The organism is Kitasatospora xanthocidica (genome assembly GCF_014656195.1).
Lineage (GTDB): Bacteria > Actinomycetota > Actinomycetes > Streptomycetales > Streptomycetaceae > Kitasatospora > Kitasatospora xanthocidica.
Genome location: NZ_BNBY01000035.1, coordinates 1 through 56746 on the forward strand (window position 1 = coordinate 1; position 56746 = coordinate 56746).

Annotated in this window: 55 protein-coding genes (1 of these 55 cut by a window edge); 38 read left to right on the forward strand and 17 right to left on the reverse strand. The window is 72.4% G+C overall.

Translation table 11 applies throughout. From position 1 onward, the window contains the following. Positions 1-113: 113 nt before the first annotated feature. From mshD to pstB, 8 genes are all read left to right on the forward strand, one after another. Positions 114-1124, forward strand: coding sequence for a mycothiol synthase (mshD, locus tag IE332_RS35445; protein ID WP_189924765.1), 1011 nt, complete (start codon positions 114-116; stop codon positions 1122-1124). 388 nt (positions 1125-1512) lie between these two features. Then, positions 1513-3642, forward strand: coding sequence for an RNA degradosome polyphosphate kinase (locus tag IE332_RS35450; RefSeq protein ID WP_373313935.1), 2130 nt, complete (start codon positions 1513-1515; stop codon positions 3640-3642). 121 nt (positions 3643-3763) lie between these two features. After that, positions 3764-4849, forward strand: a complete 1086-nt coding sequence (locus tag IE332_RS35455) for a CHAD domain-containing protein (protein ID WP_229929170.1) — start codon at positions 3764-3766, stop codon at positions 4847-4849. Positions 4850-4913: 64 nt separating this feature from the next. Then, positions 4914-5372: an NUDIX hydrolase gene (locus tag IE332_RS35460; RefSeq protein ID WP_189924767.1), complete on the forward strand. Its 459-nt coding sequence runs from the start codon at positions 4914-4916 to the stop codon at positions 5370-5372. A 228-nt stretch (positions 5373-5600) separates the two neighbouring features. Continuing rightward, positions 5601-6737, forward strand: a complete 1137-nt coding sequence (gene pstS / locus IE332_RS35465; RefSeq protein WP_189924769.1) for a phosphate ABC transporter substrate-binding protein PstS — start codon at positions 5601-5603, stop codon at positions 6735-6737. Between the two features lie 149 nt (positions 6738-6886). Next, positions 6887-7864 (forward strand): phosphate ABC transporter permease subunit PstC, encoded by a 978-nt coding sequence (gene pstC, locus IE332_RS35470; RefSeq protein ID WP_189924771.1) that lies wholly within the window; start codon positions 6887-6889, stop codon positions 7862-7864. Continuing rightward, positions 7861-8931: a phosphate ABC transporter permease PstA gene (pstA, locus tag IE332_RS35475; RefSeq protein ID WP_189924773.1), complete on the forward strand. Its 1071-nt coding sequence runs from the start codon at positions 7861-7863 to the stop codon at positions 8929-8931. The genes pstC and pstA overlap by 4 nt, the downstream gene beginning before the upstream one ends. A 42-nt stretch (positions 8932-8973) precedes the next feature. After that, entirely contained in the window at positions 8974-9750 is a 777-nt protein-coding gene (pstB, locus tag IE332_RS35480) for a phosphate ABC transporter ATP-binding protein PstB (protein ID WP_189924775.1), read from the forward strand. A gap of 339 nt (positions 9751-10089) precedes the next feature. Here the strand turns inward: pstB and IE332_RS35485 are convergent, their stop codons facing one another. Both IE332_RS35485 and IE332_RS35490 read right to left on the reverse strand, forming a co-directional pair. After that, positions 10090-11085 carry an inorganic phosphate transporter gene (locus IE332_RS35485; protein WP_189924777.1) on the reverse strand — a complete coding sequence of 332 codons (996 nt, stop codon included), beginning with the start codon at positions 11083-11085 and terminating at the stop codon, positions 10090-10092. A gap of 5 nt (positions 11086-11090) precedes the next feature. Continuing rightward, on the reverse strand, positions 11091-11711 hold the full coding sequence (locus IE332_RS35490; RefSeq protein WP_189924779.1) for a DUF47 domain-containing protein: 621 nt from the start codon (positions 11709-11711) through the stop codon (positions 11091-11093). 359 nt (positions 11712-12070) lie between these two features. Here IE332_RS35490 and IE332_RS35495 point away from each other — a divergent pair, with 359 nt between their 5' ends. Beyond that, entirely contained in the window at positions 12071-12448 is a 378-nt protein-coding gene (locus tag IE332_RS35495) for a metal-sensitive transcriptional regulator (protein WP_189924782.1), read from the forward strand. Between the two features lie 38 nt (positions 12449-12486). Here the strand turns inward: IE332_RS35495 and IE332_RS35500 are convergent, their stop codons facing one another. Together IE332_RS35500 and IE332_RS35505 are read right to left on the reverse strand one after the other, a co-directional pair. Further along, positions 12487-12723 (reverse strand): hypothetical protein, encoded by a 237-nt coding sequence (locus tag IE332_RS35500; RefSeq protein ID WP_189924909.1) that lies wholly within the window; start codon positions 12721-12723, stop codon positions 12487-12489. A 196-nt stretch (positions 12724-12919) separates the two neighbouring features. Beyond that, on the reverse strand, positions 12920-13819 hold the full coding sequence (locus IE332_RS35505) for an SCO4651 family lipoprotein (RefSeq protein WP_189924784.1): 900 nt from the start codon (positions 13817-13819) through the stop codon (positions 12920-12922). 162 nt (positions 13820-13981) lie between these two features. On the opposite strand from IE332_RS35505, the gene IE332_RS35510 reads away from it, so the two are divergent. Beyond that, a complete protein-coding gene (locus IE332_RS35510; RefSeq protein ID WP_189924911.1) occupies positions 13982-14170 on the forward strand; it encodes a hypothetical protein in 189 nt (62 codons plus the stop codon). A 55-nt stretch (positions 14171-14225) separates the two neighbouring features. On the opposite strand, the gene IE332_RS35515 is transcribed toward IE332_RS35510, so the two are convergent. Together IE332_RS35515 and IE332_RS35520 are read right to left on the reverse strand one after the other, a co-directional pair. Further along, entirely contained in the window at positions 14226-14948 is a 723-nt protein-coding gene (locus IE332_RS35515) for a phosphatase PAP2 family protein (protein ID WP_189924786.1), read from the reverse strand. Between the two features lie 205 nt (positions 14949-15153). Then, positions 15154-16281, reverse strand: a complete 1128-nt coding sequence (locus IE332_RS35520; protein WP_189924788.1) for a C40 family peptidase — start codon at positions 16279-16281, stop codon at positions 15154-15156. A gap of 248 nt (positions 16282-16529) precedes the next feature. On the opposite strand from IE332_RS35520, the gene IE332_RS35525 reads away from it, so the two are divergent. The 6 genes from IE332_RS35525 to IE332_RS35550 all read left to right on the forward strand — a co-directional run bounded on the left by IE332_RS35525 (position 16530) and on the right by IE332_RS35550 (position 24201). After that, entirely contained in the window at positions 16530-16880 is a 351-nt protein-coding gene (locus IE332_RS35525) for a DUF8827 family protein (protein ID WP_229929171.1), read from the forward strand. A gap of 169 nt (positions 16881-17049) precedes the next feature. Continuing rightward, positions 17050-17868 carry a DUF8175 domain-containg protein gene (locus IE332_RS35530; protein WP_229929172.1) on the forward strand — a complete coding sequence of 273 codons (819 nt, stop codon included), beginning with the start codon at positions 17050-17052 and terminating at the stop codon, positions 17866-17868. After that, positions 17858-19135: a hypothetical protein gene (locus IE332_RS35535; RefSeq protein ID WP_189924791.1), complete on the forward strand. Its 1278-nt coding sequence runs from the start codon at positions 17858-17860 to the stop codon at positions 19133-19135. Before IE332_RS35530 ends, IE332_RS35535 begins: the two co-directional genes overlap by 11 nt. Before the next feature lie 7 nt (positions 19136-19142). Continuing rightward, complete coding sequence (locus IE332_RS35540) at positions 19143-20717, forward strand: SCO6880 family protein (RefSeq protein WP_229929173.1); 1575 nt, start codon at positions 19143-19145, stop codon at positions 20715-20717. A gap of 95 nt (positions 20718-20812) precedes the next feature. Further along, positions 20813-22162 carry an ATP-binding protein gene (locus tag IE332_RS35545; protein ID WP_189924793.1) on the forward strand — a complete coding sequence of 450 codons (1350 nt, stop codon included), beginning with the start codon at positions 20813-20815 and terminating at the stop codon, positions 22160-22162. Positions 22163-22401: 239 nt separating this feature from the next. Continuing rightward, positions 22402-24201: a bifunctional metallophosphatase/5'-nucleotidase gene (locus tag IE332_RS35550; RefSeq protein WP_189924795.1), complete on the forward strand. Its 1800-nt coding sequence runs from the start codon at positions 22402-22404 to the stop codon at positions 24199-24201. A 61-nt stretch (positions 24202-24262) separates the two neighbouring features. Here IE332_RS35550 and IE332_RS35555 read toward each other — a convergent pair whose 3' ends face one another. From IE332_RS35555 to IE332_RS35575, 5 genes are all read right to left on the reverse strand, one after another. Continuing rightward, complete coding sequence (locus IE332_RS35555; RefSeq protein WP_229929174.1) at positions 24263-25750, reverse strand: sensor histidine kinase; 1488 nt, start codon at positions 25748-25750, stop codon at positions 24263-24265. Next, a complete protein-coding gene (locus IE332_RS35560) occupies positions 25747-26517 on the reverse strand; it encodes a response regulator transcription factor (RefSeq protein WP_189924797.1) in 771 nt (256 codons plus the stop codon). The genes IE332_RS35555 and IE332_RS35560 overlap by 4 nt, the downstream gene beginning before the upstream one ends. 135 nt (positions 26518-26652) lie before the next feature. Next, positions 26653-27804: a S1C family serine protease gene (locus tag IE332_RS35565; protein WP_229929175.1), complete on the reverse strand. Its 1152-nt coding sequence runs from the start codon at positions 27802-27804 to the stop codon at positions 26653-26655. Positions 27805-27990: 186 nt separating this feature from the next. After that, positions 27991-29049: a LacI family DNA-binding transcriptional regulator gene (locus IE332_RS35570; protein WP_189924799.1), complete on the reverse strand. Its 1059-nt coding sequence runs from the start codon at positions 29047-29049 to the stop codon at positions 27991-27993. A 125-nt stretch (positions 29050-29174) separates the two neighbouring features. Then, positions 29175-29906: a response regulator transcription factor gene (locus IE332_RS35575; RefSeq protein WP_189924801.1), complete on the reverse strand. Its 732-nt coding sequence runs from the start codon at positions 29904-29906 to the stop codon at positions 29175-29177. Positions 29907-30591: 685 nt separating this feature from the next. Here IE332_RS35575 and IE332_RS35580 point away from each other — a divergent pair. From IE332_RS35580 to IE332_RS35605, 7 genes are all read left to right on the forward strand, one after another. After that, complete coding sequence (locus tag IE332_RS35580) at positions 30592-30885, forward strand: MoaD/ThiS family protein (RefSeq protein ID WP_189924803.1); 294 nt, start codon at positions 30592-30594, stop codon at positions 30883-30885. Between the two features lie 5 nt (positions 30886-30890). Next, a complete protein-coding gene (locus IE332_RS35585) occupies positions 30891-32321 on the forward strand; it encodes a hypothetical protein (protein WP_189924805.1) in 1431 nt (476 codons plus the stop codon). A gap of 205 nt (positions 32322-32526) precedes the next feature. After that, the gene (locus IE332_RS35590) at positions 32527-33261 is read left to right on the forward strand and encodes an LmeA family phospholipid-binding protein (protein ID WP_189924807.1); all 735 of its coding nucleotides are present in this window, start codon (positions 32527-32529) and stop codon (positions 33259-33261) included. A gap of 251 nt (positions 33262-33512) precedes the next feature. Further along, positions 33513-33593: an Ms5788A family Cys-rich leader peptide gene (locus tag IE332_RS42515; protein ID WP_350517234.1), complete on the forward strand. Its 81-nt coding sequence runs from the start codon at positions 33513-33515 to the stop codon at positions 33591-33593. A gap of 234 nt (positions 33594-33827) precedes the next feature. Next, positions 33828-34664 (forward strand): sulfurtransferase, encoded by an 837-nt coding sequence (locus IE332_RS35595; RefSeq protein WP_189924809.1) that lies wholly within the window; start codon positions 33828-33830, stop codon positions 34662-34664. Positions 34665-34704: 40 nt separating this feature from the next. Then, a complete protein-coding gene (locus IE332_RS35600) occupies positions 34705-34995 on the forward strand; it encodes a DUF1416 domain-containing protein (protein WP_030059605.1) in 291 nt (96 codons plus the stop codon). 92 nt (positions 34996-35087) lie between these two features. Further along, positions 35088-35375 (forward strand): DUF3099 domain-containing protein, encoded by a 288-nt coding sequence (locus tag IE332_RS35605; RefSeq protein ID WP_189924811.1) that lies wholly within the window; start codon positions 35088-35090, stop codon positions 35373-35375. Between the two features lie 18 nt (positions 35376-35393). Here IE332_RS35605 and IE332_RS35610 read toward each other — a convergent pair whose 3' ends face one another. Beyond that, complete coding sequence (locus IE332_RS35610) at positions 35394-35756, reverse strand: DsrE family protein (RefSeq protein WP_189924813.1); 363 nt, start codon at positions 35754-35756, stop codon at positions 35394-35396. Positions 35757-36124: 368 nt separating this feature from the next. Here IE332_RS35610 and IE332_RS35615 point away from each other — a divergent pair, with 368 nt between their 5' ends. The 3 genes from IE332_RS35615 (at position 36125) to ygfZ (ending at position 38271) form a co-directional block, all read left to right on the forward strand. Beyond that, entirely contained in the window at positions 36125-36709 is a 585-nt protein-coding gene (locus IE332_RS35615; protein WP_189924815.1) for a heme-binding beta-barrel domain-containing protein, read from the forward strand. A gap of 115 nt (positions 36710-36824) precedes the next feature. Continuing rightward, the gene (locus tag IE332_RS35620) at positions 36825-37289 is read left to right on the forward strand and encodes a Fur family transcriptional regulator (protein ID WP_189924818.1); all 465 of its coding nucleotides are present in this window, start codon (positions 36825-36827) and stop codon (positions 37287-37289) included. Positions 37290-37308: 19 nt separating this feature from the next. Further along, positions 37309-38271 (forward strand): CAF17-like 4Fe-4S cluster assembly/insertion protein YgfZ, encoded by a 963-nt coding sequence (ygfZ, locus tag IE332_RS35625; protein ID WP_189924903.1) that lies wholly within the window; start codon positions 37309-37311, stop codon positions 38269-38271. 176 nt (positions 38272-38447) lie between these two features. On the opposite strand, the gene dtd is transcribed toward ygfZ, so the two are convergent. After that, complete coding sequence (gene dtd / locus IE332_RS35630) at positions 38448-38888, reverse strand: D-aminoacyl-tRNA deacylase (protein ID WP_189924820.1); 441 nt, start codon at positions 38886-38888, stop codon at positions 38448-38450. A 666-nt stretch (positions 38889-39554) separates the two neighbouring features. On the opposite strand from dtd, the gene IE332_RS35635 reads away from it, so the two are divergent. The 3 genes from IE332_RS35635 to IE332_RS35645 all read left to right on the forward strand — a co-directional run bounded on the left by IE332_RS35635 (position 39555) and on the right by IE332_RS35645 (position 41542). After that, on the forward strand, positions 39555-40175 hold the full coding sequence (locus IE332_RS35635) for an RsiG family protein (RefSeq protein ID WP_229929176.1): 621 nt from the start codon (positions 39555-39557) through the stop codon (positions 40173-40175). A 75-nt stretch (positions 40176-40250) separates the two neighbouring features. Further along, positions 40251-41210, forward strand: coding sequence for an asparaginase (locus IE332_RS35640; RefSeq protein WP_189924822.1), 960 nt, complete (start codon positions 40251-40253; stop codon positions 41208-41210). A 122-nt stretch (positions 41211-41332) separates the two neighbouring features. Continuing rightward, positions 41333-41542 (forward strand): dodecin, encoded by a 210-nt coding sequence (locus IE332_RS35645; protein WP_189924824.1) that lies wholly within the window; start codon positions 41333-41335, stop codon positions 41540-41542. Between the two features lie 76 nt (positions 41543-41618). On the opposite strand, the gene IE332_RS35650 is transcribed toward IE332_RS35645, so the two are convergent. Continuing rightward, positions 41619-42287: a biliverdin-producing heme oxygenase gene (locus tag IE332_RS35650; RefSeq protein WP_189924826.1), complete on the reverse strand. Its 669-nt coding sequence runs from the start codon at positions 42285-42287 to the stop codon at positions 41619-41621. 260 nt (positions 42288-42547) lie between these two features. Continuing rightward, on the reverse strand, positions 42548-43039 hold the full coding sequence (locus IE332_RS35655) for an inorganic diphosphatase (protein ID WP_189924907.1): 492 nt from the start codon (positions 43037-43039) through the stop codon (positions 42548-42550). A 76-nt stretch (positions 43040-43115) separates the two neighbouring features. Between IE332_RS35655 and dacB the strand changes: the two genes are divergently transcribed. The 6 genes from dacB (at position 43116) to folE (ending at position 51397) form a co-directional block, all read left to right on the forward strand. Beyond that, complete coding sequence (gene dacB, locus IE332_RS35660; protein WP_189924829.1) at positions 43116-44738, forward strand: D-alanyl-D-alanine carboxypeptidase/D-alanyl-D-alanine endopeptidase; 1623 nt, start codon at positions 43116-43118, stop codon at positions 44736-44738. A 426-nt stretch (positions 44739-45164) separates the two neighbouring features. After that, on the forward strand, positions 45165-46334 hold the full coding sequence (locus IE332_RS35665; RefSeq protein ID WP_189924831.1) for an Rv3626c family coenzyme F420 biosynthesis-associated protein: 1170 nt from the start codon (positions 45165-45167) through the stop codon (positions 46332-46334). A 313-nt stretch (positions 46335-46647) separates the two neighbouring features. After that, positions 46648-47775 carry a tRNA lysidine(34) synthetase TilS gene (tilS, locus tag IE332_RS35670; protein ID WP_189924839.1) on the forward strand — a complete coding sequence of 376 codons (1128 nt, stop codon included), beginning with the start codon at positions 46648-46650 and terminating at the stop codon, positions 47773-47775. 71 nt (positions 47776-47846) lie between these two features. Next, on the forward strand, positions 47847-48401 hold the full coding sequence (gene hpt / locus IE332_RS35675; protein ID WP_030059589.1) for a hypoxanthine phosphoribosyltransferase: 555 nt from the start codon (positions 47847-47849) through the stop codon (positions 48399-48401). A gap of 227 nt (positions 48402-48628) precedes the next feature. Then, positions 48629-50683, forward strand: coding sequence for an ATP-dependent zinc metalloprotease FtsH (gene ftsH / locus IE332_RS35680; protein WP_189924841.1), 2055 nt, complete (start codon positions 48629-48631; stop codon positions 50681-50683). Between the two features lie 108 nt (positions 50684-50791). Beyond that, on the forward strand, positions 50792-51397 hold the full coding sequence (gene folE, locus IE332_RS35685) for a GTP cyclohydrolase I FolE (protein ID WP_189924843.1): 606 nt from the start codon (positions 50792-50794) through the stop codon (positions 51395-51397). Between the two features lie 86 nt (positions 51398-51483). On the opposite strand, the gene IE332_RS35690 is transcribed toward folE, so the two are convergent. After that, entirely contained in the window at positions 51484-52272 is a 789-nt protein-coding gene (locus IE332_RS35690) for a ferritin-like domain-containing protein (RefSeq protein WP_189924845.1), read from the reverse strand. Between the two features lie 118 nt (positions 52273-52390). After that, positions 52391-53545 (reverse strand): alpha/beta hydrolase, encoded by a 1155-nt coding sequence (locus tag IE332_RS35695; RefSeq protein WP_189924847.1) that lies wholly within the window; start codon positions 53543-53545, stop codon positions 52391-52393. Positions 53546-53924: 379 nt separating this feature from the next. Here IE332_RS35695 and IE332_RS35700 point away from each other — a divergent pair, with 379 nt between their 5' ends. The 3 genes from IE332_RS35700 to IE332_RS35710 form a co-directional block, all read left to right on the forward strand. After that, positions 53925-55766 carry a phosphatidylglycerol lysyltransferase domain-containing protein gene (locus IE332_RS35700; protein ID WP_189924849.1) on the forward strand — a complete coding sequence of 614 codons (1842 nt, stop codon included), beginning with the start codon at positions 53925-53927 and terminating at the stop codon, positions 55764-55766. A 68-nt stretch (positions 55767-55834) separates the two neighbouring features. Next, positions 55835-56707: a dihydropteroate synthase gene (gene folP / locus IE332_RS35705; RefSeq protein WP_189924851.1), complete on the forward strand. Its 873-nt coding sequence runs from the start codon at positions 55835-55837 to the stop codon at positions 56705-56707. 28 nt (positions 56708-56735) lie between these two features. Then, positions 56736-56746, forward strand: partial view of a nuclear transport factor 2 family protein gene (locus IE332_RS35710; protein WP_189924853.1) — the 5' portion only. It continues 469 nt past the right edge of the window; only the first 11 of its 480 coding nucleotides appear in the window; its start codon is at positions 56736-56738; the stop codon falls past the right edge of the window.

Below are 56746 nucleotides of genomic sequence, written 5' to 3' on the forward strand. Positions count from 1 at the left end.
TGCAGGGGGGACCCTGTGGGAGAGTAGGACGCCGCCGAACAATCATTGCTGAAAAGCCCCTGGTCCACTCGGATCAGGGGCTTTTCGCATTTCCGGTGACGTATCGTCAGGGCATGGACGATCAGACAGCGGTCATTGCGAACAACGTGCTCCGCCCCGAGGAGCGCGACGGCGCCCTGCGTGTCCTGGCGGAGGCCCAGGCGGTGGACGGCCGGGTCGCCGTGTCCGAGCAGGGCCGGCTCCGGCTGCGGTCCGCCGAGACTCCCCGTCCGGGCGTGACCCACCTCGTCGAGACCGAGACTCCGACCCAGCAAGAGACCGAGCCGGCACCCGAGCCCGCGGCCGTCGTCGGCTACGGCCAGCTCGAGGTCCCGCAGGGCGAGGCCGTCGACCCGAGCGCCAACCCGGCCGCCGAGCTGCTGGTCGACCCGGCCGCCCGCGGCCGCGGCCTGGCCCGCCCGCTGGTGGACGCCGTCCTGGCGGAGGCGCACCGCGCCGGGCACGACGCCGTGGACTTCTGGGTGCACGGCGGGCACCCGGCGGCCCGGCACCTGGCGGAGGCGTACGGTGCGGAGCTGGTCCGCGAGCTGCGGCAGATGCGCCGCACCGGTCGGCAGACCGAGGAGGTGTCCGTCCCCGAGGGCGTCGAGCTCCGTACCTTCCGCCCGGGGGAGGACGACGCCGAGTGGCTGCGGCTGAACGCGCTGGCCTTCGCCCACCACCCGGAGCAGGGCGCCTGGACGGAGCAGGACCTGGCGGAGCGGATCGCCGAGCCGTGGTTCGATCCGGCCGGCTTCTTCCTCGCCACCCGCGGCGGCCGGGTGGTCGGTTTCCACTGGACGAAGGTGCACCCGGCCACCGCGACCGAGCCGGAGCTCGGCGAGGTGTACGTGGTCGGGGTGGACCCGGCGGAGCAGGGCAGTGGCCTCGGGCGCGCGCTGACTGCGGCGGGTCTGCGTCACCTGACCGGCTCGGGCCCGGGCGAGCGCGGACTGGGTACGGTCCTGCTCTACGTCGACGCCGACAACCCGGCCGCCGTGCGGGTGTACGAGCGACTGGGGTTCACCGTTCACGAGGTGGACCTCATGTACCGGGCCCGGTACCAGGGGGACCGGTCGGTCTGACCGCCCCGCACCGCGCTCCGCCGCTCCTTCCGAGGGGGCGGGGTCGGCCCGGAGCTGTCGCGGGCGGGTGCGGGGCCGCCGACGGCCCTTGCCCCGACCGCGTCAGCTTTCCTCCTGGCCATGCGGTGTTTACCGTGGATTCAATTGCTGCCGCGAAGATCACAGGATGAAGTCCGTAGTGTCTCGCTCGTGCAGAGTCGACCGCCACGCACCGGCCGGTCCTGTACGGACCGCGCCCGGAGGTTGGGCGCTGCTCCCGGGATCGTCCCGGGGCGAGGGCGACGGCCCGCAGAGCCATTCGCGCCCGGACGCCGTCCTTCTGCTGGAGGAGCTGGAGCCCATGAGCATCCCCCGCCCCGTCTCTGCCCCGCTGTCGCCGACGGCCCGGATGTCCAGTGCGCTGGGTGTCCCGCCGGAGCTGCCGGCGGCGGACGAGCAGGAGCTCGAAGCGTTGCCGCAGGGCCGCTTCCTGGACCGTGAACGCAGTTGGCTGGCGTTCAACGAGCGGGTCCTGGAGCTTGCCGAGGATCCGGGGATACCGCTGTTGGAGCGGGCCAAGTTCCTGGCGATCTTCGCCAGCAACCTGGACGAGTTCTTCATGGTCCGGGTGGCCGGCCTCAAGCGCCGGATCGCCACGGGCGTCGCCCAGCGCAGCGCGTCCGGTCTGCAGCCCCGCGAGGTGCTGGACCTGATCTGGACCCGCTCGCGGGAGCTGATGGCCCGGCACGCCGCGGCCTTCCAGCAGGAGGTGCTGCCGGACCTCGCCGCCGAGGGCATCGAGGTGGTCCGCTGGCCGGAGCTGGCCGAGAAGGAGCAGGCCCGGCTGCACACGCTGTTCCGGCAGAAGATCTTCCCGGTGCTGACCCCGCTGGCGGTCGACCCGGCGCACCCCTTCCCGTACATATCGGGGCTCTCGCTCAACCTGGCCGTGGTGGTGCGCAACCCGGTCTCCGGTCACAAGCACTTCGCCCGGGTGAAGGTGCCGCAGTCGCTGGCCCGGTTCCTGGAGGCCTCGCCCCAGCGGTACGTCCCGCTGGAGGACGTGATGGGCGCGCACCTGGAGGAGCTCTTCCCGGGGATGGAGGTGCTGGCCCACCACGCCTTCCGCGTCACTCGCAACGAGGACCTGGAGGTGGAGGAGGACGACACCGAGAACATCCTCAAGGCCCTGGAGAAGGAGCTGATGCGGCGGCGCTTCGGCCCGCCGGTCCGGCTGGAGGTCGAGGAGTCGATCGACCCCTACATCCTGGACCTGCTGGTGCGGGAGCTGAACATCACCGAGGCGGAGGTCTTCCCGCTGCCCGGGCCGCTGGACCTGACCGGGCTGTTCGGGATCGCCGAGCTGGACCGTCCGGAGCTGAAGTACCCGAAGTACGTGGCGGGCACGGCCCGCGGGCTGACCGACGTCGAGTCGGCGTCCCAGCCGGACATCTTCGCCGCGATGCGCGAGCGCGACGTCCTGCTGCACCACCCGTACGACACCTTCTCCACCTCGGTGCAGGCCTTCCTGGAGCAGGCCGCCGCCGACCCGGACGTGCTGGCGATCAAGCAGACCCTGTACCGGACCTCCGGCGACTCGCCGATCGTGGACGCGCTGATCGACGCGGCCGAGTCCGGCAAGCAGGTGCTGGTCCTGGTCGAGATCAAGGCGCGCTTCGACGAGCAGGCCAACATCAAGTGGGCCCGCAAGCTGGAGGAGTCCGGCTGTCACGTGGTCTACGGCCTGGTCGGGCTGAAGACGCACTGCAAGCTGTCGCTGGTGGTCCGCCAGGAGGGCGACACCCTGCGCCGCTACTCGCACGTGGGCACCGGCAACTACCACCCGAAGACCGCCCGGCTGTACGAGGACATCGGTCTGCTGACCTCCGACCCGCAGGTCGGCGCCGACCTGTCGGACCTCTTCAACCGGCTCTCCGGCTACTCGCGCCGCGAGTCCTACCGCCGGCTGCTGACCGCCCCGCGCGGCCTGCGGGACGGGCTGGTGTCGCGGATCAACAACGAGGTCGCCCACCACCGGGCGGGCCGTCCGGCCTTCGTGAAGCTCAAGCTCAACTCGATCGTCGACGAGGCCGTGATCGACGCGCTGTACCGGGCCTCGCAGGCCGGGGTCCCGGTGGACGTCTGGGTGCGCGGCATCTGCGCGATCCGCCCGGGCGTGCCGGGGCTGAGCGAGAACATCCGGGTCCGCAGCATCCTGGGCCGCTTCCTGGAGCACTCCCGGATCTTCGTGTTCGGCAACAACGGCGATCCGGAGGTCTGGATCGGCAGCGCCGACATGATGCACCGCAACCTGGACCGCCGGATCGAGGCGCTGCTGCGGATCACCGATCCCGCGCACCGCGCCGAGCTGTCCGGACTGATCGACCTCGGGATGTCGGACGAAACCGAGTCCTGGCACCTGGGAACGGACGGCACCTGGACTCGGCACTCGCAGGACGCCGAGGGCCGGTCGCTGCGGCACGTCCAGGACCTCCTGATCGACTCGCGCCAGCGCCGCCGGGCCGCCACCTCGCGCTGACGCGTCCACTGATGCGAAGCCGTCGGAGCGGCGGGCCTTCGAAACCCTCGAAGGCAGCCACTCCGGCGGTCGGCCGCCAGCTCCGGGGAACCGCCCCGGGGGAACGGGGATTCACCACGCCATGACCGATGCGCCGATGACGGCCCAGGCGGCTTCCACCGCGACCGCCGGGGACATCCTTTCCCGCCACCTGACCGCCCAGGCCGGCGCCTTCCTGCGCGCCCTGCCGCTGGCGGTGGGCGAGGCCGGCGCAAGACCCGGGACGGCCGCGGCCGTCCCGACGGCGGGCACCGCGGACCTGCTGCGGGCCGTCCGGCGGGTCGGCGGGCTGCTGCACACCTTCGGCTCGCTGTTCGAGCAGGCCTGGGCGCAGGAGTCGCGCACCGAGCTGCGCTGGCTGCTCAACCTGCTGGCGCTCGAACCGGGGTACGTCCGCCGGTCGGCCCGGCTGCTGGGCGCGCTGGACTCGCTGAGCGGCAGCGACCCGGAGGGGACGGGCATGCTGGCGGGCCACGCGGGCGCGCCCAAGGCGCGGGCCCTGCTGGACCGGCAGCTGACCCTGGCCAGGACCCGGGCGCACTCCACCGTGCTCCAGGAGCTCCGGTCGGCCCGGCTGCACGCCCTGGCGGACCGGATGACGCTGCTGGTGGGCGAGGCGCCGCTGCTGGAGTCGGCGGGCGGTCGGGCGTCGACGGTGCTGCTGCCGCAGGCGGCGGCCGCGTTCGCCGCGCTGTCCGCGACCGCCCAGCAGCTGCCGCTGCACCGTGCCGCGACGCCGTACGGCGGGGACGGGATGCGCCGGCTGGGCGCGGTCCCGGCGGCCCGGGGCGCGGTGGACGCGGACGCGGCGCTGGCGGCCGACGACGCGCCGTGGGCCCGGCTGCGGATCCTGGTGAAGCGCGGCCGGTACGCGCTGGAGGTGTGCGGCCGCTCGTCCTCCGAGCTGGACGAGCTGGACGCGGTGCTGGCCCGGCAGCAGGAGGCGGCGGACGCGGCGGTCACCGCCGCCACCGCGGCGCGCACGCCGCGGATCACCCCGGCGACCGCGTACGTGCTGGGCGTGGTGCACGCCGACCAGCGGCTGGAGGTGGAGTCGGCGCGGTACCTCGTCGGCCGTCGGTGGCCCGAGCTGCCGCCCGGCCCGGACGGCTGGCTGGAGCTCCCGCCCGAGGGCTGGGGCCACGTCGCGGCACCGGGGACGGTCTGAGGTGGGCGGGCGTCCGGGGGCCGGGCGTCCGTCGGGGGGCACGACCGGGACGGAGCACGGCCAGGTGGTCCTGGCGGCCGGCGCGGTGCTCTGGCTGCCGGGCCGGCCGAAGAAGAGTGGCCGGCTGGGGCGGCCGCGGATCGCGGTGATCCACCGGCCCAAGTACGACGACTGGAGCCTGCCGAAGGGCAAGCTCGATCCCGGCGAGGGCATGGTCGAGGCGGCGCTGCGCGAGGTCTGGGAGGAGACCGGGTTCCGCTGCCTGCTCGGCCCGGAGCTGCCCGCGCAGCACTACCGGGTGCAGGGCCGGCCGAAGGAGGTCCGGTACTGGGCCGCGGTGCCGTCCAGCGGCGCCTTCCGGCCGAACCGGGAGGTGGACCGCTTGGAGTGGCTGCCGGCCGGGAAGGCACGCGCCCGGCTCACGTACGACCACGACCGGTTGCTGATCGACGCGCTGCTGGCGATCCTGGGGGCGAAGCCGGTCAGGACCGCCGCCGAGCCGGTGAAGGACAGGTGGGAGTGATCTCCCCGCGCTCTCGCCGTGACGCAACCGTTACTACCTGGCGTAGTTTCCTGTCATCCTTTCGAGGTTCACTCGCCGTTCACTTGTGACCGGCTGTCGTGTCACTTCTCCGGCTTAACTTCGGGATCACCGGAGGGCCGAACGGGCCCCGGACCACAGCAGAACCCGCACTGCGCCGTATGCCTACGGACCCGCGGAACGGGTGCTGCCTCAGAAAGGGACACCCCTGTGAAGCTCCAGCGGAACGGCCGCTCCAAGGCCCTCGCCATCGGTGCCGTGGCGCTCGTCAGCTCGCTGTCGCTCGCCGCGTGCGGCTCGGACAACAACAACGGCAACACGACCGCGTCCGGCTCCAGCGGTTCCGCCTCGGCCGCTCCCGCGATCAACTGTGGCAAGTCCGGTTCGCTGATCGCCGCCGGTTCGACCGCCCAGGGCACGGCGATCGACGTCTGGAAGACCAACTTCAGCGGCGCCTGCTCCGGCACCACCATCAACTACCAGGGTGTCGGCTCGGGCGCGGGCATCCAGCAGTTCAACCAGGGCAAGGTCCAGTTCGCCGGTTCCGACTCGGCCCTGAAGCCGGCCGAGGTCGACGCCTCCAAGGCGGTCTGCACCGGTGGCCAGGCCATCGACCTGCCGATGGCCGGCGGTCTGATCTCGCTGGTCTTCAACGTCGAGGGTGTCGACAGCCTGGTCCTGGACGCCCCGACCGCGGCCAAGATCTTCGACTCGCAGATCACCAAGTGGAACGACCCGGCCATCGCCGCCCTGAACCCGGGCGCCAAGCTGCCGGACGCGGACATCCAGTCCTTCCACCGCTCGGACGACTCCGGCACCACCGACAACCTGACCAAGTACTTCGCGGCCGCCGCCAACGGCGCCTGGACGTACCCGTCCAGCAAGACCTGGGCGGCCAAGGGCGGCCAGTCCGCCACCGGCAGCGCCGGTGTCGCGGCCCAGGTGAAGCAGGTCAAGAACTCGATCAGCTACGTCGAGCTGGCCTTCGCCCAGACCAACAACCTGAAGAGCGCCGCCATCAACACCGGCGCCTCCAAGCCGGTCGAGGCCACCGCCGCCAACGCCGCCACCACCTTCGCCAAGGCCGCGATCTCCGGCACCGGCAGCGACCTGGCGCTGAAGCTCGACTACGCGACCAAGGACGAGGGCGCCTACCCGCTGGTCCTGGTCACCTACGAGATCGTCTGCGACAAGGGCAACAAGGCGGAGACGCTGGACACCCTGAAGGCGTTCCTGGGCTACACCATCAGCGACGCGGGCCAGAAGGCCGCCGGCGACAAGGGCTACGTCCCGCTCCCGAAGGAGCTGACCGACAAGGTCAACGCCGTCATCCCGACCCTGGCCTGACCCGACAGGACGACCGGTGGGACGGCCCCGTGAGCGAGGGGGCCGGGGCCGTCCCACCGGAACGCACCACACCCAGCACCACGTCCGGGGCACCGCCGCCATGGTGCCGTCCCCCTTCCGGGGCGGCGCCACCAGACCGGAGTAGACCAATGACTTCATCCTCCCCTGCCGCCCCGCAAGGCAGGGAACGCCGAACGCGTGACAGCCGGGTCGGCGACAAGATCTTCATGAACCTCGCCCGGGGATCGGGCATCCTGCTGCTGGTCATCATGGCCGCCATCGCCGGCTTCCTGGCCTGGCGCTCCGGCCTGGCCCTCAGCAACAACCAGGGCAACTTCCTGACCACCTTCGAGTGGGCGCCGGACGCTCCGAAGCCGGTCTTCGGCATCCCGGTGCTGGTCGTCGGCACCATCGTGAGCGCCGTCATCGCGATGGCGATCGCCGTCCCGGTGGCCATCGGGATCGCGCTGTTCATCTCGCACTACGCGCCGCGCCGGATCGCCCAGCCGTTCGCCTACCTGGTCGACCTGCTCGCCGCCGTCCCCAGCATCGTCTACGGTCTGTGGGGCGCGCTCTTCCTGGTCCCGCACATGGACGGTCTGACCAGCTGGCTCAACGAGTACCTGGGCTGGACGTACATCTTCGACCAGACCAAGAGCGGCACCCCGCGCAACCTGTTCACCGTCGGCATCCTGCTGGCGATCATGGTCCTGCCGATCATCACCGCGGTCACCCGCGAGGTGTTCCGCCAGGTGCCGCGGATGCACGAGGAGGCGGCGCTCGCGCTCGGCGCGACCCGCTGGGAGATGATCCGCACCGCGGTGCTGCCCTTCGGCCGCCCCGGCATCATCTCGGCCTCGATGCTCGGCCTCGGCCGCGCGCTCGGCGAGACCATCGCGGTCGCGGTGGTGCTCTCCTCCAGCAACGTCCTGTCGCTGCACATCCTGGACGCGGGCGGCGGCACCTTCGCGCAGAACATCGCGCTGAAGTTCGCCGAGGCCGGCGACAGCGGCCGCAACGCGCTGATGGCCTCCGGCCTCGTCCTGTTCGTCATCACCCTGCTGGTGAACGGTGCCGCGCGACTGATCATCGCCCGCCGCAAGGAGTACTCGGGGGCCAACGCATGACCGTCACCGCCGTCGTCGAGGACTCGCGTCCGGTCGGTCGTTCGCTGACCGCCAACCGTCTTCCCAAGTGGGCCCCGGCCGCCGTCGCCGTCGGCTCGATCGCCCTCGGCTGCGGGATCGGCGCCGCCGCCGGCCTCGCCAGCCACCTGCAGTGGGGCCTGCTCTCGGCCGCGCTGTTCCTCCTGATCAGCTACGGCCTCTCGGCCCGGGTCGAGGGCCGCCGGCAGGCCAAGGACCGGTTCGCCACCTCGGTGGTCTGGGTCGCCTTCATCCTGGCCGTCGTCCCGCTGGTCGCCCTGACGGTCTACACCGTCCAGCAGGGCATGGACGTGGTCAACGGGAACTTCCTGAGCCACTCGATGAAGGGCGTGCTCCAGTCCGGCCCCGGCGGTGGCATCTACCACGCGCTGATCGGCACGCTGGAGCAGGTCGGCCTGGCCACCGCGATCGCCGCCCCGATCGGTCTGCTGACCGCCGTCTACCTGGTCGAGTACGGCCGCGGCAAGCTCGCCAAGGCGGTCACCTTCTTCGTCGACGTCATGACGGGCATCCCGTCGATCGTCGCCGGTCTGTTCATCCTCTCGGTCTGGAACCTCGCCCTGGGCTTCGGCTACTCCGGCTTCTCGGGCAGCCTCGCGCTGGCGATCCTGATGATGCCGGTCGTGGTCCGGTCCACCGAGGAGATGCTGAAGCTCGTCCCGAACGAGCTGCGCGAGGCCTCCTACGCGCTCGGCGTGCCGAAGTGGAAGACCATCCTGCGGATCGTCCTCCCCACCGCCATCGGCGGCATCACCACCGGTGTGATGCTCGCGGTCGCCCGCATCACGGGCGAGACCGCCCCGGTGATGATGCTGGTGTTCGGCGCCGACTACATCAACAACAACCCGTTCGACGGACCGCAGCAGTCGCTTCCGATGTACATCTGGACGCAGTACTCGCAGGTCAACAACGACTTCGGCTACGCCCGTGCCTGGGGCGCGGCGCTGGTGCTGATCGCCTTCGTGATGGGGCTCAACCTCGTCGCGCGGGGCATCGCCCGCTGGCGCTCGCCCAAGAGCGGGCACTGACCGACCGACTGACGTACGAGACAGACGAGAGAAGCAACGATCATGGCCAAGCGCATCGACGTCAGCGGACTGTCGGCCTTCTACGGCACCACCAAGGCCATCGAGGACATCTCGATGAGCATCGAGCCCCGCTCGGTGACCGCCTTCATCGGCCCCTCCGGCTGCGGCAAGTCCACCTTCCTGCGGACCCTGAACCGCATGCACGAGGTGATCCCCAACGCCCGGGTCGAGGGCAAGGTCCTCCTGGACGACGAGAACCTGTACGCCGCCAACGTCGACCCGGTCGCGGTGCGCCGCTCGATCGGGATGGTCTTCCAGCGGCCGAACCCGTTCCCGACCATGTCGATCTACGACAACGTGATCGCCGGCCTCCGGCTCGCGGGCGTCAAGAAGAAGTCCGTCCTGGACGACGTGGTGGAGCGCTCGCTGAAGGGCGCCAACCTCTGGAACGAGGTCCACACCCGGCTGAACAAGCCCGGTGCCGGCCTCTCCGGCGGCCAGCAGCAGCGTCTGTGCATCGCCCGCGCCATCGCGGTCGAGCCGGAGGTGCTGCTGATGGACGAGCCGTGCTCCGCGCTCGACCCGATCTCCACCCTCGCCATCGAGGATCTGATCGGCGAGCTGAAGTCGCAGTTCACCATCGTCATCGTGACCCACAACATGCAGCAGGCGGCCCGCGTCAGCGACCGCACCGCCTTCTTCAACCTGGCCGGGGTGGGTCAGCCGGGCAAGCTGATCGAGCTGGACGACACCCAGCGGATCTTCTCCAACCCGTCGGTCCAGGCGACCGAGGACTACATCTCCGGCCGCTTCGGCTAGACCGGCCCCGGTCCGGCCGGACCGGTCCCCGTCACCCGTCGCACCGCGGCGGGTGACGGCACGCGAGCTGTCCCGTGGTGCTGCATGGCGGTGCCGCCGCGGGACATGAAGAAGGGCCCGCCCCCGAGATGTGGGGGCGGGCCCTGTCAGTTACTCGCCCGGCTCGCCGCCGGGGCGCTCGGACCCGGTGCCGACGGTCGGCGCTCCGGCGCTCGTCCCTCGCTTGTCGCTTCTCCCTTTCGGCACCGGCGCGCCCTTCGGCTCGGGGCGGTGTTCGCCCGCTCGCAGTTGTCCGCCCGCTCGCCGCCGGGGCGGATCAGGCAGGTGCCGGGCCGGGGATCAGCCCCAGAACAGGTGGACGAACCAGTACACCAGCGCTGCGACGATGGCGGCCGCCGGCATCGTGATGAACCAGCCGAGCACGATGTTCTTGGCGACGCCCCAGCGCACCGCGCGGATCCGCTTGGTGGACCCCGCGCCCATGATCGCCGCGGTGATCACGTGGGTGGTGGAGATCGGCGCCTTGAAGACGAACGACGTGATGTACATGACCGCCGAGGCGGTGGCCTCGGCCGCGAAGCCCTGCGGCGGGTCCAGCTCGATGATCTTGCGGCCGAGCGTCCGCATGATCCGCCAGCCGCCCGCGTAGGTGCCCAGCGAGAGCATCGTCGCGCAGGAGATCTTGACCCAGACCGGGATGTCGCCGGTGGTCTGGTGGCCGGAGATGGTGAGCGCCATCACCACGATGCCCATGGTCTTCTGGGCGTCCTGCAGACCGTGCGCCAGGGCCATCGCGGCCGCCGAGGCGGTCTGGGCGACCCGGAAGTTGCGCTTGGCCCGGTGCGGGTTGGCCCGGCGGAAGATCCACAGGATCGCCAGCATCACCAGGAAGCCGCCGATCAGGCCGACCACCGGGGAGAGCACCATCGGGATGACGATCTTGTCGATCACCCCGCTCCAGATCACGTCGATCCCGCCGGCCAGCGCCGCGCCCACCATGCCGCCGAACAGCGCGTGCGAGGAGGAGGACGGCAGGCCGAAGTACCAGGTGACGAGGTTCCAGGCGATCGCTCCGACCAGGGCGGCGAACAGGATCGCCATCCCCTGGTTGCCGGTCGGGGTCTCGATGATCCCCTTCGAGACGGTGTGCGCCACGCCGCTGCCCAGGAAGGCGCCGGCCAGGTTCATCACCGCGGCCATCGCGAGCGCGGCCCTGGGGGTGAGCGCCCGGGTGGAGACCGAGGTGGCGATCGCGTTCGCCGAGTCGTGGAAGCCGTTGGTGTAGGTGAAGAAGAACGCAACGCCGATGACGGCGATGAGTGCAGCCGTGTCCACGGGGGTCAGGACTCCTTGACGGCGATGGTCTCCACCGTGTTGGCGACGTGCTCGAAAGCGTCCGCCGCCTCCTCAAGGACGTCCACGACCTGCTTGAGCTTGAGCACCTCGATGGCGTCGTACTGACCGGAGAACAGGTGGGCGAGCAGCTTGCGGTGGATCTGGTCGGCCTGGTTCTCCAGCCGGTTGACCTCGATCCAGTACTCGGTGAGGTTCGACATGCTCCGCAGGTTCGGCATCGCCTCGGCGGTCAGCTCGGCGGCCCGTGCCAGCACCTCGATCTGCTGCTCGATCCCCTTCGGCAGGGTCTGGATGTCATAGAGGACGACCAGGTCGACCGCCTCCTCCATGAAGTCCATGATGTCGTCCAGCGACGAGGCGAGGCTGTAGATGTCCTCGCGGTCGAAGGGCGTGATGAAGGACGAGTTCAGCTGGTGGAACACGGCATGGGTGGTGTCGTCCCCGGCGTGCTCGGCGGCGCGCATGCGCTCGACGATCTCCGCACGGGCCGAGACGTCTGATCCCAGCAGCTCCAGGAGGAGTTTCGATCCGACGACGAGGTTGTCCGCCGCGGCGGCGAACATCTCGTAGAAGCTCGTCTCCTTCGGGGTCAGGCTAAAACGCACGGAAATCTCCGATGTGCGGGGTAGGGACTGAACGATGCTAGGTGCAACCAAGCGCAATCACGCAAACGGGGGCCCGGGGAGGGAGCCGGAGCCTCCTCTTCCGTTCAGCTGCCGAACCGGTCGGCCCGGCCCGTACCGCCACGCGCGGACCGAGCCCCCAGTCTGACGGAACCTCGCCCGGATTGTCCCCGTCGTGCGTGCGGAGGCCCGGGGCGCCGCTCAGACGGCTCAATCGCCGCCGAGCCCGCCCACGCGGTGCGGCACATGCCGCCTCGGCCGTCGGAACACCACGCGGGGCGACGGTGTTGGACACTGGTGGCCGACGCAGCCACCAGGCACTCCAGACGAAGGCGGGGCCGATGACCACGACTCAAGCGCGCACCGAGGCGGATCACGCGCACGGGGCCGACCCCCAGGCCGCACCGGCGGCCGCCGGGCACCAGGGCGGGCACGGCCCGCACGGGTACAGCGCGCAGAAGGACGCCCACCTGAAGCGGCTGCGCCGGATCGAGGGCCAGATCCGCGGCCTCCAGCGCATGGTCGACGAGGACGTCTACTGCATCGACGTGCTCACCCAGGTCTCGGCCAGCACCAAGGCGCTGCAGTCCTTCGCGCTCTCCCTGCTGGAGGAGCACCTGCGGCACTGCGTCGCCGCGGCCGCCGAGGAGGGCGGCGCCGAGCTGGACGCCAAGGTGGCGGAGGCCACCGCCGCGATCAGCCGCCTGCTGCGCAGCTGAGCCCCCCGGCTCCGGGCGGCCTGGGCCGGGCCGCTCTCTCAGGACCGGTCGACGCCCTGGTCCCCGGCCTCCCGCTCGGCCGGCCCGGGATCGGCCGGTCCCGGACCTGTCGGCCCCGGATCGGCCCGGTCGAGCAGCACCTCGTCGATCCGTTCGGTCGGCAGCCGGTCGCCGGAGCTGGCCGTCGCGGCGATCATCAGCTCGCCGGCCAGATCGATCTCGTCGAGGGCCGCGTCGTCGTGGCCGCCGCTGCGGCCGCCCGTGGACGACACCACCTGCACCACCCCTTCAGTGCCTCGCCAGCCCGGGCGGCAGCCACCCGGCGTCCAGCCTAGGCACTCCGGGGCCCGTCCACATGGCACGGACGGGCCATCTCGGCGCCGCCGAAACGGGTGGCCGTCGCTCCCCGGACGGCCACCCGCCCCGGCGGGGCCCCGTCTCGCCCCGGCGCCGGAGCGCTGCCAAGGCGGCCTACTTGGGGCTCTCGGTGGGCTTCATCTGGTAGATGTCCGAGGCCGCCGGCTCGGCCGCCTCGACCGGCTTGCCGAAGTCCGCCAGCGAGGTCGTCGAGGTCACCTTCACCTGGTCCTTGGCCTCCTTCGAGCCGGCCACCCCGGCGAAGGTGAACACCTCGACCACCTTGTGCAGCCGGCCCTGGTCGTCCAGCCAGGCGTCGTACGGGACCTCCTTGACGGTGAAGGTCTGCCCGCCCATCCGCAGGCCATCCCCGCCCCGGCCGCCCGTCGCGTCCGCCGCCTTGGCCAGGTCCAGGGTGCCGCGGTAGTGGTGCAGCGCGACCCCGTCGACGGTCTCGGTGCCGACCGCCTCCGCCTTCTGCGCCCCGCGCAGCGCACCCGCCGCCGAGGCCGGATCGGTCGCGCCGCTGCTGACCAGGTTGCCGTCCGGCAGCTGACGCACGTCCAGCTTGACCCACTTGCCCTCGGGCACCTTGGCGCCGCTGTTCTGCAGGTAGACGGTGCCCGGCAGGACCACCTCGACGATCTTCCCGGTGGTCGCCGCGCCCGGCGGCACCTGGACCTCCAGGCGGCCGATCCGCTTCACGTAGTCGTAGCCGCCGGTGCCGCTGAAGGAGGCCTTCTTATCGGCCGACTCGGTGACCAGCTCGGTGGCGGTATGCGCCGAGCCCGTGCGGCCGGTGATGTCGGCGGCGTTGCGGACGGCCGTCAGCGGGTCCGCGGCGAGCTGGTCGGGGGCGTTCGACTGCCGGTCGGAGGAGCCGCTGCCGGAGCCGCCCGAGCAGCCGGCTGCCCCCGTCGCCAGCGCGGCGGCGAGCAGGGCGGCCCCGGCCGCCGAGCGCAGGTGCGGAACCGGACGGCGCGCCGGCCGTCCGGTGCGCTGCTGGTCGGTCATCTTCATCCTCGCGCCAACCCCCTCGGGCCCGACTGCCCCGCCGGCCACCACCGGGTGGGCAGAGCTCTTTCCGGGCAAACGAGTTGGACGGCGAAGGGTTACGGGTGTCCGCCGTCCGGAGGCCGTCGCGCTTCGGGCGTCCGGCGCGTTACGGTGAACCACGTGCACAGTGAGCTGCCGGCCGCGCCCGGCACCCGGATGCCAGAGCACCGTCTCGCGATCAGCGAGCGCGGTTCCTTCGCCTTCGCGACCTGCAGCTGCGGCTGGTACGCCCCGGCCCGCCGCTCCCGCGACCTGGCCCGCCGTGAGGGGAACGACCACCTCGTCGCGAGCGGTGTCGAACCGGACTGACCGTGCCTGCGCTTGTGCCTGTGCCTGTACGCGGTACCACCGCGCGGGGGCCGGGTCAGGCCGCGAGGTCGGACTCCGGAGGCTGCTCCTCGGCCCGCACCGCCGCGCGCCCGCGCCGGCGGCCCCGCGGGCCGGCCGTGCCACGGACCGCGCCGCCCTGCTCCCGCGCCCGGATCAGCGGGGCGACCGGCGTCCGGCTCAGCGCGTGGCAGAACGGGACCAGCACCGCCATCGCGATCGGCGCCAGCAGCAGCACCACGGCGACGGCCAGCGCGAAGCCGCCGATCACGTCGGTCGGGTAGTGGACGCCCATGAACATCCGGCAGAAGCCCTGCAGCAGGGCCAGCCCGCCGGCGATCCAGCCGAGCTTCCGGTTCACCAGGAAGAGCGCCACCGCGACGCCCATCGTCATGGTCGAGTGGTCGCTGACGAAGGAGTGCGTGCCGGCCTTGCCGTCCACCAGCACCAGCAGTCCGGGATGGTCCACGAAGGGGCGCGGGCGGTTCACGATCGCGGCGATCGGCAGGTTGGCCAGCTCGGCGACCGCGACCGACAGCGGCACCCAGAGCAGCCCGGCGACCGCGACCGGCGCGTCCGGGCGGCGTCTGGCCTGCAGCCAGGCCACCAGGCCGAGCATGCCCAGGCCGATCAGGATGCCGTACTCGCCGATCCACGAGACCAGGTGGTCCAGCCACTGCGGGGAGCGCTTGGCCAGGCCGTTGACGGCGTAGAGCAGGCCGAGGTCGGGGTTGGTCGTGTCGGCAAGCGGCGTCGACACGCCGCACCTCCTTCTGGTCCGCTGCACCTGATCGTCGTGGCCGGAGCCCGCCCGGTGCGGGAAACTGACGAGGGGCCACCGGAGGAAACGTCATTTCCGGGATACAGCGTTCCACGGAAACGCGCGGTTATCGAAACTTGACTCAGCGTCCACAGGGCGCACACAGGTCCCATGGGCCCCGGCCGTACCCCGGTCGTACCCCCGCTTATCGGGCCGCCGTCGCGGGAGTCGGCCCGGCCGGTGCGGGCGGTGCCGCCACGGCCGGTGCCGCCGCCGGCGGGGTCGTCGGGGTCGTCGAACCGGGCCGGCTCGGGGCGTTGACCGCGCCGTCGTTGTTCCGGCTCGGCAGCGCCTGGGCACCGTCCGAGGTGACCCGGGTCGCGCCGATGTACTCCTTGGTGTCGATCTTGTCGTAGCGGATCACCGCGCCGGTGTGCGGCGCGTTGATCATGTACCCGCCGCCGACGTAGATCCCGACGTGGTGGATGCTCCGCGGATCGCTCAGGTCCGTCGCCCAGAACACCAGGTCACCGGGCCGGAGCTGATCGCGCGAGGGGTGCGGGCCGGCGTACCACTGGTCGTTCGCCACCCGGGGCAGGGTGATCCCCACACTGGCGTACGCGGCCTGGGTCAGGCCCGAACAGTCGAACCGCCCGTTCTGCGAGGGCAGGCCCTCACCGCCCCACAGGTACGGGGTGCCGAGCTTGGTCTGCGCGAAGTAGATCGCCGCCGCCGACTGCGCGGACACCTCCAGCGGCGCCGTCGGCGCGGTGAAGCTCCGGGCCATCGCCTGGATGCTCCGCACGTAGCCCTGGGTCTCCTTGTACGGCGGGATGCCCCGGTTGCTCGTCACCGCGTACGGGCCGGCGTTGTAGGCGGCCAGCATGTTGGCCTGCGGGTCGCCCGGGACCTTCGAGACGTCCTTGGCGAGCGCGCAGTCGTAGACCGCCGCCGAGGCGATCGCGTCGTACGGGTCCCAGACGTCCTTCCGGCCGTCACCGTTCGCGTCCGTCCCGTACGTCGCCCAGGTACCCGGCATGAACTGCGCCATTCCCTGCGCACCCACCCCGGACCGGGCCTTGGGGTCGAATCCGCTTTCCTGGTACAGCTGCGCCGCGAGCATCGGCGGAGAGATCTCGGGGCACAGCGTGCCCCACTTCTGGACCGCCTCCTGGTAGGCCGCGGGGACCGTTCCGGGCGAGAGGGAGGAACGATTCGCCGACTGCTGCGGCGTCCCGCTCGCCGCATAAGTCCCCATCGTCACCAGCCCGATGAACCCGAACGCAACAACTCCCGCAGCGACGGCGGCCGTACCGGCCTTCCGGAGTACCATCAGCACCATCCCGACGATTCGTCAGTCGAAGTGTCCCGGAAGGCGTTGCTCACCGCAATCATCAGAGATACAAGGAGTGAGCGCTATCCTTCGTACGGTGGACATCCTCGCGTACGTGTCCGATGCCTCACGACCAATCCGCGAGAAGTAGCCAAGTCGACATCAGATCTGGCCAAGAATAGGCACCGACCCTTCGCGCGGGCGGGGTCCGGGCCCTTGAATTTGCCTGATCGGGCGGTGAGATGGAAATGAACCTGAGCAGCGTGCACACCTATGCGGTCGGCCACCTGGCCGAGGACCCTCCGAAGAAGCCGAATATCGACACCATCATCGGCGGGATCGCCCCGGACTGGGGCCCGTTCGCGAGCCTCGGGTCGGAGGCCCGGGTGATGGTCGAGGTCGTCATGGCCGTCGCCATCCTCGTCTGCCTCGGCATCGCCGTCTGGGGCGCCGCCAAACAGCGGATCGGTGCGACCGCGATGCGGGACAGCTTCGGAGCCGAACAGGGCAAGGGACTGATCGTCGCCGGGCTGACCGGCGTGTTCATCATCGGATCACTCGGCACTCTGTTCACCATTGTCTACGGCATGGCGATCTGACGATCGGACAGCAGCAGTCCGGTTCGTCCGAGGCCGGGTCCCCCGTCCGGACCCCCTCCAGCGGCCGGCCCGCCAGCAGTTCACCCCCGTACCCACCCTCCGTCCGCGCCCGCCCCCGGGTGGAGGGCCCCCGGAGCCGCCCCCGGCTCCCCGCACCAGGAGGGCCGCCGTGCCGTTGTCCGACGACCAGCCGCACACCCGTACGCGGCTACCGGTCGGCGAACAGCCCTCCCCGCAGCCGAGCCTCCGTCAGTCACGCCCGCTGCGGACCCTGCTGACCGTCCTCGTGGTGGTCACCCTGCTCGTCGTCGCCATCGCCATCGCCAACCGCGGCAAGCCCGCCACGGGCACCGGCACCGGCGGGTCCGCCGACCGCGCCGCCCCCAGCGCGGCCTCCGGCGCCGGCCCAGGGCCCAGCGGCGACCAGCCCGTCGGCACCGCCGTCAACGGCATCGCCGCCGGCTTCCCCCACACCGACCAGGGCGCCCAGTCCGCCGCCGCCAACTACGCGGTGGCGATCGGCTCCGCGGACATGTTCCGCACCGACAGCCGCCACACCATCGTCGCCACCATCGCCGACCCCGGCGCGGCGGCCACCCTGCAGAGCCGGCTGGACCAGGGCTTCGGCGGCGACACCGTCACCCGCTACGGTCTCGACGCCCAGGGCCGCGCGCCGAAGGGCCTCACCTTCGTCAGCCGCACCGTGCCGGTCGGCACCAAGTCGACGGGCTACACCGAAACCGACGCCAAGGTCGAGGTGTGGTGCACCGGCCTCACCGGCCTCGCCGGTGAACGCTCCGTCCAGCCGGTGACCACGAACTGGTTCACCCTCACACTCTCGCTGCACTGGACGGGCGGCGACTGGAAGCTCGCAGACTTCACGCGGAAGTCCGGCCCAGCGCCGATGCCGGGTGACCAGCAGGCGGCCACAGCGGATGAGATGGTCGGAGCAGCAGAGCAGTTCGGAGGGTTCCGCTATGCGCGTTGACGGTGCGGTCGGGAGACGGCTTCCTCGATTCGGCCGGGTCGTCACGGCCTTCGCCCTCGTCCAGGCCACCGTCATCGGCATGGCGGCCCGGGCCTTCGCTGATCCGAGCCCGAGCCCTTCGGCCAGCAACAACTGCGACGTCCTGCCGTTGCCCGGCAGCGACGTCTACTGCGCGTCCAAGCCCGGGGGGTCGGTTCCCGGTGGCAGCACCGTCGGCAACGTGACCGATCCGCTCGGGTCGTTGGCGAAGAGTTGTGCGCAGGCGGCGGCGTGGGTGGTGCGGAACCTGTCGGGGGCGATCGACGGGACGACGCAGGTGGACTTCACCAATGCGTCGTTCCTGCAGCAGTACGCCGTGGTGTTCGCGGTGTCGACGGTGATCACGCTGGTGCTGTGGCTGCTGGCGGTGACGAAGCGGGCGGTGCGGGGGGCGCCGTTGACGTCGGCGTTCTCGGAGGCGATCGGCTTCCTGTGGCTGACGGTGGTGGCGTCGGCGTTCACGCCGTTGATCCTGTACACCGTGGTGAGCGTGACGGACGGGCTGACGAAGGCGATCGCGGTCGGGACGAAGACGGACACCGGGTCGTACCTGGGCGGCTTCGCGGACACCCTGGAGAAGGGGAACGTCGGCGGCGGTCCGCTGATCCTGGTGCTGGTGTCGCTGGTCGCGGTGCTGGCGGCGGCGGTGCTCTGGATCGAGCTGCTGATCCGGGCGGCGATGCTGTACGTGGGCGCGCTGCTGGGGACGGCGGTGTACGCGGGGCTGGTCGACAAGCAGCTGTGGAAGCACGTGCGCCGGTGGGCGGGGGTGATGCTGGCGGTGGACCTGGCGAAGCCGATCATCGTGGTCATCCTGGGCCTGGCGGGTGCGGTGGCGAGCGGGGCCGGGGCGAGCGACGACTTCGCCCGGGTGCTGTCGGGGCTGGCGATCCTGTTCCTGTCGATCTTCGCGAGCGCCGCGATCTACCGCTTCGTGCCGGGCTTCGGCGACGAGATCCTGAACATGCGCCAGGCCCGGGCGAACGCGGTGCAGGCGGGTTCGGCGATGATCAACGGCACGGCGAACCTGATGAAGCAGGGCATCAGCACCCACGGCGACCGCGGTGCGCCGGGCGGCGGCGGGGGTGGCGGTGGTGCGGGCGGCGGTTCGGTCGCGCCGGGCATCGCCGCGCACGCCGGCCGGACGCCGGCTCCGCCGCCGCAGGCCGGGCCGCCGCAGGCGACCCCGGTTCCGATCCGCGACAGCAATCCAGCGAAGGGAGGGTGACGGGTAAGTGAGCAGTGAACCGCTCGGCCAGTACGGTGCCCAGTACGCCCAGCCGTACGTGCACCATCGCCGCACCTACCTGATCGGCAAGGCCCGCCCGAACGCGCCGATCGGCCGGAACCGGGAGTCCGGCGAGATCGTGCTGATCATCTTCGGGGCGTTCCTCGGGATGCTCTGGGGTCTGCTGATGCCGATCCTGCCGCTGCGGATCGGCGGTCTGGTCGGTCTGCCGGCGCTCGCCATCGCCGCGGTGTACGTGCCGTACCGCAAGCGGACGTTCTACAAGTGGGTGGAGATCAACCGCACCTACCGCCGGACGGTCCGCAGCGGGCGGGCGGTGTGGCGTTCGGACGTGATGGACGCGGGCACCCGGCTGGACGGCCGGGAGGTGGAGGTCGGTCCGCCGCCCGGGGTGGGGCGGCTGCGCTGGCTGACCGCGCCGTTCGGGCCGGACGAGGTCGGGGTGCTGATGCACCTGGAGCGGCGGACGGTGACGGCCGCGATCGAGATCGAGGGCCCGGGTGTCGGGCTGCGCGACTCGGAGGACCAGGAGGCGCTGGTCGACCGGTTCGGGACGCTGCTGAAGCACGTCGCCAACGGGGACGGCTTCGTCACCCGGCTGCAGATCCTGGCCCGGACCCTGCCGGCCGACCCGGACGCGCACGCCAAGGACGTGGAGCGCCGCGGCGACCGCGACGCGCCGCGCTGGCTGCAGGACTCGTACGACCAGCTGCAGTCGATGGTGTCGACCTCCTCCGAGCAGCACCGGGCCTACCTGGTGGCCTGCATGCACTACACCCGCGACCTGGCCGCCGAGGCGCACGCGATGGGCCGCACGGCCACCGGCCGGCGGGCCAGGGACGACGAGGGGCTGGCGGCCGTGATGGCGCGCGAGCTGACCGACATCTGCGCCCGGCTGGCCGAGGCGGACATCCGGGTGCGCCAGCCGCTGGGCCAGGCCCGGCTCTCCTCGCTGCTGCACTCGATGTACGACCCGGACCACCCGATCGACCACATCCAGGCGATGTCCCGGCGCAACGCCTGGCCGGCCGAGCTGGACGCGACCCAGACGCAGTACTTGCAGGCGAAGACCCGGGAGTCGGCGACCCGGGAGCCGTGGTGCCACGCCACCGCGTGGATCAAGGAGTGGCCGCTCACCCCGGTGGGGGTCAACTTCCTGGCGCCGCTGCTGGTGCACACCCCGGACGTGATCCGGACGGTCGCGGTGACGATGGACCTGGAGCCCACCGACGTCGCGATCGAGCGGATGCTGACCGAGAAGACCAACGACGAGGCGGAGGCCAGCCGCGCCGCCAAGATGAACCGGACGGTCGACCCGCGCGACCTGGCCCACACCGGCCGGGTGGACCAGCGCGGTGACGACCTGGCCTCCGGCGCGGCCGGGGTGAACCTGGTCGGCTACATCACGGTCTCCGCGCGCAACCCCGACGCCCTGGCCCGCGACAAGCGGACCATCCGGGCCTCGGCCGGCAAGAGCTACCTCAAGCTGGAGTGGTGCGACCGCGAGCACCACCGCGCCTTCGTCAACACCCTTCCGTTCGCCACCGGCATCCGCCGCTGAGCGACGCGCGCGATCCGGGCGACCCGCCCGACCCGCCAGACCCGCGCGACCCGCCCGTACTCCCCGTCCACCGCTGACCCGTCAGGAGGCCACCCATGGCGCTCGGCAACCTCACCGACGCCTTCACCAGCCTGATGTTCGGGAAGGTGGAGACCACCCGCCTGCCGGTGCGCACGTCCACCGGCCAGGCGCAGGCCGTCTACCTGCCCACCGCCGCGCCGGGGCTGGGCGACTCGGGCGTGATCATCGGCCGCGAGGTCTACAGCGGCAAGGGGTACGTGTACGACCCCTTCCAGCTGTACGGGCAGCAGCTGCCCGCCCCGCACTGGCTGGTGCTCGGCGAGTCCGGCAACGGCAAGTCGGCGCTGGAGAAGACGTACGTGCTGCGGCAGCTGAGGTTCCGCGACCGCCAGGTCGTGGTGCTCGACGCGCAGGGCGAGGACGGCGTCGGCGAGTGGAACCTGATCGCCAACGCGCTGGGCATAAAGTCGATCCGGCTGGACCCGATGGCCGCCCGGGACGGCGGGGTGAAGCTCAACCCGCTGGACCCGGCGATCACCCAGACCGGTCAGCTGTCGCTGCTGCGCACCATCATCGAGGTGGCGATGGGGCGCGGCCTGGAGGAACGGGCCGGCTTCGCGCTGAAGGCCGCGCACGCCCACGTGGTGGCCTCGGTGACGGACCGCCAGCCGGTGCTGGACGACATCATCGACACCCTGCGCAACCCCGAGCTGTCCTCGGTGGAGTCGCTGGGCGTGGCGGTGGACGAGGTGCAGTCCTGGGGCCTGGACGTGGCGCTGGTGCTGGACCGGCTGGTCGACGGTGACCTGCGCGGCATGTTCGACGGGTCGACCACCGACGGCATCGACCTGGACGCGCCGCTGATCGTCTTCGACCTCTCGCACATCGACCGCAACTCGATCGCGATGCCGATCCTGATGGCGATCGTCGGGGTGTGGCTGGAGCACACCTGGATCAGGCCGGACCGGAAGAAGCGCATCTTCCTGGTCGAGGAGGCCTGGCACATCATCAACAGCCCTTTCGTGGCCCAGCTGTTCCAGCGGCTGCTGAAGTTCGGCCGCCGGCTCGGGCTGTCCTTCGTCGCGGTGGTCCACCACCTGTCGGACGTGGTGGACGGCGCGGCGGCCAAGGAGGCGTCGGCGATCCTGAAGATGGCCTCCACACGGACGATCTACATGCAGAAGGCGGAGGAGGCGCGGGCCACCGGCCGGGTGCTGGGCCTGCCGCGGTGGGCGGTGGAGATCATCCCCACACTTTCGCCGGGCATCGCGGTCTGGGACGTCAACGGCAACGTCCAGGTGGTCAAGCACATCATCACCGAGGCCGAGCGGCCGCTGGTCTACACCGACCGCGCGATGACCGAGGACGCGGTGGCGGAACGGGTACGCGCGGAACGGCAGTTGGCCTCGGAGCCGGGGGTCTGAGCCGCGCCGGTCCGGGGGTCGGGCCCCGTCGGGAACGAGGGCTCCGGGGGCGGTGCCGGGGCGGGCTCCGCAGTCTCCGCACCCCTCGGACGGCGATGGTTCGTCAGTAGGTAATCCTCTCGTTACGTTCGACGTCCTGACAGCTACGCGCGTTGACCCTAGGCTTCACACGCGCAACACCTGCCCGTACGCCGATGCTGTCCGCAGCCGGTGCTCCTCCGATGTGCAGAGGACCCCTCATGCTCCCCGTCAGATCCCGACGGACGGCGCTCGCCGTCGTCGCCGCCGCAGGTCTGCTCGGCACGGTGGTCGTGCCGACGGCCGCCCAGGCCGCCGACGCCAATGCCAAGCGTCACAAGACCGTCAACCTCCAGCTGCTGGCGATCAACGACTTCCACGGCAACCTGGAGCCCCCGGCCGGCTCGTCCGGCACGATCAAGGAGATCGACCCGGCCACCGGCAAGGAGGTCGCCACCCCGGCCGGCGGCATCGAGTACCTGGCCACCGAGCTGCGCAAGGCCCGGATCCCCGCCGACGACTCGATCACCGTCGCGGCCGGCGACATCATCGGCGCCTCCCCGCTCACCTCGGCGCTCTTCCACGACGAGCCGACCATCGAGGCGATGGACAAGCTCGGCCTGGACGTCACCTCCGTGGGCAACCACGAGTTCGACGAGGGCGCGCAGGAGCTGCTGCGCATGCAGGAGGGCGGCTGCCACCCGACCGACGGCTGCTACGAGCCCGGCCGCACCTTCAAGGGCGCCAACTTCAACTACCTGTCGGCGAACGTCACCGACGAGAAGACCGGCAAGCCGCTGCTCGCCCCGTACTGGATCACCAAGTCCCAGGGCGTGAAGGTCGGCTTCATCGGCGTCACCCTGGAGGGCACGCCGAACATCGTGACCGCCGAGGGCGTCAAGGGCCTCAAGTTCGCCAACGAGGTCACCACGATCAACAAGTACGCCGCCGAGCTCAAGGCCAAGGGCGTCAACTCGATCGTCGCGCTGATCCACGAGGGCGGCTACCCGGCCAGCAGCGTCTACAACTACGACTGCGGCGCGGCCGGCCAGGGCGTCTCCGGCCCGATCGTCGACATCGCGAAGAAGATAGACCCGGCGGTCGGCGCCATCGTCACCGGCCACACCCACAACGCGTACGCCTGCACCATCCCCGACCCCAACGGCGTCCCGCGCTCGGTGACCAGCGCCGCCTCCTTCGGCCGGCTCTTCACCGAGATCGACATGAAGCTGGACAAGACCACCGGCGAGATCGTGCGCCCCTCGGTCAAGGCCGAGAACCACGTCGTGCGCCGCACGGTCGACAAGGCCCCGGACATGACCGAGCTGGTGAACCACTACGCCAAGCTCGCCGCCCCGATCGCCGGCCGCCCGGTCGGCTACATCGGCGCCGACATCAACGGCCGCGGCAGCTCCGACCTGGAGAAGCCGCTCGGTGACGTGATCGCCGACGCGCAGCTGGCCGGGCTCGCTCCGGCCGACAAGGGCGGGGCGCAGGTCGCCTTCATGAACCCGGGCGGCATCCGCTCCGACCTCGTCTACAAGGCCTCGGGCAGCGAGGGCGACGGCGTGGTGACCTACGGCGAGTCGTTCACCGTCCAGCCGTTCACCAACATGATGCAGGTCAAGACGCTGACCGGCGCCCAGCTGGTCCAGCTGCTCCAGCAGCAGGTCAGCGGCTCCAACGCGGCCGCGCCGAAGGTCCTCCAGGTGTCCTCGAACCTGCACTACACCCTGGACATGCGCAAGACCGGCGCGGACCGCGTCCTCGTGGACTCGATCCGGCTGAACGGCGCCCCGGTCGACCCGGCCGCCAAGTACCGCGTCGCGGCCAACGAGTTCCTGGCCGGCGGCGGCGACGGCTTCCCGGCCTTCGCGGCCGGCACCGACAAGCTCGTCGGCGGCTCCGACCTGGACGTCTTCACGGCCTACCTGGGCGCCCACAGCTCGGCCGCCGCGCCGCTGCAGGTCCCGGCGCAGGACCGGATCAAGATCATCGGCCCGGGCAGCGACATCGACTGACCGTGAGCCGGCCCTGAGGGGCGGGTGGGGCGCTGTCGGGGCGCCCCACCCGCCCCTTCCGCTATTCGGGGGCGGGACCGCCGGGCAGCCGGACGGTGGCCAGCGCGCCCGGCCCGCCGTCCGCGGCCGGGCCCAGCGTGACCTCGCCGCCCGCCTCCCGGACGCTCTGCGCCACGATCGACAGCCCGAGGCCGGAACCCGGCAACTGCCGCGAGGACGGCGAACGCCAGAACCGGTCGAAGACGTACGGGAGTTCCTCGGCCGGGATGCCCGGGCCGTGGTCCCGGACCGTCAGCACGCCCTGCCGGAGCCGGACGTCGATCGTGCCACCGGGCGGGCTGTACTTGACCGCGTTGTCCAGCAGGTTGATCACCGCCCGCTCCAGCCCGGCCGCGTCGCCGTGCACGAACCACGGCTCGGCACTCGTCTCGAAGACCAGCCCGGGGCCGCGCAGCTTCGCCCGCTCGACCGCCCGCCCGGCGATCTCGTGCAGGGCGACGACGGAGAGGTTCGGACCCGGCTTCGGGGAGTCGGGGCGGGAGAGCTGGAGCAGGTCGCCGATCAGGACGGTGAGTTCCTGCATCTGGGCCTTCATGTTGCCCAGCAGCTTGGTCTTGGTGGCCGGGGGGAGCGGGCGCCCGGTGTCGTTGCTGCGGATCAGCAGGTCGACGTTGGTGCGCAGCGAGGTGAGGGGCGTACGCAGCTCGTGGCCCGCGTCGGCGATCAGCCGGGTCTGCCGCTCGCGGGAGTTGGCGAGGGCGGTGCTCATCGAGTTGAAGGAGGTCGAGAGACGGGCGATCTCGTCGTCCCCGTGGACGGGGATGGTGGTGCCGACCTCCTCGGTACGGGCGATGTGCTCGACGGCGTCGGTGAGTTGGTCGACGGGCTTGAGGGAGGAGTGGGCGACCAGCCGGCCGGCGACGGCGGCGAGCAGGATGCCGCCGAGGGACACCGAGCCGAGCAGGATGGCGAGGCCCTCGAGGGAGTCCTCGACGGACTGGGTGGGGGTGGCCACCATGACGACGACCGGCACCGTGTAGCGGGAGTCCGCGGTCAGCCGGACCAACGCGGGGTCCCCGTTGGTGAACCGGCCCTCCCGGATGATCGACTGGCCGAACTTGAGGCGGAACACGGCGGTGTCCCCGGGCTCGGTGACGATCGCCTTGGTCGCGCCGGGGGGCAGGCAGATCCCTTTGCCCTGCGCGAGGAACTGGGTGTCCCGGGGGGCGGCTCCGCTGATGTCCTGGAGCCCGCCGCCGTGTTGGTGCTCCAGCGCCTGCTCGGGGGTGCTGTAGCAGTCGAGGGCGGGCCCTCGTGGCGGCATGGGCAGCGGTGCGCTCACCAGGTCGGTCTTGACCTGGTTGTAGAGCTGCTTCTCCACGATGAACCAGCACGCCAGCGCCGACAGCGCGATGGCCACCGCCACCGCCGCGGCGCTCAGGAAGGTGAGGCGGCTGCGGAGGGAGCGGGAGCGGAACCAGTGGGCGAGACGCCGCCGGCGGCCCCGGGTGCGGGGCGGAGCCAGTGGGGGTGGGGGTACGGCGGTCACGCGCCGGTGCCGGCGGTCGGGCGGAGGGCGTAGCCGACGCCGCGCACGGTCTGGATCAGGCGGGGCATGCCGCCCTGCTCGGTCTTGCGGCGCAGGTACATCACGTACACGTCCAGGGAGTTGGAGGAGGGCTCGAAGTCGAAGCCCCAGACCGCCTTGAGGATCTGTTCGCGGGTGAGGACCTGGCGGGGGTGGGCGAGGAACATCTCCAGCAGCATGAACTCGGTGCGGGTGAGTTCGATCGGCTTGCCGGCCCGGGTGACCTCGCGGGTGGCGGTGTTCATCCGCAGGTCGGCGAAGGCGAGCACCTCGCTCTCGTCCTCGGCGGCGGCGCGGGCGGCGGCTTCGGTGGCGAGGGCGTTGCGGCGCAGCAGGGCGCGGACGCGGGCGAGCAGTTCGTCGAGTTCGAAGGGCTTGGCGAGGTAGTCGTCGGCGCCGACGTCGAGGCCGGTGACGCGGTCGCCGACGGCGTCGCGGGCGGTGAGCATCAGGACGGGGACGGTGTCGCCGCGCGAGCGCATCCGGCGGACGGCGGTGAGGCCGTCCATCCGGGGCATCATGATGTCCAGCAGGACGAGGTCGGGCCGGTCGCGTTCGACGGATTCCAGTGCTTCGTAGCCGTCGGTGGCGGTGGCGACCTCGTAGCCCTCGAAGGCGAGGCTGCTCTCCAGGGCGTCCCGGAGGGCGGGTTCGTCGTCGACCACGAGGAGCCGGGCGGCGGGGTGGCCGGGCTCGGCGGCGGTGCGGTCGTCGGCGGACGGGGTCATGGGCGGCTGCCCTTTCTCGTCGGGTGGAGGGCCTGCTGGAGGTCTGCGGGAGGTCTGCTGGACGTTTGCGGGAGTCTGCTGGGGCCTGCTGGGAGCAATTGTGCGTCGCGCGGGCGGCGCCGTGGACGTTCCGGGCTACAGGTTCTGGCCGGCTTCGAGCTTCGGGAGGACCTGCTTGATGGAGTCGATCGGGATGGCGAAGCCGAGGCCGACGCTGCCCGCGGTGCCGCCGCCGGCGGTGGAGCTGGTGCCGTTCGGGGCGTACATGGCCGAGTTGATGCCGATGACCTGGCCGCCGGCGTTGATCAGCGGGCCGCCGGAGTTGCCCGGGTTGAGGGCGGCGTCGGTCTGGAAGGCCTTGTACGTGGTGGTGGTGCCGCCGTTCGACTGGGGCTGGCCGTTGCGCAGCCCGGGCAGGCTGGGGATGCCGAAGCCGCCGTTGCCGCTGGTGCTGCCCTCGTCGAGCCGGACGGTGACGTCGCGGTTCTCGGCGCTGATGATGCCGGAGGTGACGGTGCCGGTGAGGCCGTCGGGGTTGCCGATGGCGACGACGGGGTCGCCGACGGCCACGGTGGAGGAGGTGCCGAGGACGGCGGGGGTGAGGTTCTTGGCGCCGGTCGCGGTGATGACGGCGACGTCGAGGGACTTGTCGGTGCCGGTGACGGTGGCCTGGGCGGTGGAGCCGTCCTTGAAGGTGACGGTGATCCGGCCGCCGTCGGCCGCGGTGTCGATCACGTGGTAGTTGGTGAGGATCCGGCCGTCCTTGTCCAGGACGACGCCGGTGCCGGTGGCGGTGCCGTTGCCGTTCTTGACGGTGATCTGGACGACGCTGGGGGAGACGGCGGCGGCGATGGCGGCCACGTCGGCGCTGCCGTCGCTGCGGGCGGAGACCGGGCTGGCGACGGTGGAGACCCGGGTGTCGCCGGCCTGCCGTTCGGCGGCGACCACGCCGCCGGTGACCCCGCCGAGGACGGCGGCGACCGCGGCCACGGCGGTCACCAGCGCGATCCGGCCGCGCAGCAGGCCGCGCCGGGCCCGGTTGCCGTGGCCGCCGTGGCCGTCGGGGGAGCCGGGGCCGAGGAGGGTGGGCGGCTCGGGCGGCATGGGCGGGGGAGGCGGCGGTCCGTCGAAGCCGCCGTCGGAGTGGTCCTCGCGGTACGCGTACCCGGCCGGGCCGGTGCTGCCCGGGGTGCCGCCGCCGAGCACGGTGCCCTCGATCACCCGGGGCTCGTACGGGCCGTGGTGGTCGTCGTACCGGTCGCCGGGGTACTGCTGCTGTTCGCTCATGCCGACCAAGCTCCGCCCGGCGGATGAGGAGCGGATGAGAACCGGCTCAGAACGGGGAGAGAAGCCCGTTGGGTTCTCATAAAGCCTGGTCAGACGGCCTGCGGAGCGGAGCGGGCGGTTCCGGGTGCGGTCCGGGGTGCGGCCGGGTCCGCTGAGCCGTTCCGGTCGAGGGCCCGGCTCCGGCCGCTACTGGGCGGAGGGGCGGCCGGGTGCGGCGCCGTCGCAGCCGCAGGAGCGGCGGATGACCAGGCGGGACGGGAACTTGCGGACCCGCTCGGTGTCCGAGCCGGGGACCATCAGGGAGTCGTCCAGCACGAGGTCCACGGCGGCCCGGGCCATCGCGTCGCGGTCGGAGGCGACGGTGGTCAGCGGCGGGTCGGCGAGCGCGGCCTCCGGGACGTCGTCGAAGCCGGCCACCGCGAGGTCCTCGGGGACGCGCAGCCCGACCTCGCGGGCGGCCCGCAGCACGCCGATGGCCTGGTCGTCGGTGGAGCAGAAGATGGCCCGCGGCCGGTCCGGCGAGCTCAGCACGTCGAGGGCCACCTCGTACGCGCCGTAGCGGTGGAAGGGGGCGTCGATCAGGTGCGGTTCGGTGGGGACGCCGTGCGCGTCCATGGCGCGCTGCCAGCCCTCGACGTGGTCGATGACCGGGTCGCCGGGGGCGGGGGACTCGACCGGGCCGCCGAAGCAGGCGACGTACGGGTGCCCGTGCTCCTCCAGCAGGTGGCGGACGACGGCCTCGGCGCCGCCCACGTCGTCGGTGACCACCGCGACGTCGTCGATCGCCTCGGGGCGGCGGTGCAGCAGCACCACCTTGGCGCCCTCCATCGCGGCGAACTCCTCCGCGGCGCGCTGCGAGGGGCCCTGGCTGACCAGGATCAGGCCGGCGACGCGCATGCCGAGGAAGGCGCGGACGTAGTGGACCTCGCGGTCGTCCACGTAGTCGGAGTTGCCGATCAGCACGAGCTTGCCGCGCTCGGAGGCGGCCCGTTCGACGGCGTGGGCCATCTCGGCGAAGAACGGCTGGCGGGCGTCCGGGACGACCATGCCGATCAGGTTGGTCCGGCGGGAGGCCATCGCCTGGGCGACGCTGTTCGGCCGGTAGCCGAGCTGCTCGATCGCCGCGAGGACCTTCTCCCGGGTCGCGGGCGCCACCGGGCGCGGCCCGTTGTTGATGACGTAGCTGACGACCGCGGTCGAGGTCCCAGCCAGTCGGGCTACATCGTCGCGCGTCACTTTGGCCACGAGTGGAGTCTACGCGTGTGGCCTCGGGGGCGGCAGTGGGAGCCGGGGCCGCTTCCCGGTGAACGGGGTCCGGCTCCGGGATGAACCGGACAAGCCGGGCGGGGGTGGCCCGCCCGGCTCGCGGTTCAGGCCTCCAGCTGGCTGGCGGGGCGCTGGGCGAGCTCGGGACGGTCGCCCTTCTCGGGCTTCTCCGGGACGACGAAGCGGTAGCCGACGTTGCGCACGGTGCCGATCAGCTGCTCGTTCTCCACGCCGAGCTTGGCGCGCAGGCGCCGGACGTGGACGTCCACCGTCCGGGTGCCGCCGAAGTAGTCGTAGCCCCAGACCTCCTGCAGCAGCTGGGCCCGGGTGAAGACCCGGCCGGGGTGCTGGGCGAGGTACTTGAGCAGCTCGAACTCCTTGAAGGTGAGGTCGAGCGCCCGGCCCTTGAGCTTCGCGGAGTAGGTGGCCTCGTCGACCGAGAGGTCGCCGTTGCGGATCTCCATCGGGCTGTCGTCGGTGTCGATCTGCAGGCGGCCGAGCGCGAGCCGGAGCCGGGCCTCGACCTCGGCCGGCCCGGCGGTGTCCAGCAGGACGTCGTCGATGCCCCACTCGGCGGTGACGGCGGCCAGGCCGCCCTCGGTGACCACCAGGATCAGCGGGCAGCCGATGCCGGTGGAGCGCAGCAGCTGGCAGAGGCTGCGGATCTGCGGCAGATCGCGTCGGCCGTCGACCAGGATGACGTCCGCGCTGGGGGTGTCCACGAGGGCGGAGCCCTCGGCGGGCGCCACCCGGACGTTGTGCAGCAGCAGGCCGAGGGCGGGCAGCACCTCGGCGGACGGCTGCAGCGCGTTGGTGAGGAGGAGGAGAGAACTCATACCCGGTGGTCCCCTTTCCGGGTCGTCGCGGTCGCGTTCCGGCTGCCGCCACAGCCGGATGGCGTACGTGCTGAGGGTGGGAGGAGGAGGACGGGCGTCCGGGTCGTGCCGGGGGAGTGGGCGGCGCGCAGGGCACGACGGCGGATCCGCCCGGGGTCCCGCAACCCCTGGTGCACCGTTCCTGGCCTGCTCATCACCGAGAACCCTCCGGTCTGGTCCGGTGCCCGGGCGGCGGCCCGGGCGCCGGTGGCGACGTCCCGTCCGGCGGCGACACGTCGCTGTGCCGCGTCGGACGGGGCGGTCCCTGCGGTGCGTCGGGGGTGGACCGACGAATCGCACGAACGTCCGTACTGGCGTCCTGAAAGCACAAAAGGACCCGGGGGCGACTCTGCCCGGATCCCTCTTGGTGGTTGAGGATAGCCGACCCGCGCCGCCGCCGGGAGTGCCCGGAACCGGCCGTCGCCCCGTTTCGGGCGTACGCCGGGTGAGCCTGGACACAGCGTCGAGCGCCGCCCCGGGCCGGTCGGACCGGGGCGATTGCCGGTCGTGGCGGCGGACACGCCATCATGGGACGCACATCGGCGGCGCCGCGCGGGTCCATCGTTCGGGTGGTCGGGCGGCCGCCCCGAGGCGAGCCGGACCGGGGTACCGGGACCGGGCGAGGACGACGAGAAGGGGCGGCCCGATGGATGTGACCACCGAGCCCGCGAGCGGCGCCCGGGTGCGCGGGACGATCCGCTACTGGGCGGCGGCGAAGTCCGAGGCCGGGCTGGCCGAGGAGCCGTACGAGGCGGCGACCCTGGCGGAGGCGCTGGCGGCGGCCAAGGAGCGGCACGCCGACAAGCCGAAGCTCGTCCGGCTGCTCGGGCACAGCTCGTTCCTGGTCGACGGCGCCCAGGTGGGCGCCCGGGACCACGCGACCGTCGCCCTGACCGAGGGCGGGACGGTCGAGGTCCTCCCGCCGTTCGCGGGAGGCTGAGCGGCGTGACGGACATGAACAACCCGAACCGCGGCGGCCACGGCGAGTGGCCGCAGCAGCACCAGCAGCACCAGCCGTACCCACAGCAGCCGCAGGCTCCGCAGGGGTACCCGCAGCACGCGCAGTACCCGACGCAGCAGCCCGGGCAGCAGCAGTCGCCGTACGGCTACCCGGTGGACGACGCGGCGGCGACCACGGTGCTGCCGCCGGTCCCGGCCTTCGACGACGCGGACGCGACCGCCCTGCTGCCCCCGGTGCCCCCGCTGGGCGACGCCGAGGCCACCGCGCTGCTGCCGCCGGTGGTCCCCGGCGCGGTGCCGGGCGCCCCGCCCGCCGCGCCGCGGCACCAGCGGCCGGTCCAGCCGCCGTTCCGGCCGGAGGGGCAGCCGCAGGGGTATCCGCAGCCGCCGCAGGCTCCGCAGGGGCACCTCCAGCCGCAGGGCCAGCCGCAGCCGCAGGGGCACCTCCAGCCGCAGGGCCAGCCGCAGCCGCAGGACCGGCCCCGCGCCCGGGCCCGGCACGCCGCCCCGGCGGCGCAGCCCGAGGCCGCGCCGCAGCCGGCGGAGGTCTTCGACCCGCCGACCATGACGCTCAAGCGCCCGCCCGTCCCCGGCGCGGCGGGCCCGGTCGGTCCGGCGGGCCCGGTGGGCGCTCCGCCGGTGCCGCCGTTCGCGGCCGTCCCGGCGCAGCCCGCGCCGTCCGCCGCGCCGCCCGCCGCCCCGCGCGGCCGGACCGGTTCGCCGATCATCGAACCCGGCCTGCAGCCGGCCCTGATCACGGCCGGCGCGGCCGCGCTGCTGGCCGGCGGTGCCGCGCTCGGGCAGGTGGCGCTGGCCCTGGTGGTCGCGCTGCTGCAGCTGCTGACGGCGGCCGGCTGGTTCCGGCTGAACGGCATGTGGCCGGCCCGTCAGGGCATCCTGCTCGCCGCGCTGGCCGGGTTCACCGCCGACGCGGCGGTGCTGCTGGCGGACTCCGACGGCGGCGTGGCGGCTGTGGTGGGCACCCTGGGCGGGTTCTTCCTGCTGGTCCTGGTGCTGCAGACGTTCCGTCCGTCGGACCCGAAGGAGCGGTTCTACGCGCTGACGGTGCTGGGCTCGGCCACCGTGGTGACGGCGCTGTGCACCACGCTGCTGGCGGCCGACTGGGTGCCGGCCGGGGTGGGCGCGGTCGCGCTGGCCACCCTGCTGGCCGCGGCGCCGCTGCCCGGCCCGAAGCAGCTGGGCCCGGTGCTCGGGCTGGCCGCGGCCGTGGCGCTGGGCCTGCTGGTGGGCGCTCCGGTGGCGCTGGGCGCGCTCGCCGGGCTGGGGGCGCTGGTCGGCCGCCGGGTCGCGGCGTACGACTGGCCGTCCCGCTTCGTGCACATGACGGCGGGCGTGGCGCTGCCGCTGGCGGTGGCCGCGCCGCTGATCTGGATCGCCACCGACCTGCTGGCCTGACCCCGCCGCACGCGGCGGCGCCCTTCCCGTACAACGTCCCGCCCCGGAACCATGCTCCGGGGCGGGACGTCGTACGGTCGTGCGGGAGCGGCCGGGGCCGGCGACCGCCGCAGGACGGCGGGCGGCAGCGGACGACAGTGAACGACTGAACGACAGCGGACGACCGAAAGAACGACCACAGCGACCGGCGACGACGGGGGAGACGATGCGCGGATGGCTGAAGGCCACGATCGGCCTGGTGGTGCTCTCCGGCCTCCTGGTGGGCGCCGACCGGATCGCGGTCGGCGTGGCCGAGGACGAGGCCGCCGACCGGATCGTGCAGAGCGGCCGGATGAGCCAGCGGCCGGACGTCTCGATCGAGGGCTTCCCGTTCCTCACCCAGGTGCTGTCGATGAAGCTGGACGACGTCCGGATCTCCGCCGACGGCCTGACCGTCGGCGACGGCAGCCACCAGGTGGCGCTGCACTCGTTCAAGGCCAAGCTCGCCGGCGTCAAGGTCAGCGACAGCATGAACAGCGCCACGGTGGACAGCGGCACCGGCAGCGGGATCATCTCGTACCCGGACCTGGCGCAGCTGCTGCCGCCGGCCTCCCAGCTGCTGCACGGCACCAAGCTGCCGGTGGGCACCGGCACCAAGCTGAGTCTGTCGTACGGCGGGCCGGGCAAGGTGAAGGCCTCCCTGGGGCCGATCGCGATCGGTGAGGGCACCGTGCACAACGACGGGAACACCGTCACGGTGGACGGCTTCCGGCTGAGCTCCCTGGCGGGGATGGTCGCCGGGGTCACCAACCAGCAGATCGAGCCGATGAGCTTCACCCTCGACACGCTGCCGGCCGGGCTGAAGCTGGCCGCCAAGGACGGCGACAAGGACGGGGTGACGCCGCTGCCGGAGGGCCTCCAGCTGTCCTTCGACGGCAAGGGCGTCAAGCTCCTGGGCTGAGCCCCGCCGGGCGGCCGTGCCGGTCGGCCCGCCGCCGTGCTTCATACCGCCGAAACGTTCCGCTCCGCGAGACGCGCTGTCCAGCGCGGGCCGCGGAGCGGTGTCGTTTCCGCCCGCTCCGCGTCGCCGCGGGGCGGCCCGGCCGGGCCCAGCAGGCCGCGGCGGGGGCAAATCCCACCATGCGGATGTTTTGATCCCAGTATTCGATACGCTGATGACAGCAGGCCGTCGGTGTCCCTAGCATCGTCGGCATGAAGCGACAGACGGATCTCACGAAGCGGCGGGCGGTCGACCTGTGCCGCGTGGCCGCCTGTCTGTGTCGAATGCGCTGAATCGGCGTCCTGGCAGGGCAGTTGACGCCCGCCGCCGATCTCCCCGGTGACCGTTCCCGGCCGCACCAGCGGGTCGGCGCCGACCTCTTCCGCAGTTCCCCGCCCGGCCGCACCGGTCCATCCGTCCTGTCCCAGTATTCGGACAGGGATTCGGACCGTCCCCGCCCGGGTGCCCTGCAGCACCTCCTGAGCACCGCACCTTCCGCAAACCGCCCTCGGATGGAGAACATCACCATGAGCCGCAGCGACGTCCTGGTCGACGCCGACTGGGTCCAGGCCCGCCTGGACGACCCGAAGGTCGTCATCGTCGAGGTCGACGAGGACACCTCCGCGTACGACAAGAACCACATCCGCAACGCCGTCCGGATCGACTGGAAGAAGGACCTCCAGGACCCGGTCCGCCGCGACTTCATCGACCAGGCCGGGTTCGAGGCGCTGCTCAGCGCCAAGGGCATCGCCAACGACGACACCGTCGTCCTGTACGGCGGCAACAACAACTGGTTCGCCTCGTACGCCTACTGGTACTTCAAGCTGTACGGCCACGGCGACGTCCGCCTGCTGGACGGCGGCCGCAAGAAGTGGGAGCTGGACTCCCGCGACCTGGTCTCCGAGGTGCCGGCCCGCCCCGCCACCGAGTACACGGCCCAGCCCGCCGACTCGTCGATCCGCGCCTTCCGCGACGACGTGATCGCCGCCATCGGCACGCTCAACCTGGTCGACGTCCGCTCGCCCGACGAGTTCTCCGGCAAGCTGCTCGCCCCGGCCCACCTCCCGCAGGAGCAGTCGCAGCGCCCCGGCCACGTGCCGAGCGCCCGCAACATCCCGTGGGCCAAGAACGCCAACGACGACGGCACCTTCAAGAGCGACGACGAGCTCAAGGCGCTCTACGAGGCCGAGGGCGTCGACCTGGCGACGGACACCATCGCCTACTGCCGCATCGGCGAGCGCTCCGCGCTCACCTGGTTCGTGCTGCACGAGCTGCTCGGCCAGGAGAACGTCAAGAACTACGACGGCTCGTGGACCGAGTACGGCAGCCTCGTCGGCGTGCCGATCGAGCTCGGCAGCAACTGAGCCTCCGGCTCGACCCGTAAGTCAGAAGGGAAGTACAGACATGTGCGGTGCGAAGGCCGGCGGCCCGGACCTGGCAGGAGTTGACGTGGCGAACGAGACGATCATCCAGGGTTCGGTCACCCGAGACGGCGAGCCGGTCAACGGCTACGTCCGGCTGCTCGACGAGGGCGGCGAGTTCACGGCGGAGGTGCCCACCTCCGCGACCGGCCAGTTCCGGTTCTTCGCCCGCCCGGGCAAGTGGACCCTGCGCGCGCTGGTGCCGGGCCAGACCGTGGACCGTCAGGTGGTGGCCTCCCAGGGCACCGCCGTCGAGGTCGCGATCGCGGTCTGACCGACGGGTCGCGACCGGAGTCGGCGCCCGGTACGGACGATTCCCCCCGAGGGCCCCTGCCGAGCAGGGGCCCTCGGCCGTACCGTGGAGGGGTGCGGGCAAAGCGGCGGCGTCGCTACTACTTCGCCATGATGGGCGTGTGCCTGGGCCTGTTCGTCATGGCCTGGGGCGTGGTGCGGTTCTTCTCGGTCGGCGCGGCGATCGGCATGTGCGTGGTCGCGATGGTGATCCCGCCGGTCGCCGCGGTGTTCGTCAACAAGCGGGACCCGGACGACGACTGGTGGAACGACCCGCGCTGGGACGACCCGAATTGGGACGAGCCCGGCCACGACCGGGACCGGCCCGACCGGGAGCGCCCCGACCACGATCAGCGTCCGTAGCCCCGGGGCGTCAGTACGTCAGTAGACGAGCGCCTGGACGCCGTCCGCCATGATCTCGCTGACGAAGACCTGCGCGCCCGCGATCCGGACACCCTCGACGGTGTCCTTCTGCTCGATCCCGCGCCGGGCCGCGCACTGGGTGCACAGCGTCACCGAGCCGGCCGCCAGGATCGACTCCAGCAGGTCCGGCAGCGGCGCCGCGTGCGGCAGCTCGAACTCGGCCGCCCGGCCCGGCAGCGCGAACCAGGAGGACTCGCCGGTCAGCCAGAGCGAGACCTCGATCCCGCTGGCGACGGCCACCGCCGCCACCGTGAACGCCTGCGAGCACCGCTCCGGCGCGTCCGCCCCTGCGGTGACCTTGATGACCAGTTTCTTCGGCATGGCGCCACCTTAGAGGTCCCGCCCTCCCCGCCGTCCGTCATCACGGGAACCCGCGGGCAAAGCTTGGGCAGCGTGGCGGCGCCCGGAGCGAACCGCGCCGCCCGGCGCGAACCGCGACGTGGTGGGGCTCACCGCGACCGGCCGGAGCCCGACGGATAGAGTGAGCGGAGCAAAATCCACCACACTGTCGCCGCCTGGGAGCCCCCCGTGTCCGGTCTGGAAATGTTCTTCGACGGTCTGCTGGCCCTCATGGCCGTGCTGATCACCTGGTTCGCCATCTTCTCGGTGATGAAGCTGTACCAGGGCCAGCGCTGAGCCTGCCGTACGGTTGAGGCAGCCCCACACCGACGACGACAGCGACCAGGAACATGATCGAGATCCCCTCTGACCTCCACAAGGACGTCGTGCCGCTCGCCTTCCTCCTCGGCACCTGGGAGGGCGCGGGCGTCTATGACTTCCCCGGCACGGAGAAGTGCAACTTCGGCCAGGAGATCGTGATCCGTCACGACGGCCGGCCCTTCCTCGAGTTCCGCTCCCGGACCTGGGTGCTGGACGACGAGGGCGAGAAGGTCCGCCCGCTGGAGAACGAGCACGCGTTCTGGCGCATCACCAGCAACCACGACGGCACCAGCGGCGCCCGCGGGATCGAGATCTCCTCCGTCCGCGACGACGGCACCGTCGAGATCTGGTACGGCGAGCTGGCCGACGGCAAGCCGCAGATCGACGTCTCCACCGACGCGGTGGCCCGGATCGAGGGCTCCCCGGAGTACTCGGGCGGCAAGCGGCTGTACGGCTTCGTCAGCGGCGAGCTGCTCTGGGTCGGCGAGAAGGCCGCCCCGAACGTGCCGCTGCGCCCGTACATGTCCGCGCAGCTGAAGAAGGTGCTCAGCCCGGCGCAGCTGATCAAGGACATCAACGACCTGCCGGACGACGGCATCGCCTTCTTCAAGTAGGAACGGCGAGTACGCACGGCTCAGGCGACAGCTCAGTCCGCGCAAGTGTAGGGACCGGCCGCGGGCCGGTCCCTACACTGGCATCAGGACCCCCGACTCTGGCAGGGACAGCACCGTGGCGGACACCGGCACCACCGACTGGCAGCTCTCCGGCGACTGGAAGAGCGATCTGCGCGAGCGCGGCTACCGCCTCACGCCGCAGCGGCAGCTCGTGCTGGAGGCCGTCGACGTGCTCGACCACGCCACCCCCGACGACATCCTCTGCCACGTCCGGCGGACCGCCAGCGGCATCAACATCTCCACCGTCTACCGGACCCTGGAGCTGCTGGAGGAGCTGGGCCTGGTCTCGCACGCCCACCTCGGCCACGGCGCCCCGACCTACCACCTGGCCGGCCGCCACCACCACCTGCACCTGGTCTGCCGGGACTGCGAGAAGGTCACCGAGACCGGCACCGAGATCGCCCAGCCGCTGATCGAGAGCCTGCGCGCGCAGCACGGCTTCGACACCGACCTCAAGCATTTCGCCATCTTCGGCCGCTGCGCCGACTGCACCGCCAAGCTCGCCGACGACCGGTCGTAAGCTGGCCGGTATGACCGGTGTGAAGAGCCCGCTGCTTGCCCTGCCCGGAGCCGTCCCCGCCGAGGGGGCCGACGAGGGCGTCGCCGCCCACTACGGCGACATCTTCCGCGAGCAACGCAACCTCGCGCAGGGCACCGGCTTCGTCGACCTCTCGCACCGCGGCGTGGTCACCGTCACCGGCGCGGACCGCCTCGCCTGGCTGCACCTGCTGCTCACCCAGCACGTCAGCGAGCTGCCCGCGCAGCAGGCCGCCGAGGCGCTGGTGCTCTCCCCGAACGGGCACGTCGAGCACGCGCTCTACCTGGTGGACGACGGCACCACCACCTGGGCGCACGTCGAGCCGGGCACCCAGGGCGCGCTGGTCGCCTACCTGGAGAGCATGAAGTTCTTCTACCAGGTGGAGGTCGCCGACGCGACCGCCGAGTACGCCGTGGTCCACCTGCCGGCCGGCTCCACCGGCTCGGTCGAGGGCGCCGCCGCCGTCCGTGAACTCCCGTACGGGCGCGACCTGTTCGTCCCGCGCGCCGACCTGGAGAAGCTCACCGCCGGATACGGCCCGGCCGCCGGCGTCTGGGCGTACGAGGCGCTGCGGATCGAGGGCCACCGACCCCGGCTCGGCTTCGAGACCGACCACCGGACCATCCCGCACGAGGTGGACTGGCTGCGCACCGCCGTCCACCTGCAGAAGGGCTGCTACCGCGGCCAGGAGACCGTCGCCCGGGTGCACAACCTGGGCCGCCCGCCGCGCCGGCTGGTCTTCCTGCACCTGGACGGCACCGAGGAGACGCTGCCCGCGCACGGCACCGAGGTGCGGCTGGCCACGGACCCGGACGGGCGGGCGCTGGGCTTCGTGACCTCCTCGGCCCGGCACCACGAGCTGGGGCCGATCGCACTGGCGATCGTCAAGCGGAACGTCCCGGTGGACGCGGTGCTGCTGGCCGGGACGGTGCCGGGCACCCAGGACGTGATCGTCCCGCAGTAGCGCCGACGGCCGCCCTAGGGCGTGTCTGACAATTCCCGCCGGGCGCGCGACGCCGGGGCACGCACCTCGCCGCGTTGTCGTCGGTCGCTGATGCTCCGCATGGACTCCCTCCTCCGCCTTGCGATGCACGCACCCCAACGCCGCGCGCTGATCCGACGCGAATTGTCAGACACGCCCTAGACCTCGACGAGGACGGTGAACGGGCCGTCGTTCACCAGCGCCACCCGCATGTCGGCGCCGAACCGGCCCGTCTCCACCTTGGCGCCGAGCGCGCGCAGCTGGGCGACCACCTCCTCCACCAGCGGCTCGGCGACCGGGCCGGGGGCGGCGGCGTTCCAGGTGGGGCGGCGGCCCTTGCGGGCGTCGCCGTAGAGCGTGAACTGGCTGATCACCAGCAGCGGGGCGCCGAGGTCGGAGCAGCTCTGCTCGACGCCGTCCTCGTCCGCCGGGAGCAGGCGCAGCGTCCAGAGCTTGCGGGCCAGTTGGGCGGCCTTGGCGGGGGTGTCGTCGTGGGTGACGCCGACCAGGACGCAGAGCCCGGGCCCCTCGATCGCGCCGACGGTCTCACCGGCCACGGTCACCCGGGCCTCGCTCACTCGCTGCACCACTGCTCGCATGCGGCCATTGTGCCGGAGCGCCGTACGGCCGCCGGAGGGCCCCCGGGGCCGTCCACCCGGCCGCGGGCCGACGCCCCTCGGACGCCCCTCGGACGCCCTTCCGCGGCCCTCGCGCGGCCCTCGCGCGGCCCTCGCGCGGCCCTCGCGCGGCCCTCTCGCGGGGCTTGCGGCGGCGCCGTCGCGCCCCCCGTCCGTCCCGTCGCGTCCCCCACGTGCGTCACAGGGGTTGTCCCAGGGCGCACGGGAGGGGCGCGTGCTGGGGTGGCGCACGCCGTGACGTGGGCGCCTGCGCGGGTTGGGGCGCCACTCTTCCTGCGGAAAGGGCCGGTCATATCAGCCACCCCCGTTCGCCAGGGGGCCGTTCGGGTGCACGGGCGGTGCGCCCGCGCCGGGCGGGGTGGCACGCTGGGGGACCGTACGAAGGGTCCGGGGCGCCATGAGGTCCGCCGCGCCGGGCCCGGGTTCGGCCGGGCGGTCGAGCCGGTGGGTCAGGTGTTCTGGTGGTGTCGCCCCGACGGGTGGTCACGGCCGGGGAACGGAACCTCCGGGGGGCTCCCGGGCGTGCCGACGGACGGAACGCCGAGCCCGTCGGGGGGACGGGCCGGCCGGCGGCAGGGACGGAGTGCCGCGAGCGGGCGGGATCGGACGACGGCAGGTGGTTGGGTGATGGACGCGAGCAGCGCGGCGCGGGACCGGTCCGGGCAGGTGGCGCGGGCCCCCGGGAGCCCGGGCGGGCCGGTGGCGGGCGTGCCGGGCGAGCCCGATCTGGAAGGGCTGGGCCTGGACCAGCTGCGGGTGCTGCGCCGGGAGACCCTGGAGCAGGAGGCCGACCTCTCCTACCTGCGGCGGCTGCTGCACGGGCGGATGGACATCCTGCGCGCCGAACTCGACCGGCGCCCCGGTGTGGGCCCGGTCCGCACGGCCGGCGTGCCCGGCCCCGACCCGGTCCCCGGCGACCTGCTGGACCGGCTGCCCGCCATCCTGACCGACGCGCCCTCCACCGTGCGGCGCTCGGCCCGGCACGTCACCCTGGGCCCGCCGCGCACCCTGGAGTCCCGGCTGGAGGCGGACGCGCTGATGGGCGACGTCCAGCTCGCCGACCTGGCCGCGCACCCGGCCGAGGAGCTGCTGGCCGCGCTGGAGCGGCTGCGGGCGCACGAGCGGGAGGTCTCCGGACGGCGCCAGCGGCTGCTGCGCACCGCCGACGGTTGCAATGCCGAGATCACCCGCAGGTACCGTGATGGGGAAGCACGGGTCGACGACCTGCTCGCAGGGGGGCCGCTCTGACCGGGTGAGTCGCCGTGGGCGGGTGGGGCCCGGCTCACTCCTCGGCTCACCCCCGCCCCGGAAGGCTCAACCCCGATGTCCCAGCTCGCCACCGCGCCCGTCCTCGCCGAGGTCATACGATCCGGCTTCGTCGAGGGCCACCACCACGGCTCCCTGGTGCTGCTCGCCGCCGACGGCTCGGTCGAGTTCGCGCTGGGCGACCCGGACGCGCCGGTCTTCCCCCGGTCGACCGCCAAGCCGTTCCAGGCGGTGGCGACGCTGCGGGCCGGGCTGGAGCTGGAGGGGGAGCTGCTGGCGCTGGCGGCCTCCAGTCACTCTGCAGAATCGTTTCACCTCGCCGGTGTGCGGGCCATCCTCGGCTCCGCCGGCCTCGACGAGTCGGCCCTGCGCACCCCGGCCGACCTGCCGCTGGACGAGACCGAGGCGGAGCTGCTGCTCGTCGCCGGCGGCCGCCGCGCCCCGATCCTGATGGACTGCTCCGGCAAGCACGCCGGCTGGCTGGCGGCCTGCGTCGCCAACGGCTGGGACACCGCGAGCTACCTCGACCCGGCCCACCCGATCCAGCGACTGGCCCGTGAGGCCCTGGAGGAGGGCACCGGCGAGACTCCCGCGCACGCCGGGGTGGACGGCTGCGGCGCCCCGCTGCTGGCCGTCTCGCTGACCGGCCTGGCCCGCGCCTACCGCGGCCTGGTGCTGGCCGCCGAGGGCTCCGCGCCGCGCCGGGTCGCCGACGCGATGCGCGCCCACCCCGAGTACGTGGCCGGCACCCGCCGGGCGGACACCTGGCTGATGCGGGCCCTGCCGGGCGCGCTGTCCAAGATGGGCGCCGAGGCCGTCCAGGTGGTGGCGCTGCCGGACGGCCGCGCGCTGGCCTTCAAGATCGACGACGGTGGCGAGCGGGCCCGCGGCCCGGTGCTGGCGGCCGCCCTGCGCCGGCTCGGGGTGACCGGGGCGGACGAGACCGTCGACCGGATCGGCGCGGCCCCGCTGCTGGGCGGCGGTGCGCCGGTCGGCGGGGTGCGGGCGGCGTTCTAGGGCCCCCGCCCGCGGCCCCCTCGCCCCCTGTACGGCGGTCGGCGGGCGCCCGTCGGGGTGCGGGCGGCGCGGGGGCGGTGCACGGTGGACCGGGGGCCGTCGCACAGCTGAGGGAGTCCGCCATGAGCGACCACGTGTACCGGGTGACCGAGATCGTCGGGTCCTCGACCGAGAGCATCGACGCCGCGATCCGCAACGGGGTGGAGCGGGCCGCGCAGACGCTGCGCAACCTCGACTGGTTCGAGGTGTCGCAGGTCCGGGGCCATCTGGAGGACGGCCGGGTCAAGCACTTCCAGGTCTGCATGAAGGTCGGCTTCCGGCTGGAGGACTGACCCCGGTGAGCCGCGTTCCGGCAGCCCCGGCGGGCCGATCGCTCGCCGGGGCCGGTCCCGTCGCCGCGCCGGGCCGCTACGCGCTCAGCGGGTAGCGGGCGTCCAGGTCGCGGAAGACCGCGCCGTTGAGCACGAACGCCCGCTTGCACTCCTCGACCACCCGGCGCCGCTCGACCTCGTCCATCGCCGCGCCCGCCGCGTCCAGCTTGGCCCGGTAGTCGCGCTTGAAGGCGGCCGGGTTGTCGACCTCCTCGAAGACGTAGAACCGAACGCCGTCGCCCTTGCGGGCGAATCCCCAGGTCTTCTCCGCCACGCCCCGGATGATCTGGCCGCCCGACAGGTCGCCCAGGTAGCGGGTGTAGTGGTGCGCGATGTACCCGGCGGGCCACTCGACGGCCAGCTCCTCCACCCGGGCGACGTACGCGGCGGTGGCGGGCAGCGGTGCCAGGCCGTCCCGCCAGTCGGGGCCGCGCAGGTGCGCCAGGTCGCGCTCGATGGCGGCGGTGCGCAGCAGTGCCCGGTCGACGAAGGGGCCGGTCAGCGGGTGTTCCGCGAGCTGTCCGGCGCGGCTCTCCAGGGCCCGGTAGACGTGCCAGAGCTGGCCGGTGAGGTCGGCGTACGCCTCGATCCCGAGCCGGCCGTTCAGCAGGTGGCTCATGAACGAGGAGTGCTCGGCGGCCTCGTGCTCCTCGCTGCTGGCGGTGCGGAGCACGGTGGAGAACGGGACGGGCTCGGGCGCGGTCATGCGGCCTCCAGTGATCGGCTGCGGCCGGGTCGGATCCAGCCCCGACGTTGTGGTTAGCCTAACCTAACTTCACGTCATGCCGACAGTCTGTCGGCAACCTGTGCCGCCAGTGTGCCCCGACCGCTCCGCCCCCGGCCAGCGGACCGCCCGGCCCCGGGAACGGCAGAGGCCGGGGCCCGCGGACGAATCCGTGAACCCCGGCCCCAGGCTGTCCCGACCTACCTCGAACTACCCTGATCGAACGAGATCGGAACGACGGCTCAGTGGCCGCCCTGCTCCGCCAGGCGCTTGATCGAAGCGGTGACCTCGGCCTCGGCCTCGACACGGCCGACCCAGTTGGCACCCTCGACGGACTTGCCGGGCTCCAGGTCCTTGTAGACCTCGAAGAAGTGCTGGATCTCCAGGCGGTCGAACTCCGACACGTGGTGGATGTCGCGCAGGTGCTCCCAGCGCGGGTCCGTCGCCGGGACGCAGAGCAGCTTGTCGTCGCCGCCGGCCTCGTCGGTCATGTGGAACATGCCGATGGCGCGGCACTTGATGAGGCAGCCCGGGAAGGTCGGCTCGTCAAGGATGACCAGGGCGTCCAGCGGGTCGCCGTCCTCGCCGAGCGTGCCCTCCACGTAGCCGTAGTCGGCCGGGTAGCGGGTCGAGGTGAAGAGCATCCGGTCGAGCCGCAGACGACCGGTCTCGTGGTCGACCTCGTACTTGTTACGAGAGCCCTTCGGGATTTCGATAAGGACGTCGAACTCCAACGGTTCCTCCAAGGTAGGGACTGACAGAATCCAAGTGTCTCCTACGGGAGTGAGTGCTCGGGAAAGGGGCCGGTCGGTGGGAGCAGGGGGAGGCGCGGCTCGCCGCCGCCGGGGGACGGCCGCCGGGCTGTTCGGTGCGGCACTGCTGGTCGCCGGAACGGTCCTGACCTCGGGCGGTGCGTACGCGCAGCCCTCCCCGCCCCCGGGCGGGCACAGCGCCGGGCAGGGCGAGGACGAGGACCGCGACGGCCAGGGCGGCCAGGGCGGCCACGAGGGCAAGAAGGGCGAGCACGGGAAGAACGGCCCGAAGGCCGGGTCGGGCGAGAGCCCCGGCACCACGCCCACCCGCCGCTCCGGAGCGCCCGCCGCCACCCCCGGCGCCGGCGGTGCCGCGTCCGCCGCGCGCCCGGCCCCCGCGCAGGGCGCCGTCCTGGCCGCCGCCGAGGACGGCCCGCAGGCCGCCGTCCCCACCACGCAGGGCCTCCAGCAGGCCCTCGCCGCCGCCCTCGCGGACCGCGGCCTCGGAGACGTCACCTTCGCCGTCGCGGACGCCGCCGGCGGCCAACTCCTGTACGGCTCCGGGGAGAACACCGCGGCCACCCCCGCCTCCACCACCAAGCTGGCCACCTCGGTCGCGGCCCTGTCCCTGATCCCCGGTGACACCCGGCTGACCACCAAGGTGGTCCGCGGTGCCGCTCCGGGCACGATCACCCTGGTCGGCGGCGGCGACCCGACGCTCACCGCACTGCCCGTCGACCAGGTGCAGATCGGCGGACAGCCCGCCGACGCCGACACCGCCCCAGCCTCCCTGGAGGCCCTCGCCCGGCAGACCGCCGACACCCTCACCGCGGCCGGCACCAGCTCGGTCAAGCTCGACTACGACCTGTCGATGTACGCGGGCAACCCGCGGCACAAGAACCACGACGGTGAGAACATCGCCCTGGTCGTCCCGCTGATGGTGGACGAGGCCAAGGTGGACCCGAAGAGCCGAGCGGACGCGCCGGCCCGCGTCACCGACCCGGCCCTCGCCGCCGCCGAGGCCTTCGCCGGCCTGCTCAAGGCCCGGGGCATCACCGTGGAGGGCGGGGCCAAGCCCACCGAGGCCCCGGCCGCCGCCGACGCGCCCGTCCTCGGCCGGGTCGACTCGCCCACGCTCGGTCGGCTGGTCGAGCGCCTGCTGACCACCTCCGACAACCAGCTCGCCGAGGCGATCGCCCGTCAGGTCGCGCTCGCCGCGCACCAGCCGGCCTCCTTCGAGGGGGCGGCCGCCGCCGTCACCCAGGAGCTCGTCCGACTCGGCGTGCCGATGGGCGACGTGGTCCTCAACGACGGCAGCGGACTGCACCGGGACAACCTGATCCCGCCCGTCGTCCTGGTCCGGCTGCTCTCCCTGGCCGCCTCCGAGCAGCACCCCGCCCTGCGCCCGGTCCTCACCGGCCTCCCGGTCGCCGGCTTCACCGGCACCCTCGGCAAGCGCTACGGCTCCGCCTCCGGCGCGGCCGCCGCGGCCGGCCTGATCCGCGCCAAGACCGGCACCCTGAGCGGCGTCAACACCCTTGCCGGCACCGTCGTCGACGCCGACGGGCGCCTCCTGGCCTTCGCCGTCATGACCCGCACCCCCGACACCGCCCCCGCCGACACCGCCCGCGCCGCCATGGACCGCATCGCCGCCCGCCTCGCCACCTGCGGCTGCCACTGACTCCGTCTGCCTCGGTGCCCCGGGAGACTCCTGTCCGGGCCGGGGTCTCGGCGGCCGTCGGGCCTGCGGAGGCCTGGCCGGGCCTCGCGGGCTCGTCTGGGTTCGCCCGGTTCGGATGACTCCTGTCCGGGCCGGGGTCGGCCGGTGGGGATCGTCATCCGGCCGCCGCCTGTGGGCGTACCCGGAGGGCTTCGCGCCGGGCACCGAGTGGCCTGTGCGGGAGGCGCCGATCGGCCCCTGCGGTGCAGGGCGCGGGGGTGTCCCTCGCGGGTGCGCCGGTCGGCCGGTGCGGAGCGTCATCCGGCCGCCGCCGCAGCCGAGTTGCCGGGTGCGTGGGGTCGCCGCCGGGGTGTGCCGGGGGGTCGGGGCGGAGGTGTTCGCGGCGGGTGGCTGCCGTAGGTGGTGGGGAGCACGTACGGTGAGGGCATGACGAGCGCGAGCGGCGGTGCTGACATGGTCGACTGGAATCTCGCGGTCGCAACCGCGACCAGGCTGGTTCGGCCGGGGCCCGAGGTGAGCCGGGAGGAAGCGGCGGCGGTGGTCGCCGAGCTGCGCCGGCACGCCCTGGAGGCGGAGGAGCACGTACGGGCGTTCACCGGCATGCAGTCGTCGAGCCTGGCGCAGGCCGCGGCGACGCCGGTGCTGGTGGTGGACCGCCCCGGCTGGGTGCGGGCCAACGTGGCGGGTTTCCGCACGGTCGTCCAGCCGCTGGTGGAGAAGTTGCAGGCGCGCCGGGCGAACAGCGCGGCGGCCGGCGTGTTCGGCACGGTGGGGGAGAAGGCCACCGGTATCGAGGTGGGGGCGCTGCTGGCGTTCCTGTCGACCAAGGTGCTGGGCCAGTACGAGACCTTCGCCCCGGCGGAGCCCTCGCTGGAGGCCCCGGACAGTCCGGCGGCGCTGTTCGACAAGCCGCGGCTGGGGCCGGAGGGCCCGGGGCCGGGCCGGCTGCTGCTGGTGGCGCCGAACATCGTGCACGTCGAGCGGGAACTGGACGTCGACCCGTCCGACTTCCGGCTCTGGGTCTGCCTGCACGAGGAGACGCACCGGACGCAGTTCACCGCGGTGCCGTGGCTGCGTGACCACATCCAGTCCGAGGTGCAGTCCTTCCTCTCCGAGACGGACGTCGACCCGGGCGCGCTGCTGGACCGGCTGCGGGACGCGGCGGGTTCGCTCGGCGGGCTGCCGGGCCTCGGCGGCCGGGAGGGTTCCTCGTCGAACCTGATGGAGATCGTCCAGTCGCCCGCCCAGCGCGAGATCCTCGGCCGGCTGACGGCGGTGATGTCGCTGCTGGAGGGTCACGCGGACGTGGTGATGGACGGCGTCGGCCCGGCCGTGGTGCCGACGGTCGCGGAGATCCGGGAGAAGTTCCAGCAGCGCCGGGACCGCGGCGCGAACCGGCTGGACCTGCTGCTGCGCCGGCTGCTGGGCATGGACGCCAAGCTGCGCCAGTACCAGGACGGCGCGGTGTTCGTGCGCGGGGTGGTGGCGCAGGTCGGCATGGAGGGGTTCAACCGGGTGTGGACCTCCCCGAACACCCTGCCGACCAAGGAGGAGATCCACGACCCGGCCGCCTGGGTCGCCCGGGTGGCGCGCTGAGCGCCCGTTCGTGACGCCGTGACGCCGCGAAGCCGTGGCGCCGCGGCCTCGTGACGCCCCGAGCCGGGCGGCAAGCGGCGCGGGGCGGTCAAACCCGCTCGTACGAGTGGTCCAATCGGGCATATCGCGAGTGAAGAAGCGTTTCTTCATTCACCCGAACGTGGGACGGTGGTCGTACCGGTGGCGCGGGTGGCGTAGCGGGTGGCTCCTTTCTGCCACCATCTGTGAGCGCCCGGTAACAGGGCGCTCACGCAGGTGCGCGGTCAACGCCGCCCGCCGCAGTCCTGTCCCCTCCGTCGAGGAGTCGTCCGCCGTGGGCCCTCACCCCGCTGTCGCCGCGATACGCCTGGCCGTTCGCCGCACGCTCACCGACCTCGCCGCCGAGGCCGGTTCCACCTTCACCGCGCCGGTGCGCGAACCCCGTGAGCGTCCGGCCGGGGCGCCGCTGGTCGGTGCCGCCGTCGGCACCACCCTGATCGGCAACGCCGCGCGCCACCCGTCCGGTCTGCCCCGCACCCCGGCCGCGCCCGGCTCGCCGCTGGTCCTGGTCGCCGTCAGCGGCGGCGCGGACTCGATGGCGCTGGCCATCGCCGCCGCCTTCGAGGCCCCCAAGATCGGCCTGCGGGTCGGCGCCGTCACCGTCGACCACGGCCTGCAGCCCGGCTCCGCCGAGCGCGCCGACCAGGTGGCCGAACGGCTGCGCTCGCTCGGCCTCGACCCGGTCGAGGCGGTCCCGGTGCGCGTCGGCCGCGCCGGCGGCCCGGAGGCGGCCGCCCGGGACGCCCGCTACGCCGCCCTGGACGAGGCCGCCGAGCGGTTCGGTGCGATCGCCGTCCTGCTCGGCCACACCCGGGACGACCAGGCCGAGACCGTGCTGCTGGGCCTGGCCCGCGGCTCGGGCGCCCGCTCGCTGGCGGGGATGCCGGCCCAGAAGGGCCGCTACCGCCGTCCGCTGCTGGAGCTCGACCGGGCCGCCACCCGGCAGGCCTGCTCCGCCCAGTCGATCCCGGTCTGGGACGACCCGCACAACTGTGATCCCGCCTACACCCGCTCCCGGGTCCGCCACGAGGTGCTGCCGGTGCTGGAGAAGCACCTGGGCGGCGGAGTGGTCGAGGCGCTGGCCCGCACCGCCCGGCTGTTCCGCGACGACGCCGACGCCCTCGACCAGTGGGCCTCTCTGGCCGAACGCGACCTCCGTACGGGGGAAGGCGCCCTGGATGCCGCGAAACTGGCCGAACTGCCGCCGGCCGTACGCCGCCGGGTGCTGCGCCGGGCGGCGCTGCGCGCGGGCTGCCCGGCCGGGGACCTGTTCGCCCGGCACCTGGAGACCATCGACCTGCTGGTCACCGGATGGCGCGGCCAGGGGCCGCTGCACCTACCCGGGGGCGTCGAGGCCACCCGCAGGTGTGGCACGCTGGTCTTTCGGCGGCAGGGCGACTGACGGGCTAGGCATGCCCCGGGGTGGCCGGCCGCCGGCCACAAAGACCCCGAACGTTTGAGGACGTATCCCCGGTGGACCAGAACGACATGGGCGCTGACCTCGCGAAGGTGCTCATCAGCAAGGACGAGATCGACGCCAAGCTCCTTGAGCTGGCCGAGCGCATCGACCGGGACTACGCAGGCAAGGACCTGCTGATCGTCGGCGTCCTCAAGGGTGCCGTGATGGTCATGGCCGACCTCGCCCGTGCCCTGCACTCGCAGGTCACCATGGACTGGATGGCCGTCTCCTCGTACGGGATGGGCACCAAGTCCTCCGGTGTGGTCCGGATCCTCAAGGACCTGGACACCGACATCGCCGGCCGTGACGTCCTGATCGTCGAGGACATCATCGACTCCGGCCTGACCCTGTCCTGGCTGCTGGGCAACCTGGGCTCGCGCGGTCCGGCCTCGCTCGAGGTCTGCACCCTGCTGCGCAAGCCGGACGCGGCCAAGGTCGAGATCGACGTGAAGTACGTCGGGTTCGACATTCCGAACGAGTTCGTGGTCGGCTACGGCCTGGACTACGCGGAGAAGCTGCGTAACCTGCCCTTCATCGGTACCCTCGCCCCGCACGTCTACGGCGGCTGAGGGACCCGTTCGGGCTATGGGCGGGAACAGTAGACCGTTCCCGCCCGTTGGACCGGGGGGACAAAGAACCGAAACCGTGTCGCCGTGCTCCCGCCATGGGCGGGTCCGACTGCGGTACGGTCCAATAAACCGCTCTTCACATGAGCAACCGACCGGACGCGCCGCGGCCTTCAGCCACACGGCGCCGTTGAGTGGCAGGAGGGACGGGGCGGCAACGCCCCGCATGGATGGACGTCAAGCGATACTTCCGTGCGCCGATCATGTGGATCGTGCTGGCCGTCCTCGCCGTCATCGTACTTATGCAGGTCGTTTCGGACTCGAACGGCTACAAGACGGTGGACACCGGCCAGGTCGTGGCGGCGATCGACGCGCACAACGTCAAGTCGGCGCAGATCACCACCGGTGACTCGAACACGATCAAGATCCAGCTGAAGGACGGCGCAACGCTGCCCAACGCCGGTACGGGCAAGACCCCGTCCGGCACCAAGTTCCAGGCCTCCTACATCGGCGACCAGGGTGTCGCGATCGCCGACAAGCTGCAGGCCCAGATCAACGACAAGGACTCGAGCACGCTCGCCGAGGGCTACACCGTCAGCCCGGAGAAGCAGAGCACCTTCGTCAGCCTGCTGCTGTCGATGCTGCCGATCGTGATCATCGTCCTGGTCTTCCTGTTCCTGATGAACCAGATGCAGGGCGGCGGCTCCCGCGTCATGCAGTTCGGCAAGTCCAAGGCCAAGCTGCTGACCAAGGACACCCCCAAGACCACCTTCTCCGACGTCGCCGGCGCGGACGAGGCGGTCGAGGAGCTCCACGAGATCAAGGAGTTCCTGCAGGAGCCGGCCAAGTTCCAGGCCGTCGGCGCCAAGATCCCCAAGGGTGTGCTGCTCTACGGCCCGCCCGGGACCGGCAAGACCCTGCTGGCGCGTGCCGTCGCGGGCGAGGCCGGGGTGCCGTTCTACTCCATCTCCGGCTCCGACTTCGTCGAGATGTTCGTCGGTGTCGGCGCCAGCCGGGTCCGCGACCTCTTCGAGCAGGCCAAGGCGAACGCCCCGGCGATCGTCTTCGTCGACGAGATCGACGCCGTCGGCCGGCACCGCGGTGCGGGTCTGGGCGGCGGTCACGACGAGCGCGAGCAGACCCTCAACCAGCTGCTGGTCGAGATGGACGGCTTCGACGTCAAGGGCGGCGTGATCCTGATCGCCGCGACCAACCGCCCCGACATCCTGGACCCGGCGCTGCTGCGCCCGGGCCGTTTCGACCGCCAGATCGCGGTGGAGCGCCCCGACCTCCAGGGCCGGCTGGACATCCTCAAGGTGCACCAGAAGGGCAAGCCGATCGCGCCCGACGTCGACCTCTCGGCCGTCGCCAAGCGCACCCCCGGCTTCACCGGTGCCGATCTGTCGAACGTCCTCAACGAGGCGGCGCTGCTGACCGCCCGGTCGGACAAGAAGCTGATCGACAACAACATCCTGGACGAGGCGATCGACCGCGTCGTGGCCGGTCCGCAGAAGCGCACGCGGATCATGTCCGACAAGGAGAAGAAGATCACCGCGTACCACGAGGGCGGTCACGCCCTGGTCGCGGCGGCCTGCCAGTACAGCGACCCGGTGCACAAGATCACGATCCTGTCCCGCGGCCGCGCCCTCGGCTACACCATGGTGCTGCCGGAGGAGGACAAGTACTCCACCACCCGCAACGAGATGCTCGACCAGCTCGCCTACATGCTGGGCGGGCGCGCGGCGGAGGAGCTGGTCTTCCACGACCCGACCACCGGTGCCTCGAACGACATCGAGAAGGCCACCGCCACGGCGCGGGCCATGGTCACCCAGTACGGCATGACCGAGCGTCTGGGCGCGATCAAGTTCGGCTCCGACAACGCGGAGCCGTTCCTGGGCCGTGAGATGGGCCACCAGCGCGACTACTCGGAAGAGGTCGCCGCGCTGGTCGACGAAGAGGTCAAGAAGCTCATCGAGAGCGCGCACAACGAGGCCTGGGAGATCCTGGTCGAGAACCGCGACGTGCTCGACAACCTGGTCCTGGAGCTCCTGGAGAAGGAGACCCTGAACAAGGAGCAGATCGCCGAGATCTTCGCGCCGATCGTCAAGCGCCCGGCCCGGCCGGCCTGGACGGGTTCCACCCGTCGTACGCCGTCCACCCGGCCTCCGGTGCAGTCCCCCAAGGAGCTCGCGCTCACCAACGGCGCCGCCGCCGGTGACACCGCTCCGATGGACGTCGTGAAGCTCCCGCCGCTGCCGGCCACCGAGCCGCCGGTCGAGGGCTGACCCCCGGTCCCGTAGGGAATGGTTGCCGCGTCACCAGGGTTTGTACCCTGGAGGCGCGGCATCCGTGCTGTTCAGCCAGAGTCTTCACACATCTAAGCGAGGCCCCGCATGATCGACCCGGTGACGCTCGACGGTCCGCCCGCCGTCGGGTTCTTCGACCAGAAGCGGGCCGAGAACGCCATCCGCGAGCTGCTGCTCGCCGTCGGGGAGGACCCGGACCGGGAGGGCCTGCTGGAGACCCCGGCCCGGGTGGCGCGTGCCTACAAGGAGATATTCGCGGGCCTGTGGCAGGAGCCCGAGGACGTCCTCACCACCACCTTCGACCTCGGCCACGACGAGATGGTGCTGGTCAAGGACATCGAGCTGACCTCGGTCTGCGAGCACCACCTGGTGCCGTTCCGCGGCGTGGCCCACGTCGGGTACATCCCGTCCCCCAGCGGCAAGATCACCGGGCTGTCGAAGCTCGCCCGGCTGGTCGACGTGTACGCCCGCCGGCCGCAGGTGCAGGAACGGTTGACCAGCCAGGTCGCCGACGCGCTGATGCGGATCCTGGAGCCGCGCGGGGCGATCGTCGTGGTCGAGTGCGAGCACATGTGCATGTCGATGCGCGGCATCCGCAAGCCCGGCGCCAAGACCATCACCTCGTGCGTGCGCGGCCAGCTGCGCGACCCGGCCACCCGGGCCGAGGCGATGAGCCTCATCATCGGCCGCTAGCGGCACCCGGCGGCACCGCTCGACGGCGGCACCGGTCGACGGCGGCTCCCGGCCGCCGAACGGCCGGGAGCCGCGGGCAGGACTCCTCAGGGCACCTCGGTCTTCGCGTGCGGCGGAGCCGGGGTGCCCATTGCGTTGCGGCGCTCGGGCATCCGCAGCGTGACCATCCGGCGCCAGCCGAATGCGCGGTCGTACAGGTAGAGCGCGTGCACCCCGAACGTGACCACGGCGAGCTGCCAGCGCGGCCAGCGCAGGATCCGGGCCATCCGGGCGGTGACGGCGAGGCCGACGTCCCGGTGGGTGCGGATCTCGCCGCGGGCGCTGGTCTCCAGGGTGTGCCGGATGTACGGGCCGTGGCCCTGGGCCCGCAGCCGCAGCAGCTCCTCGTGGCAGTACGCGAGGTGGTTGTCCTCGTCGGCGGAGATCATCCGCATCGCCCGGCCGAGCTCGGGGTTGTCCCCGTACACCTTGACCAGCTGGCGCATCTGCTCGGCGGCGCGCTGCTCGGTGACCCGGCTGTGCGCGAGGTAGGTGATGATCTCGCGCTCGGTCAGCGGCACGTCGCTGTTCAGCCGCTCGTGGGAGAGGCCGACACCCTGGCGCTCCAGCAGCATGCAGTAGTCGGCGTCGTCCGGGACGGGCACCTTGGGCAGGCCGCGCTTGTTCAGCAGCTGGGTGAAGATCCGGCCGTGCTTGCGCTCGTCGGCGCCGTGCCGGGCGACCTTCGGCGCGAGCACCGGGTCCGGGGTGAGGGCGGTGATCCGCTCGTTCTCCCAGCCGCCCTGGTCCTCGCCACCGGCCGCGATGCTGCAGAACAGCTGGTACGCCTGGTCGTTCCGGTAGATCTCGTTGAAGAGCGATCTGGTGCTCAGCACGGCGCCTCCTGCGCGGATCCGGGGCGGCGCCCGCCGGGAGTGGCGGGCGGACGGCCGCGATACGTTCCCCCGGGCCCGCGACCGGGCGGGCCGACCGGCGGGTAATCACCCGCACGTGCTAGCCGAGGTGGGTGCCCAGCCATTCGAGCGAGGCGGGCAGCTCCTTGATCCAGCTGTCCACGTTGTGCCCGCCGTCGTCCAGGTAGAGCGAGTCGACCTTGAACTGGGGGTTGGCCGCCGCGACCTGGGTGGCCTGGTCGACGAACTGGACGGTCTGCGGGTAGTCCGACTCCTTGCGGGTGGAGACCACCAGCATGTTGAGCGCCGGCACCGGCAGGTTCTGCAGCCGCCAGCCGAGGTCGTGCTGCTGGGCCAGCGCCTTGTCGCCGCCGAAGAGGTCGCCGCCGGTGTAGCCGTCCTGGCGGACGGTGAAGTCGCCGTGCAGGCTGGTCGCGCTGCCGAAGACGTTCGGGAAGCGCATCGCCAGGCGCAGCGCGCAGCTGCCCCCGGTGGAGTAGCCGAAGGACGCCCAGGAGCCGGCCGTGCGGCCGACCCGGTAGGTGGCGCGGACGGCCTCCGGCACGTCCTTGGCGAACCAGGTCTCGGTGCGCTGCCCGCCGGGGACGTCCACGCACTCGGTGTCCCGGGACGGGACCACGCCCGGGCGGACCATCACCAGGACGGTCGGCGGCATCTTCCCGGTGCGCTGCAGCTCGTACGCGGTCTGGGGGAGGGAGAGGTCCTTGACCAGGTTCAGCGCGGTGCCGGGGTAGCCGGCGATGGCCAGCAGGACCGGGAAACGGATCAGGGCGAACTTCGGGTCGAAGTACTCGGGCGGCAGGTAGACGAACATCTGGTCGGACAGGCCCGACTCCTGGCCGTTGACCCGGACCGACTCGACCTTGCCGACCTCCTCGGGCGGCCCCTTCGGCAGATTGGTGACCGTCTCCAGGCCGCCTTCGCCGGTGGGCTGGAGCAGCGCGTCGGTGACCGGGGTGCCGCCCTTGTGGTTCTCGTTGCTGGTCAGCGCGAGCTTGGTGCCGCTGGTTCCGAGCAGGTCGTCCCAGGACGTGTAGAACCCGAAAGAGTTGTTCACCGCGAGCGCGAGCACCGCCACGATGGAGGCTTGAACGACCGTCAGCAGGCCGATCCGGCCGAGCACCGGCAGGGGGCGCTGCCGCGCCAGCCGGGGCCAGATCCACAGGGTGGTGACCAGCGCCGCGGCGCCGAGTGCGAGCAGCGAGTTCACCAGCGCGTCGCTGGTCAGTTCCATGCCGTCGGCCTTCCGGTGGGACACTGTCGGTGCAGGCTTCATCGTCTGGCGGTCCGTCAGGCGGGGCCACCGCGGCTAGGCTGTCCGGGCGCTCGGGCGGAGGCCGGAGGGCGGGGGGAGGTCGCAGGCAACCGGCACCCTAGAATGCGGCGTCCACCGTACGTAAAGCGTCCCGGAGGGTCTTGCCGCGCCACGCTGCGGCGATCCCCAGGCTCCCACCGCCGGCTCAACCCGCAGCGCGTCCACGGTCCCGGTTTACCGACCGTTTCCGGGTCCTTGGTATGCGCATTGCCTGATGAAGGAATAGGCATGAAGGTCCATCACGCGTCCTCCCCCGGAGGGACGGGACACCCCACCGCAGCCTCTACGCTGAGCTTCCATGAGCGTTCCCGTGTCCGTTGAGCCGAGCCCCGAGCAGCCGCCGCGCCGTCGTCGCGGCCTGCAGACGCTGCGCACCCAGGCGGCCGCTGTTCCGAGGGCGTGGCTCCCCGGCGCGGTCGGCTACGCCTGTCTGCTGATCGGGCTGGTGGACATCGCCAGCGCGGTGTTCCCCAAGCTCCGGCACACCAAGATGCACACCTTCGCCGGGCAGCTCCCGGGCGGGACCACCAGCCTGGCCGCGGTCGGCACGCTGATGGTCGGCATCCTGCTGGTGCCGCTGGCCCACGCGCTGCGCCGGCGCAAGCGGCGGGCCTGGCGGGCGGTGTGCGTGCTGCTGCCGGTCGGCGCGGCGCTGCACATCGTGCGCTGGCACCAGGTCGGCCCGGCGGTCGTCTCGCTGCTCGTCCTCGCCGTGATGCTGGTCCACCAGCGCGAGTTCTATGCCAAGGCCGACCCGCGCACCCGCTGGCGGGCCGTGGTCAACCTGGTCGTCATGGGCCTCCTCAGCGTGCTGCTCGGCCTGCTGATCGTGAGCACCCGCACCAAGTACGAGATCGGCCACCCGGGCCTGAGCGAGCGCCTGCAGCACGTCGGCTACGGACTCCTCGGCTTCGAGGGCCCGGTCCGCTACACCAACGTGCGGATGTCCGACCTGGTCGCCTACCTGCTCGGCGGGCTCGGCCTGCTGACCGCCTTCACCACCGCCTACCTGGCGCTGCGCCCGGGCAAGCCGAAGCCCGAGCTCACCGAGGAGGACGAGGCGAAGGTCCGCGAGCTGCTGGCGCGGCACGGCGAGCGCGACTCGCTGGGCTACTTCGCGCTGCGCCGCGACAAGAGCGTGCTGTTCTCGCCCACCGGCAAGGCCGCGATCTCCTACCGGGTGGTCTCCGGCGTGATGCTCGCCTCCGGTGACCCGGTCGGCGACGTCGAGGCCTGGCCGGGCGCGATCAAGGTGTTCATGGCCGAGGCCCGCGAGCACGCCTGGGTGCCGGCCGTGATGGGCTGCAGCGAGGTCGGCGGCGAGGTCTGGACCCGCGAGGCGGGCCTGGACGCGCTGGAGCTGGGCGACGAGGCGATCGTCGACACCTCCACCTTCTCGCTCTCCGGCCGGGCCATGCGCAACGTCCGCCAGATGGTCAAGCGCATCGAGCGCAACGGCTACTCCTGCAAGGTGCGCCGGGTCTCCGAGCTCACCGCGGAGGAGAAGTACCGGATCGCCGACGCCGCCGCCCGCTGGCGCGGCACCGACACCGAGCGCGGCTTCTCGATGGCGCTGGGCCGCTTCGGCGACCCGCTGGACGACGACTGCGTCGTGGTCACCGCGCACAAGGACCCGGAGGAGGGCGAGAGCGGCGACGACCTGAAGGCCGTGCTGCACTTCGTGCCCTGGGGGCCGGACGGCATCTCGCTGGAGCTGATGCGCCGCGACCGCGCCGCCGACCCGGGCCTGAACGAGCTGCTGATCGTCGCCGCCCTGCAGGCGGTGGGCGCCATGGGCATCCGCCGGGTGTCGCTCAACTTCGCGATGTTCCGCTCGGCGCTGGCCCGCGGCGAGCGGATCGGCGCCGGCCCGGTGCTGCGCGCCTGGCGCGGACTGCTGGTCTTCCTGTCGCGCTGGTTCCAGATCGAGTCGCTGTACAAGTTCAACGCCAAGTTCCAGCCCGAGTGGGAGCCGCGCTTCCTGGTCTTCCCGAACACCCGGGACCTGCCGCGGATCGGCTTCGCCGCGATGCAGGCGGAGGCCTTCATCACGCTCGGCATGCCGCGCTTCGGCCGCAAGCGCCAGCGCGAGGGCCTGATGCCGGTGCCGTCGACCCGCGAGGTCACCGAGGCCGCCTGAGGCACCGGAGCTCCGAAACGGGCCCCCGCCGGGAATCCCCGGCGGGGGCCCCGTTCGATAATGGGCGCATGAGCGAAACGCCGTCCTTCACCCTGCCGGCCGGTCTGCCGCGGCTCGAGCGCTGCGCCGTGATGGGCGTGGTCAACGTCACGCCCGACTCCTTCTCGGACGGCGGGCTCTGGCACGACCCCGCCAAGGCGATCGCGCACGGGCTCGCCCTGCGCGCCCGCGGCGCGGACCTGGTGGACGTCGGTGGCGAGTCCACCCGGCCGGGCTCGCAGCGGGTGCCCGAGGAGGAGGAGCTGCGCCGGGTGATCCCGGTGGTGCGCGAGCTCGCCGACGCCGGGGTGATGGTCTCGGTGGACACCATGCGCGCCTCGGTCGCCGAGCGGGCCGTGGAGGCCGGCGCCGTGGTCGTCAACGACGTCTCCGGCGGCCTGGCCGACCCGGCGATGGCCCGGGTGGTCGCCGAGACCGGTGCGCCCTTCGTGGTGATGCACTGGCGCGGGCAGTCCGCCGACATGGACGCGCTGGCCGTCTACGACGACGTGGTGCGGGACGTGGTCGCCGAGCTGACCGGCCGGGTGGACGCGCTGCTGGCCGCCGGGGTCAAGGAGGACCAGCTGATCCTCGACCCGGGGCTCGGCTTCGCCAAGACCCCCGAGCACAACTGGGCGCTGCTCGGCCGGCTGGACGCGCTCACCGCGCTCGGCCGTCCCGTCCTCGTGGCGGCTTCGCGCAAGCGGTTCCTGGGTACGCTGCTCGCCGACCCGGCAACCGGGGAACTGCGCCCGGCCCGGGAGCGCGACGACGCGACGGCCGCGGTGTCGGTGCTGTCGGCCCGGGCCGGAGCCTGGGCGGTGCGGGTGCACGACGTGTCCGGCACGGCGGACGCCGTCCGGGTGGTCGCGGCTTGGCAGCGCGCGGCGCGGCTGGGGTGAGGGAGGGTCTGTGACAGGTGACGGCAGGTTGAGCGGCGG

Coding starts and splice junctions, on each gene's coding strand:
- mshD (WP_189924765.1), top strand. CDS start 114: ATGGACGATCAGACAGCGGTCATTGCGAACAACGTGCTCCGCCCCGAG.
- IE332_RS35450 (WP_373313935.1), top strand. CDS start 1,513: ATGTCCAGTGCGCTGGGTGTCCCGCCGGAGCTGCCGGCGGCGGACGAG.
- IE332_RS35455 (WP_229929170.1), top strand. CDS start 3,764: ATGACCGATGCGCCGATGACGGCCCAGGCGGCTTCCACCGCGACCGCC.
- pstC (WP_189924771.1), top strand. CDS start 6,887: ATGACTTCATCCTCCCCTGCCGCCCCGCAAGGCAGGGAACGCCGAACG.
- pstA (WP_189924773.1), top strand. CDS start 7,861: ATGACCGTCACCGCCGTCGTCGAGGACTCGCGTCCGGTCGGTCGTTCG.
- pstB (WP_189924775.1), top strand. CDS start 8,974: ATGGCCAAGCGCATCGACGTCAGCGGACTGTCGGCCTTCTACGGCACC.
- IE332_RS35495 (WP_189924782.1), top strand. CDS start 12,071: ATGACCACGACTCAAGCGCGCACCGAGGCGGATCACGCGCACGGGGCC.
- IE332_RS35505 (WP_189924784.1), bottom strand. CDS start 13,819: ATGACCGACCAGCAGCGCACCGGACGGCCGGCGCGCCGTCCGGTTCCG.
- IE332_RS35520 (WP_189924788.1), bottom strand. CDS start 16,281: ATGGTACTCCGGAAGGCCGGTACGGCCGCCGTCGCTGCGGGAGTTGTT.
- IE332_RS35525 (WP_229929171.1), top strand. CDS start 16,530: ATGAACCTGAGCAGCGTGCACACCTATGCGGTCGGCCACCTGGCCGAG.
- IE332_RS35535 (WP_189924791.1), top strand. CDS start 17,858: ATGCGCGTTGACGGTGCGGTCGGGAGACGGCTTCCTCGATTCGGCCGG.
- IE332_RS35545 (WP_189924793.1), top strand. CDS start 20,813: ATGGCGCTCGGCAACCTCACCGACGCCTTCACCAGCCTGATGTTCGGG.
- IE332_RS35550 (WP_189924795.1), top strand. CDS start 22,402: ATGCTCCCCGTCAGATCCCGACGGACGGCGCTCGCCGTCGTCGCCGCC.
- IE332_RS35560 (WP_189924797.1), bottom strand. CDS start 26,517: ATGACCCCGTCCGCCGACGACCGCACCGCCGCCGAGCCCGGCCACCCC.
- IE332_RS35565 (WP_229929175.1), bottom strand. CDS start 27,804: ATGAGCGAACAGCAGCAGTACCCCGGCGACCGGTACGACGACCACCAC.
- IE332_RS35575 (WP_189924801.1), bottom strand. CDS start 29,906: ATGAGTTCTCTCCTCCTCCTCACCAACGCGCTGCAGCCGTCCGCCGAG.
- IE332_RS35580 (WP_189924803.1), top strand. CDS start 30,592: ATGGATGTGACCACCGAGCCCGCGAGCGGCGCCCGGGTGCGCGGGACG.
- IE332_RS35590 (WP_189924807.1), top strand. CDS start 32,527: ATGCGCGGATGGCTGAAGGCCACGATCGGCCTGGTGGTGCTCTCCGGC.
- IE332_RS42515 (WP_350517234.1), top strand. CDS start 33,513: ATGAAGCGACAGACGGATCTCACGAAGCGGCGGGCGGTCGACCTGTGC.
- IE332_RS35595 (WP_189924809.1), top strand. CDS start 33,828: ATGAGCCGCAGCGACGTCCTGGTCGACGCCGACTGGGTCCAGGCCCGC.
- IE332_RS35600 (WP_030059605.1), top strand. CDS start 34,705: ATGTGCGGTGCGAAGGCCGGCGGCCCGGACCTGGCAGGAGTTGACGTG.
- IE332_RS35610 (WP_189924813.1), bottom strand. CDS start 35,756: ATGCCGAAGAAACTGGTCATCAAGGTCACCGCAGGGGCGGACGCGCCG.
- IE332_RS35615 (WP_189924815.1), top strand. CDS start 36,125: ATGATCGAGATCCCCTCTGACCTCCACAAGGACGTCGTGCCGCTCGCC.
- dtd (WP_189924820.1), bottom strand. CDS start 38,888: ATGCGAGCAGTGGTGCAGCGAGTGAGCGAGGCCCGGGTGACCGTGGCC.
- IE332_RS35635 (WP_229929176.1), top strand. CDS start 39,555: ATGGACGCGAGCAGCGCGGCGCGGGACCGGTCCGGGCAGGTGGCGCGG.
- IE332_RS35640 (WP_189924822.1), top strand. CDS start 40,251: ATGTCCCAGCTCGCCACCGCGCCCGTCCTCGCCGAGGTCATACGATCC.
- IE332_RS35645 (WP_189924824.1), top strand. CDS start 41,333: ATGAGCGACCACGTGTACCGGGTGACCGAGATCGTCGGGTCCTCGACC.
- IE332_RS35650 (WP_189924826.1), bottom strand. CDS start 42,287: ATGACCGCGCCCGAGCCCGTCCCGTTCTCCACCGTGCTCCGCACCGCC.
- IE332_RS35665 (WP_189924831.1), top strand. CDS start 45,165: ATGACGAGCGCGAGCGGCGGTGCTGACATGGTCGACTGGAATCTCGCG.
- ftsH (WP_189924841.1), top strand. CDS start 48,629: ATGGACGTCAAGCGATACTTCCGTGCGCCGATCATGTGGATCGTGCTG.
- folE (WP_189924843.1), top strand. CDS start 50,792: ATGATCGACCCGGTGACGCTCGACGGTCCGCCCGCCGTCGGGTTCTTC.
- IE332_RS35695 (WP_189924847.1), bottom strand. CDS start 53,545: ATGGAACTGACCAGCGACGCGCTGGTGAACTCGCTGCTCGCACTCGGC.
- IE332_RS35700 (WP_189924849.1), top strand. CDS start 53,925: ATGAGCGTTCCCGTGTCCGTTGAGCCGAGCCCCGAGCAGCCGCCGCGC.
- folP (WP_189924851.1), top strand. CDS start 55,835: ATGAGCGAAACGCCGTCCTTCACCCTGCCGGCCGGTCTGCCGCGGCTC.